Below are 57,671 nucleotides of genomic sequence, written 5' to 3' on the forward strand. Positions count from 1 at the left end.
TCGACTTCGGTCGCCGGCTTCAGGATGAACCAGCGGCGCAGCCACACCATGATCGCCTCGCCGAGGCCGAGCGCGAGGATGATGGCGGCGCCGCCGACGATGATCGCGATGCTCGCCGAGCTGTCGAGGCCGCGGACGATCTCTTCGAGGACGATCGGGATCATCAGGGCGATGACCGCGGCGGCGAGCGCGCTCGCGGCGCCGCCGACGAATCGCCAGGCGACGGGTTTGACGAAGGGGGCGAGGCGCCAGAGGGCTGCGGGGGTGGACAGCGGAGCAGACCTGGTGGGCAGAGACGACGAGGAAGACATGACTCTCAGACGAGTTGTGAAGCGGACGTGAAAGTTGTGACGGGCGCCGACGAGAGGATCGCGGTGCCCGGGCTGCGTGCGAGCGGCGGAATCAGACGCGCAGGAACTCCAGGTACGAGCCAGGAGTGGTGATCTGCGCGACGGCGATCGAAATCATGGTGTCCTCCTCAGGCTCGAAGCTTCACACCGGTCGGCGCGACAGCCCTCCAGCCTAAGGCTATGAACCAGCTGAGCACAAGAACTTATTCCCGCGGATGTGCGCGGGCCGGGGTGCCTGTTCAGGCGGCGCGCTCGCGGGCGAGCAGCGACTCCTTGACGTCGAGCCCCCACGCGAAGCCACCGAGCGACCCGTCAGAACGCAGCACGCGATGGCAGGGCACGAAGAGCGCCGGCGCGTTGCGCGCACAGATGGATGCCGCAGCTCGCACCGCACGCGGATTGCCGAGCTCGGCGGCGAAGGACGTGTACGTCAGCGGCTCACCCGGGGTGATGCGCCGCAGCGCCTCCCAGCCGGTGCGCTGCAAGTCGGTGCCCGACTGCCGCACGGCGACGGTGTCGATGGCGGTGAGATCGCCGTCGTAGTACGCGCGGACGGCGGACGCGGCATCCGTCTTCCCGTCACGGATCTCGGTGGGCCGGATCTCGGCGCGCCACCCTGAGGTGGCCAGTCGCGCGATGATCGCGTCGCGGTCGGCGGTCCACCCCGAGGCGAGCACGCGCTGGTCGTGGTCAACGAGCAGGGTGAACGGGCCGTCGGCGGTGTCGATGGTCTGGATGAGCGCGGTCATGAGAGCTCCTTGCTCGAGGTCTTGGCGGTTCGGACGGGCGCTGCGCGCCACAGGTGTGCGGTGAGATAGCTGCGCCAGGGGGCGACGCGCTCCGACCACGCGGTCAGCGCGCGCGGGTCGTCTGGGAGGCCGGATGCCGCGGCGCCTGCCCGGACGGCGACATCACCGGGCAGGAACACGTCGGGGTCGCCGAGCACGCGCATGCGCACGTAGTCGGCTGTCCACGGTCCGATGCCGGGCATGGCCAGCAGCGCCGCGCGCTGAGCGGGTCCGTCATCGCCGACGGTGAGCGACAGCGTTCCGTCGAGCAGGGATGCCGCCGCACCGGTGATCGCGCGGATGCGGGCGGCCGGCCCGCGCAGCGCGTCGGCGCCATGCTCGGCGATGGCGGCCATCGTGGGGAACAGCCGGGGCCCTGGTTCGCCGTTGGGCCCTGGTCCGTCGCCCTCCCCCGTCTCCGACGCGGCGGTCACCTCGATCGCCTCCCCCAGCTCCCGTGCCAGCGCGGTGAGTGCCGTGCGGGCGGCGGCGACCGTGATCTGCTGGCCGACCATCGCGCGGATCAGCATCTCGTGCGGATCAGCGGCGCCGGGCACGCGGATGCCCGGGGTGCGGGCGACGAGCGGCGACAGCGCCGGATGCGTGGCGAGCGCCGCATCGACGGCGACGGGATCGGCGTCGAGGTCGAAAAGTCGCCGTGCCGTGGCCACAACGCGGGCGAGGTCGCCGAGATGCGTCACCCGGGCGCGCAGGCGCAGAGCTGACGATGAATCCTGACGCACCTCGAACCACGCCGGACCACCGGGCATGCGCAGGTACCGCGAGAACGAGGTCGCCGTGGCGGTTTCGACACCGGGCAGCGCCCGTGCGGCCATCCAGGCGAACACTCCGCTCGCGTCGAGGGGTTCACGGTGGGCAAGGAGCAGGTCGATGGCTCCGGGGTCGGATGCCGGCAGCATCCTGCGCCGTGCGCGAAGCTCGCTCGGCGAGAGCCCGAAGACCTCGCGGATCGTGTCGCCCGCCTGCCGGATGCTCGCGAAGCCCGACGAGAACGCGATCTCGGAGACGGGCAGGTCGGTGCCGACCAGCAGCATCCGCGCGTTATGCGCACGGTGTGCGCGGGCAAGCGCCAGGGGCCCGGCGCCGAGCTCGGCGGTGAGCAGCCGGTTCAGATGCCGGGAGGAGTAGCCGAGGCGGGCCGCGAGACCGGAGACGCCCTCGCGCTCCACCACGCCGTCGGCGATGAGGCGCATGGCGCGAGCGGCGGCATCCCCGCGGAGGTTCCAAGCCGGCGAGCCGGGTGCCGCCTCGGGCAGGCACCGCTTGCACGCTCGGTAACCGGCCTCGTGCGCGGCGGCGCTGGTCGGGTAGAACGTGACGTTCTGCGGCTTCGGGGTGCGGGCAGGGCACGATGGACGGCAGTAGATGCCCGTGGAGCGGACCGCGGTGACGAACTGCCCGTCGAAGCGGGTGTCGCGCGCGTCGATGGCGCGATACCGCTCGTCGAATGACATCACCGGGAAGCTCATGCCTCCACTCTGACACGCCCGAAAGCCGCAGGCGCGCGGAAATCGGACATCACGGTGGGGGCCGGAAAGCCCGCGCGATCGTCAGTGGAAGAAGTGCCGCTCTCCGGTGAAGAACATCGTCACGCCGGCGGCCTTCGCCGCGGCGATCACCTCGTCATCGCGCACGGAGCCACCGGGCTGGATGATCGTCTTGATCCCTGCGTCGATGAGCACCTTCGGCCCATCGGCGAACGGGAAGAACGCATCGGATGCCGCGACCGACCCCGCAACACGGTCACCGGCCCGCTCCACCGCGAGGCGGCACGAGTCGACCCGATTGACCTGGCCCATGCCGATGCCGACGGTCGCCTTGCCCTTCGCGAGGACGATGGCGTTCGACTTCACGGCGCGGCACGCCTTCCACGCGAAGATGAGGTCGCTCATCTCCTCTTCGGCAGGGCGCTCGCCCGTGACGAGCTCCCAGTTCGTGGCGACCGAGTCGATGTCATCCGGGAAGAGGTCGGCATCCTGCAGCAGCAGTCCGCCGGAGACCAGACGGATGTCCATCCGCTCCTGCTGCCAGTCGTCGGGCAGCTGCAGCAGACGCAGGTTCTTCTTCGCCTTGAAGACTTCGAGCGCCTCCGGCTCGAACGAGGGCGCCACGATGACCTCGGTGAAGATGTCCTTGAGGTTCTCTGCCATCTTCAGCGTGACCGTGCCGTTGGTGGCGATGACGCCGCCGTATGCCGACACCGGATCGCACTCGTGTGCACGCAGATGAGCGCTCGCGATCGGGTCGAGGGCGTTGGGCGCCGTGGTCGCGATGCCGCAGGGGTTGGCATGCTTCACGATCGCCACGGCGGGCAGCACCATGTCGAAGGCGGCGCGCAGCGCGGCATCCGCATCGACGTAGTTGTTGTACGACATCTCCTTGCCCTGCAGCTGCACGGCCTGGGCGATGCCGTGTCCGCCGACGCGAGTGTAGATCGCCCCGCGCTGGTGCGCGTTCTCGCCGTAGCGCAGCATGGCCAGGCGCTCGGCCTTGATCGTCAGGTGCTCGGGCAGCTCCCCGGCTTCGTTGAGGGTGCCCTCGGCGAACCACGCCGCGACGGCCGAGTCGTACGAAGAGGTGTGCGCGAACGCGCGTGCGGCGAGTTCGCGGCGCTGCGTGAGCGTCGTGCCGCCAGTCTGGATCGACTCGATGATGGCGGGGTACGACTCGGGCGAGACGACGATCGCGACGTTGGCATGGTTCTTCGCCGAGGCCCGGACCATGGCGGGCCCCCCGATATCGATCTGCTCGACGACGTCGTCACCGGTCGCCCCGGAGGCGACGGTCTCGACGAACGGGTACAGGTTGACGACGACGAGCTCGAACGGCGAGATGCCGAGTTCGGCGAGCTGGCGCTCGTGGTCTTCGAGGCGCAGATCGGCGAGCAACCCGCCGTGGATGCTGGGGTGCAGGGTCTTCACGCGACCGTCGAGCATCTCGGCCACACCTGTGACGGCGGCCACGTCGGTGACGTCGTGGCCGGCCTCCCGGATGGCCGCTGCCGTCGACCCGGTCGAGACGATCTCGACACCGGAGTCGGCGAGCGCCGCGGCCAGCGTGAGCAGATCGGTCTTGTCGCTCACCGACACGAGCGCCCGCTTGATCGGGACCACATCACGATCGCGGTACAGGGACGAATCGTGGCTCGGACCGGCCATGGAATATCTCCTTCTTGCGTGGGCGTGCGGTTGTTCAGGTACGGGTCAGTGGGTGAGCGCGAGCTCACCGGTGGCGATGCGGCGCACGACGTCGATCAGCAGGCGCCGCTCGACGGGTTTGATGCGCTCGTGCAGGGACTCTTCGGTGTCGCCTTGGTGCACGGGGATGCGCTCCTGGGCGAGGATCGGGCCGCTGTCGATGCCGTCGTCGACGACGATGACGCTGGCCCCGGTCTGGGCGACGCCGGCGGCGAGCGCGTCGCGCACCCCGTGCGCGCCGGGGAACTCGGGCAGGTGCGCCGGGTGCGTGTTGATGATGCGGGGCGTGTACCGGGCGACCAGTGCCGCCGGCAGCAGCCGCATCAGTCCGCTGAGCACGACGAGGTCGGGCTGCCAGGGGTCGAGCTGCGCGCCGAGCTCTTCGCCCCAGGCTTCGCGGCTCTCGAACGAGCGGTAGGGAACTGTGAAGCTCGGGATGCCGAACTCCGCCGCGTGTGCGAGACCTTCGGCGTCGCGATCCGCACCGACCACGACGATTCGCGCGGGGAAGTCCGGCTGGCGTGCGGCTTCGAGAAGGGCGCGAAGGTTGGAGCCGGTGCCGGAGATGAGAACGGCGACCGTGAGCACCCGGTCAGTCTACCGGGGTGCGGGAGTACTGCTGTCCCCGAAGAAACCGTGGTCGTCGAGGGGTTGAGTGTCGCTGTGATCCGGGTCGGTCGGCGACGTGCCCATCTCGGCGACCCAGCGGTCCGTGCGCTCCTCGGCGAGTTCGTCGCGGTGCCGCGGGGCGAGCAGCATGATCGCGGCGCCGACGAAGATCTCGGCGCCGATGGCGAGCGTCGTCCATCCCACGTGCGGGCCGGTCACTGCCATGCGGCCGGGGCCGATCGACCCGGAAGCCAGCACCGCGGCGACAGCCACGACCCCTGCGGTCGCCAGGGCGATGGTCAGCGCGATGACAGCCCGCGGGGCGACCGGGCGCGCAGCATCCCGCCACACCAGCTGCGACCGCACGATCCACCCGGCGAAGGCGCCGGCGGCGATCGGGAGCAGCACGACGATCAGCATCCACATCGAACTGTTCTCGGGCAGGAGGCCCAGCGCCGGCATACCGGGGACGACGCCGAGCTGCGTGCCGGCCGGCGACACGGCGGTGCCGGCGCCGACGGCGAACCCGGGGCCCGCGATCCACGCGATCGACCAGACGAACAGCGTCGGCAGGTAGACGAGATGCCCGAGCGTGAGCACGGTTGCTCCGGTCGCGTCGACGCGGGCGGCTTCGAAAAGGGCGACGGCCTCTCCCCCGCGCAGCGCCACCATCACCGCGACGCCGAGGCCGGCGATGCCGGTGAGTGCGACGACCGCGACGGCCGTTCCACGGACCGCTTCGCCGGGGACGACAGCCCACGGCCCCCAGCCGTCGACTCGGTCATGCAAGCGGTCGATGAGACCGGCATCCCCCTCGCGCCAGGCGTAGCTCACCGCGCCGGAGAGGGCGCCGACGAGGTAGACAGCCGGCGGCAGCACGAACGCCGCCGTCAGCGGAACCTCGGCGATGTCGGAGCGGGCGGTCAGGGCCACCGCCGCCGCGATGACGGCGAAGGTGATGGTGCCGCCGATGACGCCGATCAGCCAGGCTCCGGAGCGTGCAGCGCGGATGCCGGAGCGGGCGGAGAACAGCAGCGTGAAGACGAGGAACGCGAGGGGCGTGAGCGAGAGGCTGAAGTTCGCTGCCTCCGGTGCGATGCCGACGGCGGCGACGACAGCATCCGGCAGCGCCACGTCGATGGGCACGCCGTGACCGAACTGCCACAAGATACCGGCCGTCGGCCACAGCCCTCCCCAGTCGGCCGTGACGCCGAAGGCGAGCGTCCACAGCACGGTGAGAGGGGCGAGCAGCACAGCCAGGCCGACGGCCGCCGCGATGGCAGCGTCGACGGCGGCGAGGATCGCGACGAGGAGGCGTTGCATGTCTCAACGAGACTACGACGTGAAGCTGGCTGCTCCGCGCGGGCGCGCGCGACGCGACGGACACGATATCGTTCCCGAGGAGGTTCCCCGATGACAACTGCTCCCTCGCCCGCACCCGACCAGGCCGCTGAACCGAAGAACGCGCTGGACCGCTTCTTCGAGATCACCAAGCGCGGCTCGACGATCGGCTCGGAGGTCCGTGGCGGCATCGTCACGTTCGTCACGATGGCATACATCGTGATCCTGAACCCGATCATCCTCTCGACTCCGGATGTCGACGGCACGGTCCTCGACGGCAATGCCGTCGCCGCCGCCACGGCACTGAGCGCCGGCGTCATGACGCTGCTGTTCGGCATCATCACCCGTCTGCCGTTCGCATTCGCCGCCGGGCTCGGGATCAACGCATTCCTCGCGTTCTCCGTCGTCGGGTCCGTGACCTGGGCCGAAGCCATGGCACTAGTCGTCATCAACGGTGTGGTGATCGTGCTGCTTGCCGCCACCGGACTTCGCAAGATGATCTTCGATGCCGTGCCGGTGCAGCTCAAGCTCGCCATCACGGTCGGCATCGGCTTGTTCATCGCGTTCATCGGCTTCGTGAACGCCGGCTTCGTCACCGCGACGGGCAACGACTCTCCCCCGGTCGATCTGGGTGTCGGAGGGTCGGTGGCGACGCTTCCCACCCTGCTGTTCGTGATCACTCTTCTGATCGGCGGGGTGCTGATCGCTGTGCGGCTCAAGGGCGCGATCCTCATCGCGCTCGTCGGCGGCACGGTGCTGGCTGCGATCATCAATCTGATCTGGCCGTTCGGGCTCGACTTCGGCTTCGCCGGCGGCATCATGAGCCTGCCGGACCTCAGCCTCATCGGCGCCGTCGACTTCGGCTTCGACTTCGGCAAAGTCAGCGTCGTCGCTCTCGTGATGTTCGTGTTCACCCTCGTGTTCTCGAACTTCTTCGATGCCATGGGCACTATGACGGGCCTCGCGAAGGAAGCCGACCTCGCGGACGCGAAGGGCGACTTCCCGCGCATCAAGTCGGCACTGGTCGTCGAAGGCGTCGGCGCGATCGTCGGCGGTGCCACGTCATCATCGTCGGCTACGGTCTTCGTCGAATCGGGCTCCGGCATCGGCGAGGGCGCTCGTACGGGGCTGGCGACCTCGGTCACCGGCATCCTGTTCCTGCTCGCGATGTTCTTCACGCCGCTCACTTCGCTCGTTCCCGGCGCGGTCGCAGCCGCAGCCCTGGTGCTGGTCGGCGCGATGATGCTCTCGCAGATCAGGCACATCGACTTCGGCGACTTCCGTGTGCTGCTGCCGGTGTTCCTCACCGCAACCGTCATGCCGATGACCTACTCGATCGCCAACGGCATCGGCGCCGGCTTCGTCAGCTGGGTCGTCCTGAACGCGTTCTCGGGCAGGGCCAAGACGATTCACCCGCTGCTGTGGATCGTCGCCGTCGGCTTCGTGCTGTTCTTCGCTCGCGGGCCGCTCGAGGCGGCCTTCGGCGTCGCCTGATTCTTAGCCCCGAAACCATCTTCCGTTAACCCGGGCCCGGCACAGTCGAGGCGTGCCCCAACGCACCGCATCGACCAGTCGAAAGCACCTTTCGATTGCGGCAGTGATCGTGGCGGACATCGATTCCGGGCGACTGGCCGTCGGCGATACGCTGCCCAGCGAGACGGCGCTGGCGGCGCGATTCCGTGTTGCCAGGGGCACGATCCGCCACGCTCTCGAGCATGTCCGGCACGCGCACAGGAGGCTGTCTCGTCGCGGAACACGGTGGGTCGTGCATCCGGAGACTCTCGCCCAGGACGTGACCGAGCTGCGTTCGTTCGGCCAGTGGGCGAAGGCGATCGGCCACGAACCGGGTGGACATACGCTGCTCTGCAGCGAGGGACGCGCGAATGCCGAAGAGGCGCATGCGCTGGGGATCAGCATCCAACGTCCGGTCCTGCGCATCATGCGGCTGCAGTCCATCGACGACTTCCCGATCATGGTCAAGCGCACGACCTTCCCGCAATGGCTCATACCGACCATCGCACAGCTGCCCGAAGACGCCCGATCGATCATGGAGGTCGTCGAGCGCACCCACGGGCCCCAGCTCGCCTACGGGGAGCACTTGATCTCCGCCGTCCTCCCGGATTCCGAGGACGCGCGGTTGCTCGGTGTGACACGCACCACGCCGCTGCTGCGCGTCCAGCGGTCCGCGCGAACCTTCGATGGACGCCCCTTCGAGTACAGCGATGACCGCTACCTCTCGACGGCGACGGCGCTGAGCGTCGTGAACTCGGCGCGTTCGAGGACGCGCTGAGCGCAGGCTGACCGTTCGCACGAATCGTCACTGCACGTCACCGACTCTTCGCCTGCCCTCGTCCTTCCCTTCCTCCTTCGTGCAGAGCGCAGACCCGCGCGGCGTCTTGAGTGGAGCCGCCACGGGAGCATCCCCGCGGTGCCCCCTCTCCGGAAGGACACACACCATGACCATCCCCCGTTCGCGAAACTCGCGTATCGGAGCTGTCTGCGTTGCCGCGGCGACCGTTCTCGCGGGCATCCTCGCCCCCGGCGTCGCCGCAGCATCCGACTCAGCGCCCGCATCCGTCGACGCGCCCCCCCCGAGGACCGAGTCTTCCTCTCCGAATCGTTCGACTCCGGTGCGATTCCCGAGAACTGGAACACGGTCGCGGGCGATTGGAGCGTGCAGGACGGAGAACTCGTCGGCGCAAGCACCAGCGAAGACGCCAAAGTCACGTTCGGCGAGAATCGCGAGAACTTCGCGATCGACGTCGACGTCACCTTCGAGTCCGCGGCCAACAGCGCACGGTGGCTGGCACTGTTGATCGATTCCCCCGCCGACGGCTCTGCACCCTGGCAGCACGCGGCCCTGCGCAACGGCTCGAGTGCGGGCAACGGCGTGGAGTTCGCGCAGCGGACAGCCGGCGGCACCTGGAACGTCACGGATGCCGCCGCGACCGCGACGGACATCGGGATCGGCAACCAAGCGCACCTCCGCGTCGAGGTGAACGGCAACGTCGGCACATGGTACGTGGACGGCGAGAAGATCATGACGACGCGTCAGCTCGTGCGCACGGCGGATGGCGTACAGGGCCTTATCGCCAACAACTCGGTCGTCCGCTACGACAACCTCGTACTCAGCGAGATCGACCCGCTGCCGCCGATCACGCTGCGCCAGCCGGGCGAGACCGGTGTGATCGTCGGCCACCGCGGCAACTCGTCCATCGCGCCGGAGAACACAATGCCCGCGTTCGTCTCGACGACGCGCTCGGGTGCCGAGTACTTCGAGATCGACATCACCCTCACCCAGGACGGCGTCCCCGTGGTCATCCACGACGACACCGTCGACCGCACGACCGACGGCACCGGTGCAGTGAGAGATCTGACTCTCGAGCAGGTCCGCGCGCTCGATGCCGGTTCGTGGTTCGCGCTTGCTTTCGCCGGCACGAAGATCCCCACCTTCGATGAGGTGCTCACCTACCTCGCGAACGGCGGCACTGATGTCGTCATCGAGTACAAGGGCGACTGGAGCGTCGAGGACACGCAGATGACCGTCGACATGATCGAGGCGGCCGGGGTGCAGAACCGCGTATTCGCACAGAGTTTCAGCGCCACGTCGGTCGCCAACTTCGCGGCGGTGGCACCGGACCTCCCGGTCGGCTACCTCACCGGTGGCATCGACGCCGTGATCATCGACACGGCCCGGCAGATCGGAGCCGATGCTGTCAACCCGAGCAGCGCGACGGCAGACAGCGTTGCGCTGGCGCACGACGCCGGCCTGGGCGTCTTCGTCTGGACGCAGGACAGCGCCGATGCCTGGGCATCGCTGACGGCGATGGGAGTGGACGGCATCATCACCAACCGCCCCGACGCGCTCCGCGGATGGATGCAGCGATACAACCAGGCACCTCCGGAAGAGCCCGGCAACCCGGAGGAGCCGGCCGAGAACGAGCAGGACATCGCCGTGAGCATCCCCGAGTCGGCACAGCCCGGCGGAGAGTTCACGTGGCGCTTCAGCTCGCAGGAGGTCGTCTCGCTCGGTGAGGCCACTCCTCTCGGCGACAGCTTCACCGCCACCGGTGTTCTCAATGACATCGAGATCACCGACACCCGCTCGAACCCTTCTTCGCCGTGGACGCTCTCGGGTGAGGCGTCGGCGTTCGAATCGGACGACGATGCCTTCGAATCCAGCGCGCTCGGATGGACCCCGCGCCTGACCGCCGAAGGTGCCGGGGCCGTCGCCGGCGAACGCGTCACTGCCGGCGAGGGCGACGGACTGTCGAACAGCGCCGTTCTCGTCTCCGCTCCGAGCGAGGAGTTCAAGGGCCTGGAGACCGCGGTCGTCGCGGCGGACCTCGACCTGCGCCTGCCGCTGGGACAGGGCGCCGGCGACTACACCTCGACCCTGACGGTCACTGTCATCCAGTAACCGGAGCGCGGGGGGCGGCCGACCTGCACCCGTCGCCCCCCGCGCTTCCCCTCCTTCGACGAAAGGCCCGTTCCGATGCTTACCTCTCTGCCCCGCCGCGCCCGGTTCCTCCTCGGCGCTGTCGCAGCCACCGCGCTGATCGCGCTCAGCGCCGGCGGCGCGAGCGCGCTGCGTGCCGATGCGGCCCCCGTTCCGAAGGGTTCGCTGGTCGGCACGTCCGCCGCGGGTCAGGTCGCGTGGAGCATGATGCCCGTGATCACCGATGTCGGCGAGGAGCGCAGCAACTTCGCGTACGACCTCGAGCCCGGCTCGACAGTCGAAGATGCTGTCCTGGTCCGCAATTCCGGCGCCGCAGCCCTCACTCTCGCGGTGTACGGCTCCGATGCCTTCACCGACGATTCCGGTGCGATCGACGTCGCGACGGACCAGACCGGAACGGACGCCATCGGCTCCTGGATCACCCCGAGCGTCGACAGCGTGAGCATCGATCCTGGCGATCTGGTGCGCATTCCGTTCACCGTCGACGTTCCCGACGATGCCCAGCCGGGAGAACACGCCGGGGCTCTCCTGACGGTGCTGGAGAGCACCAGCGACACTGTCTCCGTTGATATGCGTTACGCGACGCGCGTCACTGCGACGGTGGGAGGCGACCTGACTGCTGGCTTGTCGGTGGATCAGGCCCGGCTCGATGTCGCAACCGGGTTCTGGCCTCCGCCGATCGATCAACAGGAGCTCGCGCTCACCGCCGTCGCGGTTGCTCCGGGCTGGTGGGTGATCCTCGCCGGACTTGCCGGTGCGACCTTCGTCATCGTGCGACTGGTCAGGCGCAGACGGCTCGCTGCGCCGCCTGCGCCGCAATGAACTCCGTCGCCCCATAACGAGCGAACGCCCCGGGGTGGAGCCCGGGGCGTTCGCATGCAAGTCTACCTGGGTTACAGGCTCTCGACGATCGCGCGCATGAGGTCAGCGGTCTCGGACGGGGTCTTCCCGACCTTGACGCCGGCGGCCTCGAGGGCCTCCTTCTTCGCCTGAGCGGTACCCGCCGAGCCCGAGACGATGGCGCCGGCGTGGCCCATGGTCTTGCCCTCGGGGGCGGTGAAGCCCGCGACGTAGCCGACGACCGGCTTGGTGACGTTCGCCTTGATGTAGTCGGCCGCGCGCTCCTCGGCGTCACCGCCGATCTCGCCGATCATGACGATCGCCTTGGTCTCGGGATCGGCCTCGAACGCCTCGAGGGCGTCGATGTGCGTCGTGCCGATGACCGGGTCGCCGCCGATGCCGATGGCGGTGGAGAAGCCGAGGTCACGCAGCTCGAACATCATCTGGTAGGTCAGCGTTCCCGACTTGGAGACGAGACCGATCGGGCCCTTGCCGGTGATGTTCGCCGGGGTGATGCCGACGAGCGCCTCGTCCGGCGTGATGACGCCGGGGCAGTTCGGGCCGATGATCCGGGTCTTGTTGCCCTTGCTCTTGGCGTATGCCCAGGCTTCCGCAGAGTCGCCGACCGGCACGCCCTCGGTGATGACGACGAGCAGCGGGATCTCGGCGTCGATGGCCTCGATCATGGCGTCCTTCGTGAAGGCGCCGGGGACGAAGGCGATCGACACGTCCGCGCCGGTCTCCTTCATGGCCTCTGCGACCGTGCCGAAGACGGGCAACTCGACGGCCGAGCCGTCCTTGGCGGTGTGCGAGACGGTCGTGCCGGCCTTGCGCGCGTTGACGCCGCCGACGACCTGGGTGCCGGCCTTGAGCATGAGGGCGGTGTGCTTGGTGCCCTCGCCGCCGGTGATGCCCTGGACGATGACCTTGGAATCCTTGTTCAGGAAGATCGACATTTCTCTTATTCCTTTTCTAAGATCTCAGGCGTTCGCCAGCTCGGCGGCCTTGTCGGCGCCCTCGTCCATGGTGGCGGCGAGAGTCACGAGCGGGTGGGCGTACTCGGCGAGGATCGCGCGGCCCTCGTCGACGCGGTTGCCGTCGAGGCGGACGACGAGCGGCTTGGATGCCGTGTCACCGAGCGTCTGCAGAGCACCCTTGATGCCGTTGGCGACGGCGTCGCACGCCGTGATGCCGCCGAAAACGTTGACGAAGACGGACTTGACCTGCGGGTCGCCGAGGATGACATCGAGGCCGTTGGCCATGACCTCGGCCGAGGCGCCGCCGCCGATGTCGAGGAAGTTCGCCGGCTTCACGCCGCCGTGGTTCTCGCCGGCATAGGCGACGACGTCGAGGGTCGACATGACAAGGCCTGCGCCGTTGCCGATGATGCCGACCTGACCGTCGAGTTTGACGTAGTTCAGTCCCGACTCCTTGGCCTTGGCCTCGAGCGGGTCCGCGGCGCCCTTGTCCTCGAGCGCCTCGTGCTCGGGGTGGCGGATCTCGGAGGCGTTCTCGTCGAGCGTGACCTTGCCGTCGAGCGCGATGATGTCGCCCTCTTCGGTGCGCACGAGCGGGTTGACCTCGACGAGCGTGGCATCCTCACCCTTGTAGACCTCGTACAGCTTCACGAAGACGTCGGAGACCTTCTCGACGAGGTCTTCGGGGAACTTCGCCGCGCGAGCAATCTCGACGGCCTTCGCCTTGTCGATACCGGTCAGTGGGTCGACCTCGATGCGTGCCAGCGCCTCGGGCTTCTCGACCGCGAGCTGTTCGATCTCCATGCCGCCCTCGACGCTGCACAGCGAGAGGTACGAGCGGTTGGCGCGGTCGAGCAGCACGGAGAAGTAGTACTCCTCGGCGATGCGGGCACCGGCGGCGACCATGACGCGCTTGACGATGTGACCCTTGATGTCGAGGCCCAGAATGGCCTGAGCGGCTTCATACGACTCATCGGGGGTCTTGGCGACCTTCACGCCGCCGGCCTTGCCGCGACCACCGGTCTTGACCTGCGCCTTGACGACGACCACTCCGCCGAGCTTCTCTGCTGCCGCTTTCACCTCCTCGGGGGTGTCCGCGACGATACCGGCGAGGACCGGCACTCCGTACTTCTCGAAAACGTCTCGTGCCTGGTACTCGTACAGATCCACTGTGCTTCCTTCACTGGGTCTCGGTCCGGAAAGTCTCTCGATGTCGAGACATCGCCCAGTCCTCAAGCTTACTACTCCGCACTGAACGGCTGAGCCGACGGCGGCTGCGACACCTCGGCGTTAGGCTTCTCGCTATGCATGAGTCCGCAGAAATGCCGGGCGGCGTCGTTGCCGCGGCACTCGCCCTGTTCCAGGAGCAGGGATTCGACCAGACCTCGGTCGAGCAGATCGCGAAAGCTGCGGGGGTGTCGCGGTCGACGTTCTTCCGCCAGTTCGGCGGCAAGGAAGACGTCGTCTTCGCCGACCACGAGGTGCTGCTGGCAGAGCTGCGAGCATTCCTCGCCGAGGGGCATCCCGACCCGTGGGAGGCGGTCTGCCGCGCATCGCAGCACGTCTTCGCCCACTTCGCGCACGACCCGGAGCTCGCGCGACGCCGCTACCAGATCGTCCGCCGGGTGCCGGCGCTGCGCGAGCGCGAGATCGTGACGGTGTTCCGCTACGAGCGGCTCTTCGACGACTACCTGCGCCGCGCGCTGCCCGGCATCGACCCCGTGGATGCTGTCGGCTTCGCCGCCCTGGTCGCCGCCGTGCACAACCACGTGCTGCGCCAGCTGCTGCGCGGCACGAAGCGCGTAGCGCCGTCGGTGCTGGAGTCCGCGCTCGACGACGTGCGACGTCGGTACGGCGTGCTGCCGGGTGCCGCAGAGGATGCGGTGGATGACGTCGTGGTGGCGGTCTTCCCCCGGGCGATGCCGATCGCGGAGGTGTCGCGGCGTCTGCAGACGCAGTTGGACGGGTGAGGTCGGGCGGCTTCGGACGGGTTGGACGGGTGGCTTCGACTCGCTGTGCTCGCTCAACCCGTTTCGTCTCCTCGCTGCGCTCGTCGCTCAACGCCCCGCAAGAACTGCCTCGTCGCTCAACGACCCGTATGAGCTGCAACAGCACCTGCCGGTCGTTGAGCGGAGGCGGCAGAGCCGTCGAAGACGAAACGCGAAGCTTCTATGTTTGTCAATTGGCTTGGAGGAGTCGGTAGACCTGTCGGGCGACGATGCGTTTGAGGGCGCGGCGGATGTCGCGGTCGGTTCGGCCTTCGGTGCGTCGTCGGGCAGCGTAGGTCTGGGTGTCGGGGTCGTAGCGCCATCGGGTCAGGACGATGAGGTGGATCGCGCTGTTGAGGTGCCTGTTGCCTCCGCGGTCGAGTCGTTGACGCTCGCGGTTGCCGCTGGAGACGGGCTTGGGTGCGACGCCGGCCAGGCGGGCGAATGCGGCCTCCGAACGGACCCGTCCAGGGTGGGACCAGGCGGTGTAGATCGTTGCGGCGTTGATGGGGCCGATCCCGGGTTGTGCGAGCAGCACCGGGGCGGCGACGGTGATGATCTCACGCAGTTCGGTCGCATTCGTGGCCAGTGCGGTGGCTAACGTGTCGATGGAGCGGGCCAGGCGGACCGCTTCGGTTCGCGCGGTCCGAACATCGAGCGCGTCGCTGGGGCGCGGACGCCACCGGGTGATGTGGTGGATGGTGCTGATGGACAGGGAACGGCGGGCATCCACGCCGAGGTCGTAGCGACGCAGCAGCGCGGTGAGCGCGTTGATCGCCGCGGTGCGCTCCCGGTTCATCGCGTCCCGTGCCGTGAGGAGGATCTGCAGCGCATCACGCTCGATCCCGGTCTTCGGGCGGATCAGTTCGGCTTCATCCAACGGGAGCACGCTGGTCGCGGCCAACCGCGCGTCGATACGATCATCCTTACCTGCAGGCCGGTAGCGGACCGTGGGGGCCTGGACGATCGGCACGCCCATGCCAGTGAACGCATCGCCAAGCAAACGACCATACGAGCCGAGCCCATCAATGGACGCCAACATCGCGGCACCGCCTGTGCGGGTGGAGACCCACGAGACGGCCCGAGCAATGCCGGCCGGGCTCGCCGGATACGAGCGCTCTTCCAGGAGCTGTCCCTTCGCGTTCATCAACGCGAACTGATGACGCTGCGCGTGGGTATCGACCCCGGTGACGAATTGGAACTGTTCTGCGACGATAGTCATGCGATCCCTCCATATCGAGCGAAACGGACGTGGTCGTATCGCCGGGACCGTTTCTGAGACGAAGTCATCGCAGGACAGAACTGTCATGAGTCATCAGGACTGCGCTTCTATCAAGTCACTGCGATGGGTCAGAACGGTCCCGGCCCCGACTCGAAGCGGACGAATCGCGTTGAAAGCACACCGCGCAACGGCGGCCAGTTGAGCGAAGAATCACACCACGAGACAGCAACCGAGACCGACTCTGCCAGCCAGCACCGCCAACCACCACAACACTGACAGTTGAGCGAGGAGCCGCAGGCGACGAGTCGAAACGGCCGCCTCAGCCAAACGTCCGACTCAGTCGCAGGCGCAGCCGCCCGACGCCGTGCGCACCATGAAGCAGACATCGCATACGCCGTAGTCCCGATCGGACACGGGCGTGGCCTTGGGCTTCGCGGGTGCCACGGGGCTGGTGCGCGAGACGCGGGAGGCCTTCTTCTTCGCCGGCGTCACCGGCAGGAACTCGCTGGGGTGCACCGCGTAGAAGTACGGCGTGCGTCCCTCGCTCGGCTGCAACCGCAACGGCGCCGAGCCGACGACGATCTGCTCGTCCTCGGTGAAGCCGTTGGTGTACGTCTTGCCGATGTGCAGCGCGGCACCGTCTCCGCGGCGGACCGCCTCGATGTAGCGGCCTCGATCAATCAGGGTCGTGATGCCGACAGCATCCACGATCGCCGTGATGAAGGTGTGGTTGGCGGGATCGATCCGGTGCGCGCGAAGCGCCTCGGTGAGATTCCGATAGGGGCGGGAGGTGCCGGTGGGCGTGGGGCCCTGGGTCTCGTTCATCCTCTCCAGGATCGCACGTCCTCCGATCGTCTGGAAGACTGATCGGCATGACACGGGCGACAATCATCGGCAGCGGTCCGAACGGTCTCGCCGCGGCCGTGTCTCTGGCACGTGCCGGGTACGAGGTGCGCGTCATCGAGGCGTTCGACACGATCGGCGGCGGCGTGAGCACCGTCGATTCGTCGCTGTCGGGCTTCCGGTTCGATGTCGGGTCGTCAGTGCATCCGGCATCCCTCGCCTCTCCTTTCTTCCAAGCTTTCGGGCTCGCCGAACGCATCGAGTGGGTCCGCCCGGAGATCTCGTACGCCCATCCGCTCGACGACGGCCGCGCGGGCATCGCCTGGCACGACATCGAGCGCACGGCGGCGGGGCTCGGCTTCGACGAGCGCGCCTGGCTGTCGCTGCTGCGTCCGCTCAGTGCGCACATCGACGGCGTCGTCGACTTCACCGGCAACCAGATGCTGCGCATCCCCCGCGAGCCGATCACTGCGGTGCGCTACGCGCTGCGGATGCTGGAACAGGGCACACCCCTGGCTCGCCGCTCGTTCCGCACTGACGAGGCCGCCGCCCTCCTGTCCGGAGTGCTCGCCCACGCGAACACTCCCCTCCCCTCTCTCGCCGGTGCCGCGGCCGGGCTGCTGCTGGCGGCGCAGGCGCACGCCGGCGGCTGGATGTACCCGCGCGGCGGCGCACAGCGGATCACGGATGCCCTCGTCGCCGATCTCGAGGCGCACGGCGGCACGGTCGAGACCGGCACCCGCATCACCGACCTGGCTGTGCTCGACTGGGGCGATGCCGCTCGCGGTGACGTACTGCTGCTGAACTCTTCGCCGCGCCTCGCGCTCACGCACCCCGGCATCCCTGCCGGCTACGCCAAGGCGATCACCCGTTACCGCTACGGACCCGCGGCGGCGAAGGTCGACTTCGCCCTCGACGGGCCGGTGCCGTGGACGAACCCGCAGGTCGCGAAGTCGCCCACCGTGCACGTCGGCGGCACGCAGGCCGAGGTCTGGGAGAGCGAGAACGCCGTGGCGAAGGGACGCGTCAGCGACCGCCCCTACGTGCTCGCCGTGCAGCCCTCGGTGCTCGACGACACCAGGGCGCCCGAGGGCAAAGCGGTGCTGTGGTCGTACATCCACGTGCCGCGGGGGTCGGACCTCGATGCGACCGAGCTCATCACACGCCAGGTGGAGCGTTTCGCGCCCGGCTTCCGCGACCGCATCCTCGCGCACACGTCTGTTCCGGCATCCGCTCGCGAGGCGATCAATCCGGCGAATGTCGGCGGCGATATCCTCGGCGGGGCGTTCACCATCCCGCAGGCGCTCGCGCGCCCGGTGCTGTCGACGCGCCCCTGGCGCACACCGATGCGCGGGGTGTATCTCGCATCGGCGTCGACCCCGCCAGGACCGGGTGTGAACGGCATGGCCGGCTGGCACGCCGCCCGCACGGTGCTCAAGGATGCGCGGAGCCCGGCTGGGCTCGGCGAACTGTTCGACTGACCTGGGCCCCCGGCCCCTCGACACTCGTCAGCCGAAATCACACCCGTCAGTCGATTTCGCCCGATTTCTGCAGTCACCTGTGATCTGGACCGACATCTGCACCTGTCGCACGGCGCGCGCAAGCGCAAGGATGGTCGCATGCGTTACGAGATCCCTGCACCGATGCTCGCGAAGGCCGCCGCACGCGTCCCTGATCCGACGAAGACACCGGGCGGGATGCTGTTCGAGCCGAAGTGGGACGGCTTCCGGGGGCTGATCGCGTGGGACGGCGACACGGTTGAGATCGGCTCGCGCGGGGCCAAGCCGCTCACCCGGTACTTCCCCGAGCTCGTCGAGGAGTTGCCGAAGATCCTCCCCGAGCCGTGCCTGCTCGACGGCGAGATCGTTGTCGCGACCGGTGAGCCGGGGTCGCAGCGACTGGATTGGGAGGCACTGAGCCAGCGCATCCATCCCGCAGCATCCCGCGTCGCGCTCCTCTCCGAGCAGACCCCAGCGATGTTCGTGGCGTTCGATCTGCTCGCGCTCGGCGAGGAGATGCTGCTCGACGAGCCCTTCCACCAGCGCCGCGCACGCCTCGAGGCGCTGCTCGAAGGAGCACGGCATCCGCTCCACCTCACTCGCACGACGACCGACCACGATGTCGCGACCGGGTGGCTGGCAGAGTTCGAGGGCGCCGGCCTCGACGGCGTCGTCGCCAAGCCCCTCGATCAGCCGTACGCGCCGGGCAAGCGCACCCTGATCAAGATCAAGCACGCCCGCACCGCCGATGTCGTGGCGCTCGGGTACCGCATCCACAAGTCCGGGTCGGGTGTCGGATCTCTGCTGGTCGGTCTGTACGATGCTGATGGCGTGCTACGGCAGGTCGGCGGCGTCGCCGCGTGGAGTGACAAGCGGCGCCAGGAGCTCGTCGACGAACTCGAACCTCTGGTCGAGCGTGACGAGTCCGGCGAGGCGGTCAAGGCCGAAGGCGAGCGCAGCCGCTTCACCGGGGCGAAAGACGTCTCATTTGTGCGACTGCGCCCCGAACGAGTCCTCGAAGTGCGCTACGACCAGCTCGAGGGGGCGCGCTTCCGTCACACCGTGCAGTTCGAACGGTGGCGCCCCGACCGCGAGGCGCGCTCCTGCACGTACGACCAGCTCGACACCGTCGCAGGATATGACCTCGCCGACGTCCTCGCCTGACCTGTGATCGGGAGCGGCGCCACCGCCGTTAGCCTCGGTCGCACAAGGAGGTCACCATGCGCGGATGGAAGGCACTGGCGGTTCTGCTGGGTCTGATCGTGGTGTTCTGCGGCGTCGGCACCTGGGCATTCATCACGTGGATCGCTCCCCTGATCTTCTCGACGGCGCAGCTGTGGCCCACCGGCCCGGACGAGCTGTGGATGTGGCTGTGCATCGGCGGCGCCATCGGGGGCATCGTGCTCGGATTCACGATCGACAGTTCCCCGCTGTGGACGGACCGGCTGCCGTTCCTGTCGGACGCGGGAGCGGCAGCATCCAACACGGGGGCCACCATCGGCATCCTCGGCTCCGCGATCACGATTGCGACGCTGGATTCCACTGACCCGCTGCCGATCGTGATCATCACGGCGATCGGCGTTGTCTTCGCGGGCTTCGCGTGGCGACGGATTCGCAGCACTATCCGCGAGACCCGCGCGCACCATCGCGAGATCGCTCGGATGCGCGACCTGCACGCGAACGGAACGCACGTGCGCGCCCGGGTCGTCGACGTGCACTTCCGTAACACCTGGATGGGCGGCAACAGCCCGCTCTTCACCGTGACAGCCGACTACGACACCCCCTCAGGTCGCCATCGGGCAGAAGGCCGCGTCGTCACATCGCCGGCCGACGCCCCGATCGAGGGCGGCAGCGTGCTGCTGTGGTTCGCGGATGACGGCCGCGACACCGAGAACGTCGACATGGTGCCGGACCCGGACAGCATCCGCGACCCGCAGGCTGCGAAGACCTACGAGGCGCCGACGGCATGAGCAGAGCGACGATGCACGGCTGGAAGGTTCTCGCGGTACTGCTCGCGCTCATCACCGCGTGCTATGCCGCGTTCGCCTGGGCGCTGAGCGTGCTGCTGCTCACCGCGCTGATCCTCGCCGATCCGAGCGCGCTCGCCACCGCTGGGGCGCACGCCTTCGCGTGGTCGGGGTCGATGCAAGTGCCATGGATGTGGATGCTGATCGGCGGTATGCCTGCCGGAATGGTGCTGCAGGGCATCGCCCACTACTCGTCGTGGTGGACCGAGCGGCTTCCGCAGATGTCGGATGCGCCGGATGCGGCAGCGCTCACTGGTGGCGGGCTCGGCGTCCTCGTCGCCGTCGCCGGTGCCGGCACAACCCTGGGCTGGATTCTCGGAGGCGCAGTGTTCGCGCTCTTCGCGTTCCTCACGATCCGGATGCTGCGCCGCGCCGTCGCCGAGACCCGTGAACAGGCCGAAGAGATCGACCGCATCGATGATCTCCGCGCTCACGGAACGCGCGTGCGCGCCGATGTGGACGCCGTGCACTTCCTGCACACCTGGATCGGCGAACTGCCGCTCTTCGAGGTCACAGCGTCGTACGACACACCATCGGGAAGACGCACCGCAAGCGGACGCGTGCTCAGCATCCCCGCCGGGGCGCCCATCGTCGGCGGAACCGTGCAGCTGTGGTTCACAGGCGATGGCGCGGACAGCGACAACGTCGATATGGACGAGGACCCGCAGAGCATCCGCGATCCCGATGCCGCCGAGACCTACGACGCACCTCCGACCTGAAGACTCGGGGCCGCCGTCTCAGTCGTCGACGCGGTTGCCCTCGGCATCCCAGTTCTCGGCGACTCGCTTGCTCGGCTGCACACGCGGCGGCTCGCCGGGCATCTTGGGGAACTCCGGCGGGAACGACAGCTCACCCAGGCCGTTCTCGACATCGCGCTCCCACCAGCCCAGCAACGTGTCGATCCGGCCGGGTGACTTCTGCATGTCTGCCCACGGGTCGCCGACATCCGCCAACCGGGCGGGGATGCTGCGCACCGTGAACTTTGTCGGATCGAGTCCGTCCAACTCATCCCATTCCACGGGTGTCGATACCGTGGCGGCGGGCAGCGCACGCGGACTGTAGGCACCGGCCATGGTCCGATCGCGGTTCGCCTGGTTGAAGTCGACGAAGATGCGCTCCCCGCGCTCCTCCTTCCACCAGTTCATGGTGACCTGGTCGGGCATCCGCCGCTCGAGTTCACGCCCGGCGGCGATCACAGCATGGCGCACGTCGAGGAACTCATGCGTGGGCTCGATGGGGCAGAATACGTGCAGGCCGCGGTTGCCGCTCGTCTTGACGAACGGCTCGAGGCCGCCCTCGCGGAGCACCTCGCGCAGGCCGTGGGCGGCGGTGACGGCATCCGCGAAGTCCGTTCCCAGCTGCGGGTCGAGGTCGATGCGCAGCTCGACCGGGTTGTCGGTGTCGGAGGCGAGCGACGCCCACGGATGGAACACGATCGTGTTCATCTGCACGGCCCAGACGATCGCGCTTGGCCGATTCAGGACGATCTGCGGATGCTGTCGCCCGCTGTTGTACGTGACGGTCACAGCATCCACGAAGTCGGGCGTGCCCTTCGGCGGATTCTTCGAGAAGAACGCCTCCGACCCCTTCTTGACACCGTCGCGAAAGCGCTCCAGCGACACCGGCCGGTTGCCGTTCGCATTCAGGAAGGGATCCGCGACCGTCTGCACGTAATCGGCGAACTCTGCCTTGGTGATCCCGACCTCGGGCCAGACGAGCTTATTCGGGCTGGAGAGATCGACGTCCTGCTCGCCGTCAACATCGGCGACCGTCAGTGTCACGCGCTCAGAGGCCATGCTCTGACCCTAACCCTAGGTCGGGACAAGCGAAACGGGAAGGCCCTCGACGTCATCGGAAGAGTGTGATCAGGGTGGAGACATGGGCACACAGACAGAATTCGACTACATCATCGTCGGCGCCGGCGCAGCCGGGAGCGTTCTCGCATACCGGTTGAGTGAGGATCCCTCCGTGTCGGTCCTGGTCCTGGAGAGCGGAGGAGGCGACAGCGATCCACTCGTCTCGATCCCGAAGGGGTTCTACTTCCTCTACGGCGGCAAACGCCACTCGTTCTACTACCAGACGCGCCCCGTCGGGCCGAGCGGCGAACCGGAGACGTGGCAGCGCGGCCGACTGCTGGGAGGATCGACATCGATCAACGGGATGCAGTATCAGCGGGGCGGACCCGGATATTGGAACAGTATCGCCGCGGCCGGCAACGACGGCTGGGGCTGGTCCGACATCCTCCCGGCATTCCGCTCGCTGGAGAACCACGAACTCGGCGCATCCGAAACGCGCGGCGCGGGTGGTCCGCTCGACATCACTGTGAGCCGAGCCGAGGAGGAGCTCAACGATGCGATCTTCGCGGCCGCCGAGAGCTGGGGACTGCGCCGTGTCGACGACATCAATGCCTCCGACGATGAACGGGTCGGCTGCATCCCCAATACGATCCGCAACGGCACACGTTTGAGCGCGGCACGGGCATTCCTCGAACCCGTGATGCGACGGGCGAACCTCACGGTACTGCAGGACGCACACGTCGGCCGAGTGCTGTTCGACGGCACGGCGGCCACCGGTGTGCGTGCGAGACGGTCCGGGGCGATCCGCGACTTCACAGCACGGCGCGAGGTCATCGTCTCGGCTGGGGCCATCGAGAGCCCCCAACTTCTCGAGCGCTCCGGCATCGGACGCGGCGACGCGCTCGCCCGCGCCGGTGTGAAGGTGCGGGTGGAGAGTCCGCACGTCGGTGAGCACGCCGTCGAGCAGCGCCAGTTCGCCTACCAGGCGAGCATCAACCGGAACCTCGGCTACAACCATCTGCTCTCATCGCCGCTGCGGCAGCTCTTCAGCGGTGCGAAGTATCTGCTCAGCCGGAGCGGCGTGATCGCCACCGGGGCGTACGACATCGGCGCGTTCTTCAAGACGGCGGAGGATCGCGAAGAGGCCGACGGCTTCATCATCCTCAATCCGCTTTCGATGGATCTCACGGCGACGTCCCTCAAGGTGGCAAGCGAGCCGGGCTTCTCCGCGAGCGCGTACATGCTGCATCCGACCACGGAGAGCTCCGTGCATATCAGCGGATCCGAGCCCGGGAACCCTCCCATCATCGAGCCGCACTATTTGGAAGACCCCGCCGAGCAGGATGCATTCCTGCGCGCGCTGACCGTGCTGCGCGGTATCGCCGATCAGCCCGCCCTCGCCGAGCTGATCGAAACCGAGCAGAGCCCAGGCCCGGATGTGCAGACCAAGGAGCAGGCAGTGGCGCACGCGTGGGCGAGCGGCCACATCCTGCACGCCACCGGCACGGTGCGGATGGGGCCGGGCGATGACGATCCGGTGGATGCTGCGCTGCGGGTGCGCGGCACGGAGAATCTCAGAGTTGTCGATGCCGGAGTGATCCCCCGCCAGCCGGGCAATACGATGGCCCCCACGCTCGGGGTCGCCTGGCGTGCGGCCGATCTGATCCGCACCGGCGGCTGAGGAGCCACGGCACCGGCGCCGTCCGGCCGAGGGGTCAGTCGGAGATGTCGACCGCGCGGACCAGCACGGCGCCGAGCGCCTCGCGCTCCACGATCATCGAGGGGCCGGCGGGGTCGACGATGACGCCGGCGATTCCGCTGTGCTCGGTGAGCACCTTGGCGAGCTGCTCGGGTTCGAACGGCATCGGCTTATCTCCGCGGCCGAGCGCGACGATCTCGAGCGGGTGCGAGAACACCTGAAGGAAGCGGCGACCGTCAGCGGTGCGTGCTTCGGCGATGCCAGCCGGTCCCTTGCCGCCGCCGTCGTTCACGGCGACCCAGATCTTCGTCGTCGCGAGGGCGTCGCCGACCTTCTGCGCAGAGTCATCCTCGCGGGGAGCGGCGAGGAGCGTCTTGATCGCCATGTTGACGTCGGACTGCTCGAGGGCCTTCTTCAGCACCTCGATCGGGAAAACAGCACGGTGCACGCCGGACGCGTTGTCGACGATGAGACCGGCGAAATCGCCGCTCACCAACTGGTGGAGCACGGCGGTCACGGGCTGAGCGATCGCCGAGGTCGCGGTCGGCTCGGTCTCGCGCTGCACGGATTCGCGGACGGCGGCGGCCGAGCTGAAGGCCAGCATGTAGCTGCGCTCACCATCGCGCACGACGGCGATGGACAGCGGCTTGCCCTCGGTCACCTGCGCGCGGGCATCGCCGTGCACGCGCAGGTAGAGGTGGTTCTGCAGCATCTGACGGAGGACGCCGATGAGCTGTTCGTTGGTCGCCCCCTCCTCCAGTTCGGCGAGGGCCGTGCGCAGCAGCACGTTGTCCTTCATGCCGGGCATCGACTCGGTCGCCTCCGGCGGCAGCGCGGGTGCCAGCGGGAGGGTGCGCTTCTCAGGTGCAGACGGAGCAGGAGCCGTCGGCCTCGGAGACGCTGGAGGGGTGCGCGGTTCCGGCTGGTCCGGATCGGGCAGTTCTACCTCGGGTCCTGCCGCAGCACCCACACCGCGGAAAGCCTGCACCGAGATGCCGATCTGCGGCGCGGGTTCAGCCGACATGACTTCAGGGCCCCCAGCGGGACTGCCGCTCGCTTCGGCGCCCTCTTGGTCGATGCCGTCCGGCTCTGGCGACGTCCGCGACTCCGTAAGGTCGTCTTCAGTCTTCTTCCGGCGCGAGAACAAAGCCATGTCGATCAGCCTAGTCGGGCCGGCGCGTACCGAACATCAAGTCGCGCGTTCGCCCGGAACCTCGGCCGCGACCGGTCAGGCATCCCCACTCGTTCCGCGTCGGCGCAGCGCCGCGAGAAGCGCACCCGCGATCAGCGCGGCCACTCCCGCGAGCAACGACACGACCGGCGCAGCACTGCCCGTGGCAGCCAGCTCACCCGACGGCCCGGAAGAACCGGGATCGGCGCCCTGGTCTCCTCCTGGTACTGTCCCGCCTCCGATGGATGCCACTTCGTAGTCGACGAGCAGAGCAGCATGGTCGGAATAGAACTCGCCGTCGCCGTGCGCGGGCAGACGGTCGTCGAGGATGACGGCATCCGCCACGGATGCTCCCGCCCCGCGCACGTAGGAGAGGTCGATCCTGTTGGGAGTGTCCATTGTCAGCCGGGGACTCCAGGTGACGCCCGGTGCAGCGCAGGCGTCCGGGTTGTCCGCACGATACGTGTCGGTGTAACCGGCGTCGGCGAACTGACGTGTCGCGACCAGGTCGTAGGAGAGTCCGTAATGCCTGGGGCAGCTCGCCCATTCCACTCCCCAGTCCTCGCTGGAGATCGTGTTGAGGTCGCCGCCGATGATCGCGACATCGTGGGCACCAGGGCTGTGCTGCTCTGCGAACGCGATGAAGTCGGCGATCGACGCCGTCTGGATGCGGTCTGCGGCGATGATCTCGTCTTCGGAGTGCCGTGCCGGATCCCCCGCTTGCACATCCTGCGCGTTCTCCTCGATGAGGTCACCGATCCACGGATCGGTGTAGTTGCTCCAGACGTCGTACACCGTGACCTCGCGATTGTTGTCGAGCCTCACTCGCACCGCGCCGAGATTGAAGTCGTCGACGCTGAACCCCTCCGGTGCAGGAATCACCTCGACGATGGGCAGCCTGCTAAAGATCCAGAGGTTGTCGTTCGATCGCTGCGTGATGCGTGTGCCCGTGTAGACGTGACCGGCGTCATTGTCGTTGAGCGCTGCGAGGATCGTCTCGGATGCGCCATAGGTCTCGATCGCCGCGAAGACGTCGGGCTCCAGACTCGCGATGTACTCGGCGGCGTGCTGCTGGTTGACGAGGTCGTCATCCCCTGTGCTGCGTCCCCCCTGGTAGATGTTCCAGGTCAGCACGCGGAGGTCGGCTGTGCCGCCCGTCTGCGGCCTCGGCTCGGGAACCGGCGCCGCCTCGATCGTCAGCGCCTCGGGGCCGGCGAGAACCGTGTATCCGTCATCTTCGAACAGGAAGACCTCGTACTCGCCGGGCGGGGTCGCACCCTGCCCGATCCAGCTTCCGGTATTCGTGCCGTCCCAGCGCAGCGTGCCCTTCGCATCGGCGACGTACTGGTAGGCGCGCGCGTCATCGACGCCGGGCGTCTCATCGGCGGCGTAGATGCCGACCCAGTTGAGCGGTTTCGGGTCAGCGACCACGTATTCGATGCTGATCTCGTCACCCGGCAGGATGCTCGACGCAATCAGGCTCAGCGCATTCAGGCTCGCCGTTCCGGCGCCTACGATGAACGGCTCGGCGGCAGTGACTGCGGAGTAACCGTCATCGGCGAGGAAGTACACGAGGTATTCGCCGGGCACGAAAGTGCCTGCGTCGAGGGTGAAGTCGAGGCTTCCGCTCGTCTCGGGCGCGTACGCCCACAGCAGAGAGCCGGGGCTTCCGTCCGGGTAACCATCGGCGTCACGATAGATGCCGATCCAGTTCAGGGCTCCGGCGGTCGGCGTCGTGTAGTCGACGCTGAGAGTGTCACCCCCCGCGAGTTCGGCAGATGAAAGCGTCAGAGTTGCCTCCGCTGCTTCCTCCGGCGCCTCCACCACCGCGACCTCATCGGGTTCATCAGCCGCATGATCCACGACCAGCGTTTCGCCAACTTGCACGGCGTCGTTCATGGGCGTGATGCTTGATCCGGCTGCCAACGCGGGAGCAGATGGGGCGAGCAGCACCGCGACCAGCGCGAACACGGCCGCGACGACCGTGGGCATACGTGCAGAGAAGCGCCGAGGGTGCGTGCGAGACGAGCGGAGCATGACGAGAGCCTTCCTGGCGGTCACATGGATCTGTACAGATCAATCTGAATCAGCCCAGACAAGCGGCACACATCATTTCGGAGAACAGCCGGTGAATAACCATCGGCTCGGCCGCTTTCGTCTGATCAGCTGTGCACAGTTGATCATTCCGGCACGGAGCGCACCGGAGCACAGTCGAGCAGGGAGGACACCTTGACGATTTTCCAGACGATCGCCTATGACTTGTCCAGACGCATCAGCGACGGCGAGTTCCCGATCGGCGGTTCGCTCCCATCTGAGCACCAGCTGGCCATCCACTACGAACGCGCGAGGGGGACGGTTCGTCATGCGCTGAACCTGCTGGCTTCGCGCGGGATGCTCGTTGCAAGGCAAGGATCGGGCTGGTTCATCCAGTCAACGCTGCAGCAACACGGGTTCACTCAACTTCGCTCATTCGCTCAGTGGGCACTGACGAAGGGCATGAAGCCCTCAGGCAGAGTGGTATCGAGCGCGACGATGACAGCCTCCCCGGCCCAGGCGCGTGCGTTCCGACTGGATACATTGCAGAGCGTGCTTCGCGTCGTTCGGATCCGTGGGCTCGACGGACGCGAGATCATGTGCGAGCGCACGGTGTACGCGCCGTGGTTGGTGGACATGATCGCGTCCTTGCCCGGCGACGAGGTCTCGGTCGTGCAGGCGCTTGAGGAGCGCTTCGGCATCGTGACAGCGCATGCCGACCACAGCATCGACGCAGTCGCCGCATCGAGCGAAGACGCCAGGCTTTTGGGCGTTCGCCGGTCGAGTCCGCTATTGCGAGTGCGACGACACAGCTTCGCGAAGGACGGTCGCCCGATGGAGTCGGGGGACGATCGCTATCTGCCTGGGAGTGTCGCGTTCGAGGTCGCCTCGTCTCTCGCCAGCAGCACGCTCTCCCGGACGATCTCCTGAGCCTGTCGTATCGGACGGCCCGTAGCATGGGGCCCATGGCAGCCCCGGAGAAGCTCTCTGACATCGTGACGTCCTTCCTCGACGTCGTGCACGATCGGCTCATCAGCGACACCCGCGGCGCAGTCGCCGACTACATCCCGCAGTTGGCGGAGGCGGATCCGGAGCTGTTCGGGATCGCCCTCTGCGGACTCAATGGCCGCGTTTACGAAAGCGGAGACACCGGGGTGGAGTTCACGATCCAATCCGCGTCGAAGCCGTTCGTGTACTCGCTCGCCCTCGACGACCGGGGGCTCGATGCCATCCACAGCCGGGTGGGCGCAGAGCCCAGCGGCGAGGCCTTCAACTCCGTCAAGCTCGAAGCGACCACCGGAAGGCCGCCGAACCCGATGGTCAATGCCGGGGCGATCGTGACGACCTCGCTCGTGGCCGGCCACTCCCCCGAGGATCGCTTCGCCCGCATCCTCGCCCGCCTCAGCGCCTTCGCCGGCCGAGACCTGAGCGTCGACGAAGCCGTCTTCACCTCCGAACAGCAATCCGGTGACCGCAACCGGGCGCTCGGTTATCTCATGCGCAGCGCCGGGTCACTCACCGCTCCCGTCCTCGAGACGCTCGACACCTACTTCCGACAGTGCTCGGTGCTCGTCACGGCGCGCGACATCGCTGTGATGGGCTCGACGCTCGCGAACGGCGGAGTGAACCCGCTGACGGGCGATCGCGTGACCAGTGCGGAGACCTGCCAGCACGTCATGACGATCATGGCGACCTGCGGCATGTACGACTACGCGGGCGAATGGCTGCTGCGGGCCGGGCTGCCAGCGAAGTCAGGCGTCGCGGGTGGACTCGTCGCGAGCTCGCCCGGTGAGTTCGGGCTCGGCCTGTTCAGCCCGAGACTCGACGCGAGCGGCGCGACCGTGCGCGGCGTCGTGGCCGCCGAGCAGCTCGCGACGCGGTTCGGGCTGCACGTGCTGCATCGTCCGCTCACGCTGTCGGCGGCTGAGGTGACGGCGGCGAACGACGAGCTCGCGGCCGGCCTCGGCGCCGAGCAGGATGCTGTCGCCACCCAGATCCTGCAGGAGAACGCCGACGACCTGGCCGTCTGGCGGCTGCGCGGCTACATCGACTTCGACGGCGCCGAACGACTGCTGCTCGATCTCGACACCTGGCTCGACGCGCGCCCGGCCGACCGCGAGTCGCCCGCGGTCATCGTGCTGGACCTCACCGAAGTGACCCAGCTGCAGTCGGTCGCGGTGTGGATGCTGGCCGCTCTCGCCACCTGGTGCCGTGCACGCGGCATGCGGGTCATCGCCAGCGACCCGCAGGGCCGCAGCCTCGGAGTCGCGGGGCTGTCGCAGTCGGCGGGATTCGACGACGCGGTGCGCGACGCCGCGACCATGACCGGCACGAGCGTGGACTCGCGCGACTGAGCCGCTCAGAGCTTCTCGATCGGGGCGATCTTGATCAGGAGCTTCTTCAGCCCGGCCGAATCGAAGCGCACGTGGGCGATGCGCTTCGCTCCTTCGCCGGTCACGGCATCCACGCGCCCTTCGCCGAAGTCGTCGTGTCGGATGCGGTCGCCGGCGGCGAGTTCGAGGTCGCCGTTGTCGCGCACCTTGCCGGTGACCTTGTTCGGGAACTTGTCCATCGCCGTCGAGAGGGGCTTGAGCCCGTCGCGCTTGGCGAGCGGCTTCACGCCGAATCGGTCGCTTCCGCCGTCGCCACCGAACCCGCCGCCACCACCGCCGAAGCCGCCGCCGCGCCGAGCATTGAGCGCACGTGACTGCATGCCGCCGCGGGAGTTCACATCTCCCGGCGATTGCCGCCAGTCGACGAGCTCGGCGGGGATCTCCTGCAGGAACCGGCTCGGCATCGCCACCGACACCTCGCCGAACTGGGCGCGGGTCATCGCCAGCGACAGGTGCAGGCGCTTGCGCGCGCGGGTGATGCCGACGTAGAACAGCCGGCGCTCCTCCTGCGGGCCACCCGGCTCCCCCGCCGAGATGCGGTGCGGGATGAGGTCTTCTTCGACGCCGGTGACGAACACCGCATCGTACTCGAGCCCCTTGGCGGTGTGCATCGTCATCATCGACACCGAGCCGGACTCGTCGTCCAGATCATCGGCGTCGGAGACCAGCGCCACCTCGGTGAGGAAGTCAACGATCGTGCCGTCCGGGTTATTGCGCGCGAAGTCGCGGGTGACGGCGACCAGTTCGTCGAGGTTCTCGACGCGAGCCTCGTCCTGCGGGTCGCGGCTGGCGCGCAGTGCGTCGAGGTAGCCGCTCTTGGCGAGCAGCAGGCTGAGCCCATCAGCCACGACGGTGGGCGCGGGCACCTCGCCGGATGCCGGCAGCATCAGCTCGGTCGCCTCTTTCAGCACGGCATCCAACTGGCCGATGCCTGCCTGGATCTTCGGGCCGACACCGAGTTCGGCGGGCACCGAAAGCGCCTCGTGGAACGAGATGCCATGATCTTCGGCGAAGCGGGCGATGGTGGTCTCCGTGACGTCGCCGATGCCTCGTCGCGGTTTGTTCAGGATGCGGCGCACGGACATCTCGTCGGCGGGGTTCGCGACCGCGATGAGGTAGGCCATGGCGTCTTTGATCTCGGCGCGCTCGTAGAACTTCGTGCCGCCCATGATCTTGTACGGCACGGCCGAGCGGATGAAGATCTCCTCCAGCGCACGCGACTGCGAGTTCGTGCGGTAGAACACGGCCATCTCGGAGTACGGCATGCCTGCCCGCCGCAGCGCCTCGACCTCGTCGGCGACGAACTGTGCCTCGTCGTGCTGCGAGTACCCGGTGAACCCGACGATCTTCTCGCCGTCGCCGCGATCGCTCCACAGCTTCTTGTCCTTGCGGTCGAAGTTGTGGCCGATGACGGCGTTCGCGGCCGAGAGGATGTTCTGCGTCGACCGGTAGTTCTGCTCGAGCAGCACGACCTTCGCGCCGGGGAAATCGCGCTCGAACTCGCTGATGTTGCGAATGTCGGCGCCGCGGAAAGCATAGATCGACTGGTCGGAGTCGCCGACGACCGTCAGGGAGGCACCTTCAAGCTCTGGCGTGGTCTCCGGTTCGAAGATCATCATGCCGTTCGAGGCATACGGGTCGGGAGCATCCGCCGAGACCGGCCGGGTGAGCTCGTGGATGAGCGCGTACTGCGCGTGGTTGGTGTCCTGGTACTCGTCGACGAGGATGTGGCGGAAGCGTCGCCGGTAGGTGTCGGCGACCTTCGGGAACGCGCGGAACAGATACACCGTCTGACCGATGAGGTCGTCGAAGTCGAAGGCGTTCGCCTTGCGCAGCTGCCGCTGATAGTCGCCGAAGATCTCGACGAACTTCTGCTCTGCCGGGTCGCTCATGTTGGCGTCGCGCGCGAACGACTCGGCATCTTGCAGCTCGTTCTTGAGCTTCGAGATGCGGCCCTGAACGGCTGCCGGGGTCATGCCGTACGCGTCGGCCTCGTGCTCTTTGACGAGGCGCTTGATGAGCGCCCGCGAGTCACCGGAGTCGTAGATCGTGAACGACTTCGTGAACCCGAATTGCTCGGCCTCACGGCGCAGGATCCGAACGCACGCAGAGTGGAATGTCGAGATCCACATGCCGCGAGAGGCCTCGCCGACCAGCTGCGCGACACGCTCGCGCATCTCACCGGCTGCCTTGTTCGTGAACGTGATCGCGAGGATCTGGCTCGGCCACGCCTCTCTCCCCCGCAGGAGCGATGCGATACGGCGAGTGAGCACACTCGTCTTGCCGGATCCGGCGCCCGCGACGATGAGCAGCGCGGACCCGCGGTAGGTCACGGCGGCGAGCTGCTGCGGATTCAGACCCGCGAGAAGGTCGTCCTGGTCCGTCGCACCGGAGGAGCGCGGGCCGGCGGAGGAGGGAACGATGAGAGGAGCGTCGGTCATGGCGTTACGAGTCTAAGCTGGGGCGCAGACACCCGGTTGCGATCCGCATCGAGGAGGACGACATGATCAGGGATGTGCCGGAGCAGGAGTGCTACGAGCTACTGCGCACCACCACGGTGGGCAGAGTCGGATTCGTGACGGACGGACGCGTCGAGATCTTCCCCGTGAACTATGACGTGTCGAAGCCGGATGTCTTCGTGCGCACGTCATCCGACGGCATCCTGCGCCGGCTGGCTGACGATCGACCGCAAGTCGCCTTCGAGATCGACTACCACGATGACCTGGCCGGTACCGGGTGGAGCGTGCTGATGCACGGACAGTTGTCCCCGGTGAGCGACGACGACGCGTCGGCGCTGACCGGCCGCATCTCCGCGTGGGCCGGCAGCGAACGGGTGGTTCCGCTGCGGTTCCGCATCGAGAGCATTTCCGGTCGACGCGTGCGACGCGATCGGCCTTGACGACAGGAGCGATCCATGCGCACGATCCTCAACATCATCTGGGTGATCTTCGCCGGGTGGGCTCTCTTCCTCGGCTATGTCGTCGCCGGCATCCTGCTGTGCATCCTGATCGTGACGATCCCGTGGGGGATCGCGTCGTTCCGGATCGCCGGCTACGCGATCTGGCCCTTCGGTCGTCAGATCGTCGAGAAACGTACCAGCGGCGTCGGCGCGTTCCTGGGCAACATCATCTGGGTCATCCTCGCCGGGTGGTGGCTGGCGATCGCCCACATCATCTCTGGAATCGCCCTGTGCATCACGATCATCGGCATCCCGATGGCGATCGCCGACTTCAAGATGGTGCCGATCTCGCTCATGCCACTCGGCAAGGACATCGTCTCCACGCGCCGCGGCCCGTTCGACGGGAAGCGCTGATGCCAGAAGCCAACCGCGCAAACGGTATGAGTTTCGTCGGTTGTCGAAGAGCCTGACCGACGAAACTCATACCGCATGCCGCATAGCCGAGCGCCGCAGCCCGATCGCTAAAGCGACGACTCCCGGCGGCGGCGCATGGTCACCGCAAGTGCGCCCGCGACGAGCAGGGCGATGGCGAACGCCAGCGTGAGCACCGAGAACTCGGCACCGGTCGTTGCGAGGTCGCCGTCGCCATCGGCGGATCCCGCGCCTCCATCGCCCGGTCTGCCGTCGCCGCTGCCGTCTCCATCTCCGCCACCATCGGTCGCACCGGGCAGTGTGCCGACGCGAAGCGCCTCGGACGCGTACCCGTCAGCGAACCACCAGACCGGGCGCTCACCATTCGTCGACAGCGAGGCCGGTGCGGTGGCGAAGCCCTCGTTGTTGATGTCGGGCATCCCCGCCGGGCGCGCGAAGTGCGCGATGCGCGGCTGGTCGGTCCCGTTGAGCGTGATCTGTGCGGACTTGCCGCCACAGCCGTCATCGCAGACGGCCCACATCACACCGAGCACGCTGTCGTAGTCCAGGCTCATGACACCGGCGAGTCCCGGATCGATGGTCGAGACGAGCTCCGCCGTGCCGTCTGCTGCGAGCGCGAAGGCGTATACGCCGCCACCGTCTTCGACTGCAACGAAGAACAGTCCGTCACCGGCGTAAGCGGAACCGTCGAACGGTGCCTGTGTGTTGTCGTCGAACAGCGCACCGGCGAGCACCGAGTCCGGCACCCACTCGACAGCCTCGATGCCGAGGTTGGCGCCGACGGCGGGAAGCAGGTCGGTGAGGTCCCACTCGGTCAGAGCGACGAGGTCGGGGCCGGCTGCGTCCGGGTCGACCTGCAGGATCTTGTTCTGGTTGACGCCCTTATCGCTGTTGTCTCGCTCGGATGCCAGATAGACCAGCCCGTCGCCGTCGACCGTGATGCCCTCGGTGTCGGGGCCGGCTGCGCCGGGGTTCTCGGCATCCTTCTGGAAGCGCACGCGCTTGCCGTCGGCCCAGCCGTCGACGAGAGCCACCGAACCGTCAGCCGAGGCGTTCAGCTTCCAGATCGTGCCGGTGCCGTTGTCGACAGCCCACAGGAACGTCCCGTCAGCGGTCTCCTGAACGTCGAGGCCGGAGCTGTCCTCGAGGAAGGTCGGAGAGCTGTCGAGAACGCGCACGTCTGCAGAACCGGGCCACGGCGAGACCGCGATCTCACCGGGGCAGATGTTCGCCTCTCCCGGAGTGGGCTCGGCGGTCGCAGCGAACGGTCCGTTCGTGTCGGGGCAGCGGCCCCATGTCGTCGACGCGTGGCTGTCGCCCCACGACGTGGAGTCGACGAGGTGATCGCCGTCGAAGACGCGAACCGTGTCGTCCTTGCCGATCCCGAAGTCGAGGTCATCGATGACGAGGTACCCGTTCGCGGGGATGCTGGTGCCGACCGCGATCTCGTAGGAGTGCGCGTCATCGTCGTCCTTCACGACGATGCCCGAGACGTCGAGCTCAGCACCGGTCGGGTTGACGAGTTCGATCCAGTCGGGCTCACCGTCGGACTCGACCTCGTTGATGCGCACCGGGTTGCCGCAGGCGTTGCGGATGCCGGGAGTGCCGACCGCGACGTCGACGAAGTCGCCGGTGCCGTCTTCACAGCGCGCCCAGACCCCGTCGGCATGCGCGGGGTAGACGTGCTCGGCGACGGTCAGGCCGTCGGCGTTGCGGATCGTGACCATGTCGCCGTTACCCAGCCCGAACGTGAAGTGATCGGTGCCGTCGAAGACGAAGTACTCTCCGGGTGCGAGGATCGTGCCGTCGGCCAGTGGCATCACATCGGCGGCGTGGCCGACCGGATCGTTGTCCATGAGCGTCCAGCCGGAGATGTCGACCGGGTCGGTGCCGGTGTTGACGATCTCGGCCCAGTCCGGAGCGCCCTGCGAGTTGATCTCGTTGATCGCGACCGTGGGTGGGACGCACTCGTTCGCGGCCCCCGGTGTGGCGTATGCAAGCACGAAGGCGCCTGTGCCGTCCGGGCAGCGCGCCAGGGTCGCGGCGATCTCGTCGCCGTCGATGTTGGCATGCTCGCTCCAGCTGTGCGTCTCGTCGAACTTCGTACCCGCCCGGTCGTAGAGGCGAATCTGGTCGCCCGATCCGATGCCGATCGCGGCGGCGAAGATGCCGTCTTCATAGGTGTCGGTCTGGTCGTTGAACACGCGACCTTCGGCGTTCGCGTCGACGACGAGGAACTCGCCGCCGGCGATCGAGCTTCCCGCCGGGAACTGCCAGCGGTGGTCGTCGGAGTTGTCGCGGATCTCGAACCCTGCGATATCGAACGCCTCGGTGCCGGGGTTGTACAGCTCGACCCAGTCGGCGGGGCCGGAATCGACCTCGTTCAGCACGACCGATCCCGGAACCGGCGCGATCTCGCAGTTATTGGCCGCACCCGGCGTCGCCTGGGTGGCATGGGCCCAGTCACCAGTTCCGTCGGGGCAGCGGGCGAAAGTCGCCGTCGGCGAGGTGGCCTCGTACGCGTACGCGTCGACCTCGGTCTGCGCCTCGTCGTAGAGGACGACCTCATCGCCCTTGCCCAGTCCGAACGTGAAGTCGACGTCGGTGACGAGCACGGCAAAGGCACCGGGGGCGAGAGTCGAGCCGTCAGGGAAAGGTGTGCTGAAGCGATCGCGCTTGTCGTCGGAGATGGTCCACCCCGCGATGGAGACCGTCTCGGTGCCCGTGTTGAAGATCTCGACGCGGTCGCTGAAGCCGGAGACCTCGTCGTAGATGATCTCGTTGAGCACGACATCCGGGCCAGTCCCGGGGTCGCCGTCGCCACCGCCGGAGAAACTGTTCGCGCTGCCCTTGGTCGATTCAGAGGTCAGGGCGTACGTGACATCGGCTCCATCGCCCTGCGCGCCCCAGCTCGGCACGGCATGCGTCTCTGCCGGCCAGCTGGTCTGCAGCAACGGCTGCGTACCGTTCGCATCGCCAGGTGCGAAAAGACGCACGCTGTCGCCCTTTCCGAGTCCGAAGTCGAAGTCGCCCTCGCCCGAATCCGAGAGCGTGTCGATGACGAGGTACTCCCCCGGCGCGACGATCGTGCCGGCGGGGAACGTGTACGGGTTCTTGTCGCTGTTGTCCTGGACGATGTATTCGCTCAGATCGACGTCGCTGTCTGAGTAGTTGTAGAACTCGATCCAGTCATCCGGGGTCCCGCCGTTCGATACGACCTCGTTGATGCGGATGCCGAGGGGCTCTTCAGCGGCGATTGCGGCGGGTGGCACGACGAACAGAGTGGCGGCGCCGACGGCGCACGCCGCAGCGGCTGCGAGCGCGCGGGAATAGCGAGACATGTGACTCCAGAGATCGGGTTGGGGGCACTACCCGCTCAGTCGATCGATCCCGCGTGTCCGGCAGGCGCACAGCATCCGTCCAGAAGGTGAACGGAAAGTGACGCGAACGCGGCGCAAGCCGCCCCGAACCTCAGGCGATGCGCGTTCCGGGCGGGAGCATCCGCGCCGGTGTTCGCGTGCGCGCCCACGCGCCGGCGAACAGGCCGCCGGCGATGACGATCTGGATACCGAGACCGACGAACCAGCTCGGCACGGTGCTGTCGATGACCTGCTGCGCTGTCTGCTGCTGCCCCTGGTCGGCGGGGTCGCATGGATCCCAGCGGTACTCCTGCGGCGGCAGCTGCGCGCTGCGCACGCCGAACTTGATCTGCCCGAACATATCGGCAGGCCACCCGCCTGTTCCATACGTCGTCGGCGTGGCATCGGCCAGCACGACGAACGGGTTCGCGGCCAGAAGCCACCACACCCGATCGAATCGCGGCGCCTCGTACGTGTACGTCTCCCAGCGCTCGCAGTCGACGTTGCCCATGCTGTCGTACGCGCGGTTGTAACTCGTCTCCTCCGTGCGCAGCGCGGTGCCGCCCAGACCGAACGCGATGAGAGTGCCGATCGTCAGCGCGGCGACCACGAGGTAAGTCGCAGCGACCGAGAACAGCGGGCGCGCGATCAGTCCGCTGAGGCCGACGCCGACGGCCGCTACGACGATGATCTCGGCTGCCAGCACGAGCAGTGAGACGGCGAAGGTGGCCGGGTGCACTCCCCCGCCGAGCAGCGACAACGCGAGGAAGGGCAGTGCGACGCCGAGGAAGACGCCGCCGGTGGCGATGGCAGCGACCAACTTGCCGACCATGATGTCGCCGGTGGACGCCGCGGTCACCTGCACCGCCGCGAGGGTGGCCGCATCGCGATCGCCGTTGATCGCGTTGCCGCTGAGAGTGGGCGATACGAGTACGACCAGCAGCAGGACGACGTTGACGACGATCGAGTAGACGCCGGCCCCTGCGGCTTCGGTGAACGAGTAGACCGCGAAAGACAACGCGGTGATGCCGAGCAGGATGAGCGCGAAGGCACCGAGCAGGATGTACCAGCCGACGCTGCGCAGCCGCTGCGTGAGTTCGAGCTTGGCGACGAGGCCGATGTGCGTGAGGGTCATGCTCCCGGCTCCGTTCGCGGCAGGTTGAGGAAGGTGTGCTCCAGCGCGCTCTGCGCCGGCCCGAAGTCGCTCACGGCGAGTCCTGCCTCGACGATGCGGCGGAGCCCTGCCGCGGCATCCTGCTCGGATCCGAATCCGACGATCGCGGCGTTGCGGTCGATGCCCAGAGCGCCCGCTTCCATCCCGAGCGCCGTGGCGATGAGGTCGGCATCGGCACGCTGCCGAGCACTGTCGGTGTCGGCGAGGCGTATCCGCCAGGCGCGGACAGCCGTCTGCACCGGGGCAGCATCGGCGACCGCTCCGGCGACGAGAAAGACCGCGTCGTCGATGACCTCTTCGAGCTCCGAGAGGATGTGACTCGAGATCAGCACGGTGCGCCCCTCGGCGGCGAGCCTCCGCAGCAGCACCCGCAGCTGCACGCGTGCGTCCGGGTCGAGGCCGGAGGCCGGTTCGTCCAGCAGCAGCACCTGCGGGTCGTGCACGAGCGCACGCGCCAGACCGAGTTTCTGCTTCTGCCCCCGTGAGAGGACCTTCGCCGGAGCATCCGCCAGTTCCTCCAGGCCCACGAGCGACAGCAGTTCGGCGGCTCTGGTCGCCGCGGCATCCCGCTCGATGTCGTACAGACGAGCGGTCGTGACGATCGTCTCGCGTGCGGTGAGCGAGGGCCAGGCGCCGAGCGCATCCGGCATCCATCCCAGCAGGCGGCGGGCGGCGAGCGCGTCTCCTGCCGGGTCGACCTCGCCGATGCGGATCGAGCCGGTGTCCGGGGCGAGCAGCGTCGCGAGCATGAGCAGCAGTGTGGTCTTGCCGGCGCCGTTGGGCCCGACCAGCCCGGTCACCCGGCCGCTTTCGGCGCGGAAGGTCGCGTTTCTGACGGCGTGCACCGTGCCGAACGATCTGCTGACGCCCTCGGTGACGATTCCGGTCATGCGGTCAGTCTGTCAGTTGCGCCGCTTCTCGCCGTCGGACTCGCGGCAGAACCACAGCAGCAGATCTCACCCGCGGATCTCACCCGCGGAAGAAGGCGACGGCGAGATCAGGATGATCGACGAAGACGCCGTCGACGCCGGTGCGAGCGAGAGCGCCCCACTCCGATTCGTAGTCGCCGAACGCCTGCTTGCCGCCATCGCCGCGGAACTCCGCCGCGAGGAAGGCGTTCTCCGGCCTCGCCGTCCACGTGAACACCTTCAACCCCCGCGCATGCGCGTCCTCGACGATCGTGCTTCCTCGTGCGAGCAGCATCCGCTTGTTGACGCTGATCCCGTCGACTGTGCCGACGAGCGCGTCGAGGCCGCGCGGCGTGACGGTCGCCTTGTAGGTGGTCGCCTGGCGTCCGTGAGCGACCAGCTGATCGTAGGGACGACCGGATGCTTCGATCAGATAGATGTATGACGCGGGGATGCCGAGCTCCTGCAGCTGGGCGAGCACGGTCCGCTCGAAGGACTCGATGATCAGCGGCAGCTCGCCGTCCGCCCAGCCGGCAGCGCGCAGGTCGCGGGCGATCAGCGGTGCGAGGTCGAGCCCGATGCCCGCGAAATAGGTCGCGTGCTTGATCTCGAGCACGACGCCGATCTCCCGGCCGTGCTCTTCTGACCCGTCTCTGACGAGGTCGAGAAGATCGGTCAGGCGCAGCACCGGCTGCGCGTCGTCGAACGAGGCGCTGGAGACTCGAACCTGCGGCAGCCGCTCCCGCACCCTCAACGTGGCGAGCTCGTCCCAGGTGAAGTCCTCGGTGAACCAACCGGTCAGCTGCTGACCGTCGATGCGCTTGGTGGCCTTGCGATCCGCGAACTCGGGGTGGTCGGCCACATCGGTGGTGCCGGAGATTTCGTTCTCGTGCCGGATGACGAGGATGCCGTCCTTCGTGCTCACCACGTCGGGCTCGACGGCATCCACTCCCAGGGCGAGAGCGAGTTCGTACGACGACCTGCTGTGCTCGGGCCGATACCCTGGCGCGCCCCGGTGGCCGATGACGAGCGGCGACTTCCTGGGCATGGATTCAGGTTAGAACACCCCACACATAGTATTCGGCCGGTATCGTGGAGGAAAGCGACCTTAGAACCTCTCGGAGTGAGGCCCACCACCATGAGCAATTTCGCATTCAACAACCCGGCGTTCCAGAAGCAGGACCCTCGGAACGTCGCTACCTACCCCGGCGCGTCCGGCGGCCAGCCCGGCATGCAGGGCGCTCAGGCGGCTTCGCTGCAGCACGGTGCGATGGATGCCGCAGCCAACGCGCAGCTCGAAGGCATGTACTCCTCGCCGTCGGCCGGTTCGCTCGAGACCGACCGGATGAGCGTCGAGGACACCGTTTGGAAGACCGCTGGCCTGTTCGCAATCCTGCTCGTCACCGCTGCCGTCGGCTGGGTGTGGTCGCTGGGCGGGCTGAGCCTCGACCCGCGGGTCGGCGTGTCGATGCTGCCGATGATCATCGGCGCACTCGGCGGCTTCGTGCTCGCGATGGTCATCACGTTCACCTCGCGCAAGAAGGTGCGTCCCGCGCTGATCTTCGCCTACGCGGCCCTGGAAGGTCTCTTCGTCGGCGGCATCTCGGCATTCTTCGAGGTCATCTACCCCGGCATCGTCGTGCAGGCGACGCTCGCGACCCTGGCCGTCGTCGGCGTGACGCTGGCTCTGTTCGCCAGCGGCAAGATCCGCGCCTCGAAGAAGGCGACCAAGGTCTTCATGATCGCGATGGTCGGCTACCTCGTCTTCTCGGTGCTGAACCTCATCCTGATGTGGACCGGCGTCAACCAGAACGCGTTCGGACTCCGCAGCGTCGAGATCATGGGCATCCCCCTCGGCCTGATCATCGGTGTGCTCGTCGTCATCATGGCCGCGTACTCGCTGGTGCTCGACTTCGACCAGATCCAGCAGGGCGTGCGCAATGGCGCTCCCCGCAAGTACGGCTGGGTCGGCGGCTTCGGCATCATGGTGACCGTCGTCTGGCTGTACGTCGAGATCCTGCGCATCATCGCCATCGCGCGCGGCAGTAACTGATCTGACTTCGCCGAAAGGGCCTCATCTCTCCGGAGATGGGGCCCTTTCGCTGTCTCCGCGTCCCCTATCGTCTTTTGCAGGCACGCCGCAAGGGGGCTGGCGTATCCGTTCGCGGAGGAGCATAGTTACATCACCGCTAACAGAAAGGGGATTACATCATGGGTTTCCTTGCATTTCTTCTTCTCGGATTGATCGCCGGAGCGATCGCGAAACTGATCCTTCCCGGTAAGCAGGGTGGCGGATGGTTCGTCACACTTCTTCTGGGCGTCGTGGGCGCAATCCTCGGCGGGTGGCTCGGCAGCTTGATCTTCGGCGTCGGCATCAACGAATTCTGGAGCCTGTCATCGTGGGCTCTCGCCATCGGCGGTGCGATCATCGTGCTGCTGATCTACGGCCTCATCGTGGGCCGCGGCAACAAGGTCCGCGACTGATCCTCTAATCAGCCGAGGCTTTAGCCTCCAGAAGGGCCCGTTCCCGGTCGTTCCCCGCGAGTTCCGCGGCGGTGGCGAACTCGGAACGGGCCTCTTCTCTGCGCCCCAGACGCAGCAGCATCTCGCCGCGGGTCGCCGGAAGCAGGTGATACCCCGCCAGTGCGCCGGACTCGGCGATCCGGTCGATGATGCGCAGGGCGGATGCCGCGCCGGTCGCCATCGCGACCGCCGCAGCCCGGTTCAGCTCCACGATCGGCGAGGGTGCCACGCGTCCGAGAGCCTCGTACAGCACGACGATCCGTTCCCAATCCGTGCTCTCGACAGACGCCGCGATCACGTGGCACTCGGCGATCGCCGCCTGCAGCCCGTAGGCGCCGCGGCCGTGACCGACGGCATCCGCGCGTTCGAGTGCAGCGCGGCCACGAGAGATGCGGCTCCGATCCCAACGACCGCGATTCTGATCCGCGAGGAGAATCGGCTCTCCCTTCGCGTCGACTCGTGCGGGGAAGCGGGCCGCGGTGAGTTCCATCAGCGCCAGCAGGCTGTGCGCATCACGCTCCCGCGGCACGAGGGCCGTCAGTACGCGGGTGAGGCGGATCGCCTCAAAGCTGAGCTCGGGGCGCATCCAGTCGGCGCCGCTGCTGGCGGCGTGGCCCTCGTTGAAGATCAGGTACAGCACCCCGAGCACCGCGCTCAGCCGTTCGGCGTATTCCTGGCGCGAGGGCACCTCGAACGGCACCTTCGCCGCCCCCAGGGTCTTCTTGGCTCGCACGATCCGCTGCTGCACGGTGGCCGTGGGCACGACGAAAGCCCGGGCGATCTCCTCGCTGGACAGACCACCGATCACGCGCAGCGTCAGCGCCACGCTGGCCTCGCGCGAGAGCACAGGGTGGCACGAGATGAAGACGAGCCGCAGCACGTCGTCGTCGATGGCATCCGGATCCCAGGGATCGGCATCCATGGCATCGGCCTGCTCGCGTTCGAGATCGTACGCGATCGTCGCGATCCGGTCGTCGAAGCGTTCCTGCCGCCGCCATCCATCGATCGCACGCCGTTTGGCGACGGCCGTCAGCCAGGCGGCAGGGTTGCGCGGTGTGCCGTCGGCTGGCCACTGACGCAGCGCCTCGAGCAGAGCATCCTGTGCGAGATCCTCCGCCTGCGAGAAGTCGCCGACCATGCGCGTCAGCGTCGCGACGATCTTCGCCGACTCGATGCGCCAGACGGCGGCGATGGTGCGCTCCACATCTGTCGTGGAGCCCACCATCGCGCCGTCGTGATCGTCCGTCATGATCTACTGCTGGGCGCGCTGCGCCTGCTCCTCGCGCCAGCCTTCTTCTTTCTGGATCCATTCGTTATCGGCCGGGAAGTCGTCCATCTCGGTGACGCGGCGCACCTCGAGGAAGGAACCGGGGCCGAGCGGTGCCCGGCCGGCCCACTCTGCGGCCTCTTCACGGGTGGAGACCTCGATGATCCAGAAGCCGTTGAACAGCTCTTTGGTCTCACCGTAGGGGCCGTCGGTGATGAGCGGCTTCTCGGCGCTGAAGTCGACGACGAAGCCCTCAGCGGCGTCGCTGAGCCCCTCGCCCGCGAGCAGGACGCCCGCCTTGATCATCGACTCGTTGTACTTGCCCATGGCCTCGATGATCTGCTCGAACGGGATCTCCTCGTACGCCTCGACAGCCTGGTCGGTCGCGCGCATGATCAGCATGAACTTCATGATGTTCTCCTTCGGTTGCGGGATCGGTTTCGACCCTCTCACTGAAGACGTCGAACAGAGAAGGGCCGGATCGACATCGATAGGAAAATGTTCTTCCGCCGATCCTGTCCACTCATCGCCGGGCCGGCGCGACGATGATCGCCCCGGCTGTCAGGGCAACCGTCGTGACCGCGGCGAGCCCCCACAGAGCCGGCGCCGACAGGTCTGCCGAGCCCGCGACGAGATTCAGCACAGACATCGGCACGGCATGAGCGATCACTGCCGGCCAGACACTGCCGAACCGTTCGACGAGCATGGCGAGGAATATCCCCAACGGCAGCAGCAGCACGGTCGACACCACGCCCGTCACCGGCGGCAGCGACCCCTGCAGGATCATCGTCCCGTGCAGCGGAATGTGGAAGACGACCCAGATGCCGCTGATCACAACGGCCCGCGCCCAGCGATTCACGCCGGGCAGCAGTTGCGGCAGGAACGCCCGCCACGCCACCTCTTCGCCGAACGTGCTCACCGAGAACAGCAGCGCGGCCGGCACCGTCAGCACCGCGATCTGCAGATAGGCCGCCAACGGCAGCGGCGCGGCGAACCCGAGAGCGATACCGATCGCGGCAGCGACGGCGTAGATCAGGACCAGTCCGAGCACGCCCGTCGCCAGTCCGCTGAGCAGCGTGCCGATCTTCCCGGGTCGCAGCATCCACCAGCGGGTGACCGATCCGGACAGGCCGAATGACAGGATCACGACGAATGACACCACGGCGGGTATCCAGCGCCCGACGATCGTGAACCAGTCCGGCAGGGGCGCACCGGACACCAGGAAGACGGCGCAGATCAGCGTCACCAGCGCCAGCGTCGCCACGACGAAGACGGTCGCCGCGCGCACCGCCGTCCGCGGATCGAGAGACTGCGCCGTATCGGGTGCGGGAACCTGTCGCTGAGAGTCGCTCATGCCTCCACGCTAGGAAAGCTGCGGCATCAGCACAGCGGGGATGTCCGGAGAGCAGTTTCCGGTTTCCCCGAACTCGGCGAGCGCCGGCCCGCTCAGACCGCTGCGGTCCGTCGCGACGCGGTGGCGAGGACGTCGCGCACGGTCGCCGCGAGCGCCTCAAGAGTCCGGTCATCGCCCCATACGGATGCTGCCGCCGGAGCCTCGACCGAAAGGCGGGTGCGCAGCTCGGCGTCCGTGAGCACGCGGCGCAGCGCGTCAGCCAGCGCGGCCTCGTCGCCGTCGGGGATGAGTATGCCCCCACCGCCGGCGAGCAGATCGCTCGGACCGTACCGCACGTCGTAGGAGACGACGGGGCGGGCGTGCGCGAGCGCCTCGGCGAGCGAGAGTCCCTGCCCCTCGAATGCCGAAGCGGAGACGACGACCGAGGCACGTTCGAGCACGGCATCCGGGTCGGCGGTGACGCCGCACACGCGCACACGATCTGCGCAGTAGCGTTCGGCGATGAGCTGCTCGAGCCCGGCACGCGCGGGCCCGTCACCCCAGATCTCCAGCACCGCACCGGGCACATCAGCGGACAGGAAGGCACGGATGATGTGATCGATGCGCTTGCCCGGCGCGAGCCGCGAGAGCGAGACGACGAGGCCGGGTTCAGGGGCACACTCCCCCACGGTCGGCAGTTCGATGCCGTTCGGCACCACGACATTGCGGATGCTGTCGCCGAAGCGTGCGGCGACGTCGTCGCGCTGCCGCGGCGTCGGCCAGGTGACCGCGTCGAAGCGGTCGGCGAGTGCGAACCAGCGCGTCCACAGCGCGTTCATCGGGGCATCCGGCGTATACGGCGCCTCGAGATGCATCGTGTGGATCGTGTGGATGATGCGCACCCGCGGGTCGTCCCAGTCGGCGATCAGTTCACCGAGCTGGCGCGACTCGCAGATCACGATGATCGGCACGTCTCCGAGTGCAGCGGTGACGTGTGCGAGCCAGGCACGGTACAGACCGCGGAACCCGGCGACGCCGCCGATGGTCTGTCCGTCCCCGTCGTACACGAGCACCGGCTCGTCGGTGAGATGCCAGTCGGGGTTGCCGGGGATGACCGGCAGGGCGGCGAACGGCCGGTCGTCGGCGTCGCGCAGCATCCGATACTCGCGATCCGGGCGCCCCGCCGACAGAGCCGGGGATGCTGCGGCCCGCAGCCACGCGGTCGCACCGCCGTCCGGGGCAATACTTTCGTCGAACAGATTGCGCAGGCGCGCCGGGTCATCGATCGCGCCGCGCCGCGCGAACTCCTCGCGATGCTGGGCGTGGGCCGCGGCATCCGCCGGATCGAACGTGAGCAGCTGCGGATCGGCACCAGCAGCTGCCAGCTGTCGGGCGCGCGCGAGCGTCGCGATCGTGTACCCGCCGTCGAGGTCGGGGATCAGCCGGCTGGAGAGTACGAGGTACTCCGCCTCCGGCAGGGAGATCTCTCCCCGGGTCACTCCCACTCGATCGTCCCCGGGGGCTTCGAGGTCACGTCGAGCACCACCCGGTTGACGTCGCGCACCCCGTTGGTGATGCGGTTGGAGATCTTCGAGAGCACGTCGTACGGCAGGCGGGTCCAGTCGGCCGTCATGGCGTCTTCGCTGGAGACCGGGCGCAGCACGATCGGGTGCCCGTAGGTGCGGCCATCGCCCTGCACACCGACCGAACGCACGTCGGCGAGCAGCACGACCGGGCACTGCCAGATCTCACTGTCGAGACCGGCCTTGGTCAGCTCTTCACGGGCGATGGCGTCGGCCTCGCGCAGAATCTCGAGACGGTCAGCGGTGACCTCACCCACGATGCGGATGCCGAGGCCGGGGCCCGGAAACGGCTGCCGGCCGACGATCGCTTCGGGCAGGCCCAGCTCGCGGCCGATCTGGCGCACCTCGTCCTTGAACAGCGTGCGCAGCGGCTCGATGAGCTCGAAGTCGAGGTCTTCGGGGAGTCCGCCGACGTTGTGGTGCGATTTGATGTTCGCGGTTCCCGTGCCCCCGCCGGATTCGACGACGTCGGGGTACAGCGTGCCCTGCACGAGGAACTTGATCGGCTCGCCCTCTGCCTTGGCCTCGTCGACGAGTTCGCGCTGCACCTTCTCGAAGGAGCGGATGAACTCGCGGCCGATGATCTTGCGCTTCTGCTCGGGGTCGCTGACGCCCTCGAGGTGCCCGAGGAAAGTGTCGGCGGCATCCACCGTGATCAGCCGGACGCCGGTGGAAGCGACGTAGTCGTTCTCGACCTGTTCGCGCTCGCCCTTGCGGAGGAGTCCGTGGTCGACGAAGACGGCGGTGAGCTGGTCGCCGATCGCCTTGTGCACGAGGGCCGTGGAGACAGCCGAGTCGACGCCGCCGGAGAGGGCAGAAATGACCCGGGCGGAGCCGACCTGCTCGCGGATGCGCGCGACCTGCTCATCGATGACGTTGCCGCTGTTCCAGTCGGAGGCGAGACCCACAGCCTTGTGCAGGAAGTTCTCGAGAACCTCCTGGCCGTGATCCGAGTGCTTGACCTCGGGGTGCCACTGCACGCCGTAGAAGCACTTCTCATCGCTGCCGAACGCGGCGACGGGGGTGTCTGAGGTGGAAGCGAGCACGTCGAAACCCTCGGGCGCGTGCGAGACCTGGTCGCCGTGGCTCATCCAGACGTTCTGCGTCGTCGGCTGCCCACCCAGCAGCACGCCGCCCTCGTTCGCGATAACGGCGTCGGTCGCGCCGTACTCGCGCAGTCCGGTGTTGGCGACCTCGCCGCCGAGGGCGCGGGCCATCACCTGGAATCCGTAGCAGATGCCGAGGGTCGGGACGCCGAGATCGAAGATGCCGTTGTCGAGCGCGGGGGCGCCCTCTTCGTAGACCGACGACGGTCCGCCGGAGAGGATGAGGGCGACCGGGTTCTTCTCGGCGATCTCCGCCGCGGTGACCGTGTGCGGCACGATCTCGCTGTAGACGCCGGCCTCGCGGACGCGGCGGGCGATGAGCTGCGCATACTGGGCGCCGAAGTCGACGACGAGAACGGGGCGCTGGGCGGTGTCTGCGCTCATCGCGCTGCCTCCTCGGTGTGGGGCTGGGCATCGGCGGCCATCGCGGCCTCACGGGAGGCGAGGTAGGCCCGCACCTCGCGGGAGACCCGGACCTCCATGACGAACGAAAGGGCGGGGATGACGCCGCCGAGGGCAAGGAGGATGAAGCGGACGAACGGCCACCGCATCAGGCTCCACAGCCGGAAGATCGCGAACAGGTAGACGACGTAGAACCAGCCGTGGGCGACGAGGATGAGCAGCGAGATGTTCGTGCCGTCGCCGACCGAGACGAGGTCGCACCCCATGCCGCCGGGGAAGAACAGCGAGTACCACTGGCATCCGTCGCCGACGATGACGTCGGCGAGCCACAGGAATCCGCCCGATCCGCCCGCGAACAGCTCCAGATGGATCGGGCTGTACTTCAGGATCATCTCGGCCAGCAGCAGGAGCAGCATGATGCCGGTGATGATCGAGGCGATCTGGTAGAACGTCAGCGCCCCGCGGATCTTCGGGAAGGAGGCGGCTTTCGGTTCGGGCATGGCGTCCAGTCTACCCGCGGCCCGGTGCCCCGCAGGCACGACGGAGGCCGCCGGGATCACTCCCGACGGCCTCCGTGCTGCGTGCCCTCAGCGGCTGACTACTGCTGCTGACTACTGCTGCTGACTACTGCTGCTCTGTGCGGCTGCGGCGACGGGCCACCACGAAGGCGGAGCCCAGCACCAGCAGCAGTGCGGCGAGGATCAGGTACGGCGTCGGGTCGGCACCGGTCGTGGCGAGGTCGCCATCACCGGACCCACCGGCACCGTCATCGCCAGAGCCACCACCGGCACCGTCATCGCCGGCGCCGTCGTCACCGGAGCCGGCGGCAGCGGTCACGGTGAGCGCGGCGGTTGCCTCGGAGCCGTCGGGCAGAATCACCGCGAGCGTGTGCGCACCGGTCGGGGTGTCCTTCGGGATAGTGACGGTGGCCGTGAACGTTCCATCGTCCGCGACCTGAGCCGTGCCGATCTGCACCGGGGTCGAGCGCAGCTCGACGACCAGCTCAGCTCCGGCGTCGAACCCGGACCCGTCGATCGTCACCGATCCACCGGCGGCGACCGAGGACGCCCCCAGGGTGATCGTCCCCTCGGCCGCGGGGGCCTCGGTGAACGTGATCGGCACCTGCACGCTCGTGCCGGCATCCGCGACCGCGACCGCGAGCTGCTGCTCGCCGTACACGCCCTCGGGAACCGTGAACGTCAGGCTCGCGCGCCCCGCCTCATCGGTGGTGTCGACGATCGCCGGGTCGACGGTTCCAGAGGCGAGCTCGGTCTCGCCGAGCGAGACGGTCACCTCACCCGGTGCGGCGTCGCCGCCGCTGAACGCCAGCGAGGAGAGGCCGAGAGTGACCTCGTCGCCGGCACTGTAACCATCGGCATCCGGTGCACTCAGCGTCGCACCGACCGCGCGCTGGGCGAGGTCGGGCGAAGCGGTGCCGTTCGCGTCGAACCAGTCGACTGTCGACTGCAGGTCGACCTTGCCGGTGTCGGCCTTGTCCGTGCCCTCGGCGAGGGTGAAGAAGTTGTCTCCACCACTGGCGAGGAACGAGTTGGCCGCGACGACGTACGTCGCCTCCGGGTCGATGGGTTCGCCGTCGAGCGTGATCGAGGTGATCCGCTCCCCTGCCCCTGCCGTCGGGTCGTAGGTGTACTGCAGACCCTCGGACAGACCGAGCTTCAGGAACGGCCGGCTCGCCTCAGCCGGCTGCCACTGCTCCTCGAGCACCCCCTTCACCTGCGCACCCGTGAGGTTCAGCGTGACCAGGGTGTTAGCGAACGGCTGCACCGTGGCGGCCTCGCGGAAGGTCACGTTGCCGTCCGGGTCGCCTTCGCCGTTCGAGGCGTAGGCGAGGTTGGCGCGGATGCCGCCCGGGTTCATCATCGCGATGTCTGCGCCCGTCGCCCACTGGTGCACATCGGCGACGAAGTTGCCGATCACGGACTCCCCACCGCGGTTCTCGGTGCCGTCGCTCTGACGGGCACGGTTGAGGTCGCCGGTGATCTCGCCGACCGGCTCTGCCCCGAGGACGTCGGCCAGCTCCTTGGCTGCGTCGACGATCGCCTGCACGTCGGGGTCGGCGTCGTACAGGGGCGTGTAGACGGTGTTGCCCGTGGCCGGGTCCTTCTCCGACTTCGTGAGCGGCATGATCTCGTTGCTGATCGAGAGCAGCTCCTTCGTCTCGGGGTCGACGCTGAGCGAGGTGAGCGCGAAGCGCTCGCCGTACTGACCGGCCTGGAAGACCGGACGTCCGTCGATCACGTGGTTGTACACCTGGTGCGTGTGCGACGTGGAGACCGCGTCGACGCGCTCGTCGAGTCCGTCCAGGATCTCGCCCAGCGGCGAGTCGGCCGTGATGTCGGCGGGGTCGGTGGTGGCTGCACCCTCGTGGACGAGCAGGACGATGACATCTGCCTCGCCGTTGCCTTCTTCGCCGTCCGTGAGGTCATCGGTCACGGCGTTGACCGAGTCGGTGATGTCTCGGATGTCGAGCTCGGCGATCCCCTCCGGAGAGACCAGGGTCGGAAGGTCTTCGGTGACGGCACCGATGAACCCGACCTTCACACCGTCGACCTCCTTGACGAAGTACGCCTCTCCGGCGTGCTCGTCAGAGTCCTTGAGGAACACGTTCGCTCCCAGGTAGGGCCAGTCCGCACGCGGCTGGACGCGGTCGCGCAGGTCTTCCCAGTCCTGGTCGAACTCGTGGTTGCCCATCGAGCTGACCTCGAGGCCCGCCGCGTTCAGGGCGTCGATCGTGGGGTTGTCGCTGTCGATGAACGAGGTGAACGTCGACGCGCCGATCGAGTCGCCATTGGCGGCGAAGATCGTGTTCGGGTTCGCGTCGCGCATCGACTGCACGGCCCCGGCGAGCACAGCGGCACCGGCTGCGGCACCGTCGGCCTCGATTCGGCCATGGAAGTCGTTGACCGTGACGATGTCGATGTCGACCGGCGGAATCTCGTTGGAGATGCCGACGATCACCGGGTCGTGGTCGCTGGAGCGGAACGGCGTGCCCGCCTCAGAAGCGCCGAACGCGTAGCCGCGGTCGCTCCATTCCGGCGAGTTGATGGTCCAGACATCCGTACCGGTCACCGACGCGGCAAGCGACGGGGATGCGATCGCGTGGTCGAGCGAGCCGAGCTCGCCGTCGAAAGTGTACGTGTGCTGGCCGGGGGCGTGCGCCGGTACGAGGTCGGTCCAGCCGGCCTCGTCGAACACGTTGATCGGGTCCTCGCGGCTGTAGGCGTTGAAGTCGCCGAGCAGCAGCACGTCATCGCTGCCGCTGGCCTCTTCGATCTCGCCGGTGAAGTCCAGCAGCGACTCTGCCTGGGCGGTGCGGTCCTCGTTGAAGTGGCCCTGGCCGTCGGCAGGCTCGTCGCCGTCGCCCGACTTCGACTTGAAGTGGTTGGCGACGACCGAGACGACCTTGCCGTCCATGTCGAACGCCTGCGCGATCGGCTCGCGAGCGTTGCCCCACACCGACTCGTCGATCTTCGCCATGCTGTCGCCCACCGGGGTGACGGCATCCTTCTGGTAGATGATCGCGTTGGTGATCACGTCGGTGTCGGTGTCGAGCAGCGCGTCGGGCATCGGAACGAAGTCCCACACGTCCGAACCGGCGTCCTCGTTGAGCCCGTCGACGAGGTCGGCCAGTGCGACGTCGGCCGTGCCGTTGCCGAAGTGGACCGAGTTCTCGATCTCCATCAGCGCGACGACCTCGGCATCCAGGCCGCCGATGGCGCTGACGATCTTCGATCGCTGCACCTCGAAGAACTCCTCGTTCTTCGCACCGCGCGCCTCGGAGTCGTCCTCGCTCATGGTCGTGAAGTAGTTGAAGACGTTGAACGCCGCGACCTGCACGTCGCCGCCGACCTCGGGGGCCGCCTCCGGTCGCGTGTTCTCGGCGGTGAAGGTCGCCTTGTCGTCCGCTGAGGTCGCGTCGTCGATCGGCGTGACCGGCTGCAGGCGCCAGTCGTCGAAGCCGTACTGCAGCACGTAGCCGGCCTCGGCGAAGTCGACGACATCGCCGTTTCGGACCGTGACGTCCTCGGTGAAGTACGGCTGGTCGCCGGGGTGCGCGTTGTTGCTGACCTGCACGTTGTAGCCGTCGTCGAGCAGGATGCGCTCGGCACGGTTCTCTGCGGCGATCGCGTTCGCCTCGTCACCCGGGCGCGTGGTCTCGGTGCTCTTGACGTTCAGCTCGCCGGGGTTCAGCCACAGGGCGCCGAAGTTGTAGAGCTGGTGGCTGGAAGCCACCCGGTAGGTGCCGGCCGGGGCGACGAGCATGTTCTCGTACGCCTCGCGGTCTGCGCCGATGACGGACTCGGGCAGCGGCGTGACCGCGGGGACCCCAGCACCGGCGGTGATGACCGCCACGTCGTCGGCTGCGGCGGGCGAGATCTGCGTCTGCCCGTAGTACTCCGAGACGGAGCCGGTGACGGTGACGACGTCGCCGATCGCGCCGGGGACGGTCTTGCCGTCCAAGTACACGAAGATGCCGTCGGAGGCACCCGGCGTCGCGTCGTCCTCGCTGCCGGATCCTTCGGTCTGGATGACGATGCCGTCGTAGCCGCCGGTGCGGTGGTCTGCTGTGATGACGCCCTCGACGGTGACGGTCTGCCCGTTCATGGCGGCGACGTCTTCGGTGCCCTGCACCTCAGCGATCGTCGCGGCCGTGGGCTCTTCGGGGTTCTCCGGGTCCTCGGGGTCCTCGGGATCCTCGGGATCGTCGACGCCACCGGAGTTCTGCGGGGTGATCGACTCCGAGAGAGAGAAGTCGTCGGCGTTGACGTCGGTGTCAGCGCCGGCAGCGCGATTCAGCGACTTCACGTCCTGGTTGCCCGCCGGCGCCGTCGCGACCGCGCCCTCGAACGTGTTCGAACCGCCGTAGCCGAGCAGGTCGACGACGCCGTCGACGCCGACGACAGACCCGGGCGTGAGGCTGACGGCGGCGGTGCCCTCCACGAGGGCGAGCGTTCCCGTCGTGCCGCTGGGGTTGAGCGCTCCGCTGGCGGCATCCGTGGCGGGCAGATCGATGCCGTTGGCGCCGTTGCTGCCGCCCTGTACTAGGTAGTACCCGCCCGCGGGGATCGTTCCGGACAGCTCGGCAACACCGTTGAAGTTGCCGGCACCACTCGCCGATCGGTACTGCACCGACATGCCGTCGAGGGGGATATCGGTCTGGGTCGGGTTGTACAGCTCGACGAACTTGTTCTTGAACGCGGCCCCTTTGCTGCCACCGGAGAGGTAGGCCTCGTTGATCACGACGCCGCTGCCGTCGATGGCGGCGACGGCCGGCGTGGCGATGAGCGTGCCGCAGCTCATGGCGAGGGCCGTGGTCAGTGCGAGGGCGCCGACGCGCCGAGTGCGACCGGGAGAAGAGCTTCTGTGAACGGAGGCGGGAACCACGTGGTTCTCGTCTCGGGGAGCGGGCATCATGCGGTGGTTCTCCTCGGCGTCGACGAATCTGACCTCGCACGCCAGGGTCGAGCGTGCGAGAAGGGCTCCGACGATTCGTCCGACAGCAGACGCGCGTGGGCACCCGCGAGTGAGCCTATGAGGGGCCTGGGACATTCCGGAGACAGTTCACGGAACGCTAACCGAAAGTTCTCCTACGGTGCCCTGCCGGACGTCACGGCCTGCCAGACGTCACCCGGTGCGCTCTTCGAACTCCTCGACCTCGAGCTGCCAGCGGTCCTTCGCCAGCCGGTACCAGATGTAGAACGCGAAGCCCGCGAACACCGCCCACTCGAGGGCGTAGAAGATGTTCAGCCAGTTGACCGCCGGCATCTCGTCCGGCGCCGGCGAGACGATGTCGACCAGTCCGTCCGGGGCGTGGGTCGAGGCGAGGTACGGCCGATACACCGCCAGCTGCTCGGTGTCGTGCCACTGACCCAGCAGCATCGCCGGCGACATCCTGCTCATCGCGAAGGGGTCGTCGGCGGGCGGGAGCGACGATCCCTCGTCCGAGATGATGCGTCCGGTGATCGTGGCATCCGCTCCGGCGGCGTTCGTCTCGAGGGCCGCGACCGCGGCATCCGCGCTCTCGTGATTCGGCGCCCAGCCGAGCGCGACGGCGATGGAGGTGCGATCGGCGACGCGCAGCTGACCGGTCACCCAGAAGCCCTCGGCGCCGTCGTTGAAGCGCGACGAGACGACGTTGAAATCATCGGCCACCCAGGTGCCAGCGGTCTCGACCCGTTGACCGACGAGCGGCTCGGCGAGGTACTCCCCCGGGCTCAGCACGTCGGTGAGGGGGCGCACCTCTTCGGTGATGCCCTCCGGCGGCGGATCGGTGTCGATGGCCCGTTCGAGCTGCCACTGCCCGAGGAACGCGAATACGCCGGCGACGACGAGGCACGCGCACAGCACGGCGATCCAGCGACCGCGCAGCATGACCTCACGCAGGGTCGGCGGGAACTCCTGGGTCTCGGGCACAGAGACGGTCACTGCTGGTACGGCGAGAGCACGACCTCGACGCGCTGGAACTCCTTCAGGTCGGAGTACCCCGTGGTGGCCATGGACTTGCGCAGCGCCCCGATGAGGTTCGCCGTGCCGTCGGCGACCGGCGCCGGTCCGTAGAGGATCTGCTCCAGCGTGGCGATGCCGGGCGTCTCGACGCGACGGCCGCGCGGCAAGTGCGAGTGGTGCGCCTCGGGACCCCAGTGGAAGCCGCGTCCGGGCGCGTCCGTGGCCCGTGCGAGGGCGACGCCGAGCATGACGGCATCCGCGCCCATGGCGATCGCCTTGACGACGTCGCCGGAGGTTCCGACGCCGCCGTCGGCGATGACGTGCACGTAGCGTCCGCCCGACTCGTCGAGATAGTCGCGACGGGCGGCGGCGACGTCCGAGACGGCCGTCGCCATCGGAGCATGGATGCCGAGGGTGGCGCGCGTCGTGGAGGCTGCTCCCCCGCCGAACCCGACGAGGACGCCGGCGGCGCCGGTGCGCATGAGGTGCAGGGCGGCGGTGTAGGTGGCCGCTCCACCGACGATGACGGGAACGTCGAGGTCGTAGATGAACTTCTTCAGGTTCAGGGGTTCGGCGACGCTGGAGACGTGCTCGGCGGAGACCGTGGTGCCGCGGATGACGAACAGATCGACGCCGGCTGCTGCGACGGTGTCGTAGAGCTCCTGGGTGCGCTGCGGGGTGAGGGATCCGGCGACCGTGACACCGCCGTCGCGGATTTCGGCGAGGCGCGAGGTGATGAGGTCGGGCTTGATCGGCTCGGCGTAGAGGTGCTGCATCCGCACCGTCGCCTTCTCAGGGGGCAGCGAGGCGATCTCGGCGAGCAGCGGCTCGGGGTTCTCGTAGCGGGTCCACAGCCCCTCGAGGTCGAGGACGCCGAGGCCGCCGAGCTTGCCCAGCATGATCGCCGTGGCCGGGCTCACGACCGAGTCCATCGGCGCGCCGATCACCGGAGTGTCGAACGAGAACGCGTCGATCGACCACACGGTCGAGACGTCTTCGGGGTTGCGGGTGCGTCGTGACGGAACGACGGCGATGTCGTCGAACGTGTAGGCGCGACGCGCGCGCTTGGCCCGACCGAGTTCGATGTCCATGCTCACCCGTCCAGCCTACCCGGCCATGCGGCCGTTCCGATGTGCGCTCCAGGCGAACTGCACGCCTCATCCACTCGCCCGAATCCCCGACGTGACGGGGCTGACGGAGCCGATCCGACTCACGAGAACGCCGTAGGGGCCGAGCGTCAATCCGTGCACAACACCCAGCGCAGAACTGCCCATGACGGGTTCGGCGGTCGGCATTCCGTGCAGGCGCGATATCGGCCGGTCGGTCAGATTCACCTCGACGAGCCACTCGTCCTGCCCGTCATCACCCGTGCGCACCCATGCGAACAGGTCCCGGGATCGAGGGGCAAGAAAGCGGATGCCGCCGGCGGCGAGCGCGGGGTGCGCGCGACGCAGACGGATCAGGTCGCGGTGGAAGCTCCACACCGAGTCCGGGTCATCGATCTGCTCGGCGACCGTGAAGCCCACCGAGACCTCGTGGCCGGGCTGCCACGGCCTCCCGGTGGTGAATCCGGTATGGACCCCTGGTTCCCAACGCATCGGCACCCTGGCATGATCCCGCGCACCCGACAGCGTGGCGGCGAACGCTTCTGCCTCGCCGAAACCGGTGGCTCGCAGTTCAGCGAAGCGGTTCAGGGACTCCACGTCGCGCAGCTCCGCCGTCGACGAGAAACTCTGATCGATCGCGCCGATCTCCTGGCCCTGAAAGAGGAATGGGGTACCACGCAGCGTGAGCTGGAGCGTCGCGAGCGCCTTGGCGAGCGCCGTGCGCAGCTGCGAGTCGGAGCTCCGTGGCCCCAGCACCTTCGACAGCATCCGCGGGTTGTCATGATTGTCGAAGAAGAGCGCCGCCTGATCACCAGGACCGATCCGTGTCAGCAGCTCGGTGTAATAGGTCTTCAGATGACGCAGGTCGTACCGGTAGTCGTCCCAACGGATGCGTCCTGGCAGCTCCAGCACGTCGAAATTGAACACGAGGTCGAGTTCCGCGCGCTCGGGGTCACTGAGCAGACGCCCCATCTCGACGCCGATGCCGGGTGTCTCCCCCACCATCACGCCGTCGGGTGCGCCCCCACCGGTGAACCCCTTCGCACGCAGATCGCGCAGATACTCGTGCAGATGTGGACCGAAGAAGTAGTTCTCGATGCCGAAGAATCCCATCAGCTGACCGACTGCCTCGTTCCCGTCCGGCAGACTGTCGCGCTTGGAGATGTAGTTGATGACGTCCATCCGGAAACCGTCGATACCCCGGGCTCGCCACCACTGGACGATGTCTGCGACCTCGACGCGGACTGCGGGGTTCGCCCAGTTCAGATCCATCTGACCCGGCGCGAACAGGTGCAGCGCCCACCGCTTGGCCTCGGGAATCCAGCGCCAGGCGCTGCCACCGAAGAATGAGGTCCAGTTGTTCGGCGGCGCCCCAGATCCATCCTCCCCCTCGACGCCGGGTCGCAGATGGTAGTAATCGCCGTAAGTTCCCTCGGGATCGGCGACCGCCGACCGGAACCACTCGTGCTCCTCAGAGGTGTGATTGACCACGAGGTCGAGAATGATCCGCATGCCCCGGTGGTGGCACCCCGCGATGAGCGCATCGAGGTCCGCGATCGTGCCCATCTCTGCCATCACCGCGCGGTAATCGCGCACGTCGTAGCCCATGTCCTCGTTCGGGGAGTCGAAGACCGGCGAGAGCCAGACGCAGTCCACACCGAGGTCCTGCAGGTAATCAAGACGGCCAATCAATCCGCGCAGGTCACCGATTCCGTCCCCGTCCGAATCCTGGAACGAACGCGGATACACGTGGTAGAAGACGGCGCTCTGCCACCATCGCGTCCCTCCGGTCGTCGCGCTGGTGCCGCTGTCGAGACGTTCAGGGTGCTCGGCCAGGATCGCGAGCAGCGCCTCGGCGAGACCCGGGCCGAGAAACCTGCCGGCGAGTCGCCCGAGCGAACGCAGCGAGAGATTCGCGACGAGCGGATTCGTCACCCACCGTCGCGAGCGCCCCAGCTGCAGCAGGATCTTGTCGATGGCATCCCGACCGACTGGGTGCGCGTACACATCTTTCAACCGGATGCCGGCATCAGGACTCGCCATCACGTGCCTCAACTGTGCTTTCACGAAGGCGCAGATCGGCGATGATCTCGGCATATCGCGTCTCGTCCAGCCGGTACCGCCGGGCGAGCACCAACCAGCTCACGACCACGAGGATCAGAGGGACCACCATCATCGCGACCTTGAACGCCGATGCTCCGACGTCGGTGATGTCGGCCGCGCTTCCTGCGTCGTTGATCCCGGAGACGATGAGCGTGACCCCGACCGCTCCAGATGCCAACGCACTCGCGGCCTTGTAGATGAAGGGCTGCAGTGAGAAGGTGACCGATTCATTGCGACGCCCGAGCTTCCACTGCCCGTACTCCACCGAGTCGGCGATGAACATCATCATGAGCAGCTGAATGAACGCCTGCCCGGCGAACAGCAGCACGCCAGCGACCCCGATGAACAGCATGGACGTGCCCGCGAACAGGAACACCACGTAACCTACGGCACAGGATGCGGTCGCGAGCAGGTGCACACGCCGCCGCCCGAGCTTGGCCGAAGCCAGCGGGAACAGCAGCAGTCCACCGATCTGACTGACACCCAGGATCGCGGCGAACACCGGGTACATTCCGACATCGCCATAGATATAGGTGAAGTAATACAGCCCGAGGCTCGTGGTGATCGTGTAGCCGGTCATGAACAGCACCATCGCCAGCGTCACCCAGAGCAACTGATCGTTGCGGCCGATCACGCTGAACAGCTCGCGCAAAGAAGTGTGCATCCGCTCGCTCGAGACCTGCTCCTTCGCTGTCACCAAGGTGATCGTCTGGAAGATCAACATCATCGCCGCCACGGCGACGGCCAACGCGAACCAAGCGGATTGCGCCGAACCGAGAACCTCCTCCAGAGCCGAAGTCACCGGCACGATAGCCATCACGACGCCGAAGATCCCGATGTTCGCACACACACGGGCGACGACGCCGATCCGCTCACGCTCGATCTGATTGCGCGACAGCGATGGCAGCATCCCGTAGTACGAGATGTCGTTGACCGTGTAGGCGATCTCCCAGAGCAAGTACACGACGATGAAGACGACGACGAACCACGGTCCTTCGACGCCCCAGTCGGAGAACATCACGATGGTCGCTGCGGCCCAGGCCAGCGCGCCGCCGGCGATCCATGGCTTGAACTTTCCCCAACGAGTGCGCGTATTGTCGACGATCAGGCCCATCACTGGATCGTTGACCGCATCGAAGAGCCGCATCACCACCAGCACCACGGTGACCGCAGCCAGGGTCGCATTCGAGACCTGCACGACCTCGGTGAGGTACACGATGAGGAACATCGTCACCAGGGTGGCCGCCATATCGCGGCCGAGAGTGCCGAGGCCGAAACCCCAGGCATTACGGCGATGCAGTCCCGTGCGCGGAGGCAGGAGGACGTCGGCTGCGTCGCCGGCGCTGGCTGGTTCCGTCATCGCGTCAGCCTAGCGTGGGGCAGGGCGCGCACCGCCGAGGGGAGGTTTCGACTCGGGCGCTGCGCGGCCTCGCTCAACCTGAGTAGGGCCGCGTCAACGCCGCTTCGCGGCATTGACCCAATCCCGACTCACTTCTTGTAGTTCGGCGCCTCGACGACGATCTGCACGTCGTGCGGGTGCGACTCCTTGAGCCCGGCCGAGGTGATGCGCACGAACTTGCCGCGCGTCGTCAGCTCTTCGATGGTGCGCGCGCCGACGTAGAACATCGACTGCCGCAGCCCGCCGATGAGCTGGTACGCCACCGCCGACACCGGGCCGCGGTACGGCACCTGGCCTTCGATGCCTTCGGGGATGAGCTTGTCGTCGCTGGGCACGTCGGCCTGAAAGTAGCGGT

General features: G+C 67.7%; 46 protein-coding genes (2 of these 46 only partly in view). 16 read left to right on the forward strand and 30 right to left on the reverse strand.

The features are described 5' to 3' along the window. The 6 genes from ACTICP_RS00525 to ACTICP_RS00550 form a co-directional block, all read right to left on the reverse strand. Positions 1–311, reverse strand: the start of a protein-coding gene (locus ACTICP_RS00525; protein WP_441888433.1) for an ABC transporter ATP-binding protein. 1,615 nt of this gene lie to the left of the window's left edge; the window shows 311 of its 1,926 coding nt (coding positions 1–311); it begins with the start codon at positions 309–311; its stop codon lies beyond the left edge, outside the window. A 278-nt stretch (positions 312–589) separates the two neighbouring features. Beyond that, a complete protein-coding gene (locus ACTICP_RS00530; protein WP_441888435.1) occupies positions 590–1,099 on the reverse strand; it encodes a methylated-DNA--[protein]-cysteine S-methyltransferase in 510 nt (169 codons plus the stop codon). Then, positions 1,096–2,628, reverse strand: a complete 1,533-nt coding sequence (locus ACTICP_RS00535) for a DNA-3-methyladenine glycosylase 2 family protein (RefSeq protein ID WP_441888437.1) — start codon at positions 2,626–2,628, stop codon at positions 1,096–1,098. The genes ACTICP_RS00530 and ACTICP_RS00535 overlap by 4 nt, the downstream gene beginning before the upstream one ends. Positions 2,629–2,709: 81 nt before the next feature. Beyond that, positions 2,710–4,317 (reverse strand): bifunctional phosphoribosylaminoimidazolecarboxamide formyltransferase/IMP cyclohydrolase, encoded by a 1,608-nt coding sequence (purH, locus tag ACTICP_RS00540; RefSeq protein WP_441888439.1) that lies wholly within the window; start codon positions 4,315–4,317, stop codon positions 2,710–2,712. A 45-nt stretch (positions 4,318–4,362) separates the two neighbouring features. Further along, positions 4,363–4,944, reverse strand: a complete 582-nt coding sequence (purN, locus tag ACTICP_RS00545) for a phosphoribosylglycinamide formyltransferase (RefSeq protein ID WP_441888441.1) — start codon at positions 4,942–4,944, stop codon at positions 4,363–4,365. Positions 4,945–4,953: 9 nt separating this feature from the next. Continuing rightward, on the reverse strand, positions 4,954–6,288 hold the full coding sequence (locus ACTICP_RS00550) for a cell division protein PerM (RefSeq protein ID WP_441888443.1): 1,335 nt from the start codon (positions 6,286–6,288) through the stop codon (positions 4,954–4,956). 90 nt (positions 6,289–6,378) lie between these two features. On the opposite strand from ACTICP_RS00550, the gene ACTICP_RS00555 reads away from it, so the two are divergent. From ACTICP_RS00555 to ACTICP_RS00570, 4 genes are all read left to right on the forward strand, one after another. Then, positions 6,379–7,800 carry an NCS2 family permease gene (locus ACTICP_RS00555; protein WP_441888445.1) on the forward strand — a complete coding sequence of 474 codons (1,422 nt, stop codon included), beginning with the start codon at positions 6,379–6,381 and terminating at the stop codon, positions 7,798–7,800. A 52-nt stretch (positions 7,801–7,852) separates the two neighbouring features. Then, positions 7,853–8,596, forward strand: a complete 744-nt coding sequence (locus ACTICP_RS00560; protein WP_441888447.1) for a GntR family transcriptional regulator — start codon at positions 7,853–7,855, stop codon at positions 8,594–8,596. A gap of 384 nt (positions 8,597–8,980) precedes the next feature. Further along, positions 8,981–10,726: a glycerophosphodiester phosphodiesterase gene (locus ACTICP_RS00565; RefSeq protein WP_441888449.1), complete on the forward strand. Its 1,746-nt coding sequence runs from the start codon at positions 8,981–8,983 to the stop codon at positions 10,724–10,726. A 75-nt stretch (positions 10,727–10,801) separates the two neighbouring features. Continuing rightward, complete coding sequence (locus ACTICP_RS00570; RefSeq protein WP_441888451.1) at positions 10,802–11,587, forward strand: WxL protein peptidoglycan domain-containing protein; 786 nt, start codon at positions 10,802–10,804, stop codon at positions 11,585–11,587. A gap of 71 nt (positions 11,588–11,658) precedes the next feature. Here the strand turns inward: ACTICP_RS00570 and sucD are convergent, their stop codons facing one another. Next, the gene (gene sucD, locus ACTICP_RS00575) at positions 11,659–12,561 is read right to left on the reverse strand and encodes a succinate--CoA ligase subunit alpha (protein WP_441888453.1); all 903 of its coding nucleotides are present in this window, start codon (positions 12,559–12,561) and stop codon (positions 11,659–11,661) included. Between the two features lie 24 nt (positions 12,562–12,585). Beyond that, on the reverse strand, positions 12,586–13,752 hold the full coding sequence (gene sucC / locus ACTICP_RS00580) for an ADP-forming succinate--CoA ligase subunit beta (protein ID WP_441888455.1): 1,167 nt from the start codon (positions 13,750–13,752) through the stop codon (positions 12,586–12,588). A gap of 134 nt (positions 13,753–13,886) precedes the next feature. On the opposite strand from sucC, the gene ACTICP_RS00585 reads away from it, so the two are divergent. Then, positions 13,887–14,552, forward strand: a complete 666-nt coding sequence (locus ACTICP_RS00585; RefSeq protein ID WP_441888457.1) for a TetR family transcriptional regulator — start codon at positions 13,887–13,889, stop codon at positions 14,550–14,552. A 208-nt stretch (positions 14,553–14,760) separates the two neighbouring features. Here ACTICP_RS00585 and ACTICP_RS00590 read toward each other — a convergent pair whose 3' ends face one another. Both ACTICP_RS00590 and ACTICP_RS00595 read right to left on the reverse strand, forming a co-directional pair. Continuing rightward, on the reverse strand, positions 14,761–15,792 hold the full coding sequence (locus tag ACTICP_RS00590) for a transposase (protein ID WP_441888459.1): 1,032 nt from the start codon (positions 15,790–15,792) through the stop codon (positions 14,761–14,763). Positions 15,793–16,128: 336 nt separating this feature from the next. Continuing rightward, the gene (locus tag ACTICP_RS00595; protein WP_441888461.1) at positions 16,129–16,617 is read right to left on the reverse strand and encodes a hypothetical protein; all 489 of its coding nucleotides are present in this window, start codon (positions 16,615–16,617) and stop codon (positions 16,129–16,131) included. A 47-nt stretch (positions 16,618–16,664) separates the two neighbouring features. Between ACTICP_RS00595 and ACTICP_RS00600 the strand changes: the two genes are divergently transcribed. From ACTICP_RS00600 to ACTICP_RS00615, 4 genes are all read left to right on the forward strand, one after another. Next, the gene (locus ACTICP_RS00600; RefSeq protein ID WP_441888463.1) at positions 16,665–18,116 is read left to right on the forward strand and encodes a phytoene desaturase family protein; all 1,452 of its coding nucleotides are present in this window, start codon (positions 16,665–16,667) and stop codon (positions 18,114–18,116) included. A gap of 138 nt (positions 18,117–18,254) precedes the next feature. Next, a complete protein-coding gene (locus ACTICP_RS00605) occupies positions 18,255–19,298 on the forward strand; it encodes an ATP-dependent DNA ligase (RefSeq protein WP_441888465.1) in 1,044 nt (347 codons plus the stop codon). Between the two features lie 56 nt (positions 19,299–19,354). Further along, positions 19,355–20,104: a hypothetical protein gene (locus ACTICP_RS00610; RefSeq protein WP_441888466.1), complete on the forward strand. Its 750-nt coding sequence runs from the start codon at positions 19,355–19,357 to the stop codon at positions 20,102–20,104. After that, on the forward strand, positions 20,101–20,880 hold the full coding sequence (locus ACTICP_RS00615) for a hypothetical protein (protein WP_441888468.1): 780 nt from the start codon (positions 20,101–20,103) through the stop codon (positions 20,878–20,880). Before ACTICP_RS00610 ends, ACTICP_RS00615 begins: the two co-directional genes overlap by 4 nt. An 18-nt stretch (positions 20,881–20,898) precedes the next feature. Here the strand turns inward: ACTICP_RS00615 and ligD are convergent, their stop codons facing one another. After that, complete coding sequence (gene ligD / locus ACTICP_RS00620; protein ID WP_441888470.1) at positions 20,899–21,957, reverse strand: non-homologous end-joining DNA ligase; 1,059 nt, start codon at positions 21,955–21,957, stop codon at positions 20,899–20,901. Between the two features lie 82 nt (positions 21,958–22,039). On the opposite strand from ligD, the gene ACTICP_RS00625 reads away from it, so the two are divergent. After that, positions 22,040–23,638 (forward strand): GMC family oxidoreductase, encoded by a 1,599-nt coding sequence (locus ACTICP_RS00625; protein WP_441888472.1) that lies wholly within the window; start codon positions 22,040–22,042, stop codon positions 23,636–23,638. A gap of 34 nt (positions 23,639–23,672) precedes the next feature. Here the strand turns inward: ACTICP_RS00625 and ACTICP_RS00630 are convergent, their stop codons facing one another. Together ACTICP_RS00630 and ACTICP_RS00635 are read right to left on the reverse strand one after the other, a co-directional pair. Beyond that, positions 23,673–24,809: an SseB family protein gene (locus tag ACTICP_RS00630; protein ID WP_441888474.1), complete on the reverse strand. Its 1,137-nt coding sequence runs from the start codon at positions 24,807–24,809 to the stop codon at positions 23,673–23,675. A gap of 75 nt (positions 24,810–24,884) precedes the next feature. Further along, positions 24,885–26,864, reverse strand: coding sequence for an endonuclease/exonuclease/phosphatase family protein (locus ACTICP_RS00635; RefSeq protein WP_441888476.1), 1,980 nt, complete (start codon positions 26,862–26,864; stop codon positions 24,885–24,887). 192 nt (positions 26,865–27,056) lie between these two features. Between ACTICP_RS00635 and ACTICP_RS00640 the strand changes: the two genes are divergently transcribed. Both ACTICP_RS00640 and glsA read left to right on the forward strand, forming a co-directional pair. Further along, on the forward strand, positions 27,057–27,791 hold the full coding sequence (locus ACTICP_RS00640; protein ID WP_441888478.1) for a GntR family transcriptional regulator: 735 nt from the start codon (positions 27,057–27,059) through the stop codon (positions 27,789–27,791). 35 nt (positions 27,792–27,826) lie between these two features. Next, complete coding sequence (glsA, locus tag ACTICP_RS00645; protein WP_441888480.1) at positions 27,827–29,215, forward strand: glutaminase A; 1,389 nt, start codon at positions 27,827–27,829, stop codon at positions 29,213–29,215. 5 nt (positions 29,216–29,220) lie between these two features. Here the strand turns inward: glsA and ACTICP_RS00650 are convergent, their stop codons facing one another. After that, positions 29,221–31,695 carry an ATP-dependent helicase gene (locus tag ACTICP_RS00650; RefSeq protein WP_441888482.1) on the reverse strand — a complete coding sequence of 825 codons (2,475 nt, stop codon included), beginning with the start codon at positions 31,693–31,695 and terminating at the stop codon, positions 29,221–29,223. Between the two features lie 62 nt (positions 31,696–31,757). Here ACTICP_RS00650 and ACTICP_RS00655 point away from each other — a divergent pair, with 62 nt between their 5' ends. Both ACTICP_RS00655 and ACTICP_RS00660 read left to right on the forward strand, forming a co-directional pair. Next, the gene (locus ACTICP_RS00655; protein ID WP_441888484.1) at positions 31,758–32,153 is read left to right on the forward strand and encodes a pyridoxamine 5'-phosphate oxidase family protein; all 396 of its coding nucleotides are present in this window, start codon (positions 31,758–31,760) and stop codon (positions 32,151–32,153) included. 15 nt (positions 32,154–32,168) lie between these two features. Continuing rightward, a complete protein-coding gene (locus ACTICP_RS00660) occupies positions 32,169–32,567 on the forward strand; it encodes a YccF domain-containing protein (protein ID WP_441888486.1) in 399 nt (132 codons plus the stop codon). Positions 32,568–32,674: 107 nt separating this feature from the next. On the opposite strand, the gene ACTICP_RS00665 is transcribed toward ACTICP_RS00660, so the two are convergent. The 4 genes from ACTICP_RS00665 to ACTICP_RS00680 form a co-directional block, all read right to left on the reverse strand. Further along, positions 32,675–35,926 (reverse strand): lamin tail domain-containing protein, encoded by a 3,252-nt coding sequence (locus tag ACTICP_RS00665; RefSeq protein ID WP_441888488.1) that lies wholly within the window; start codon positions 35,924–35,926, stop codon positions 32,675–32,677. 130 nt (positions 35,927–36,056) lie between these two features. After that, a complete protein-coding gene (locus tag ACTICP_RS00670; protein ID WP_441888490.1) occupies positions 36,057–37,079 on the reverse strand; it encodes an ABC transporter permease in 1,023 nt (340 codons plus the stop codon). Continuing rightward, entirely contained in the window at positions 37,076–38,008 is a 933-nt protein-coding gene (locus ACTICP_RS00675; protein WP_441888492.1) for an ABC transporter ATP-binding protein, read from the reverse strand. The genes ACTICP_RS00670 and ACTICP_RS00675 overlap by 4 nt, the downstream gene beginning before the upstream one ends. Before the next feature lie 79 nt (positions 38,009–38,087). Further along, the gene (locus tag ACTICP_RS00680; RefSeq protein WP_441888494.1) at positions 38,088–39,074 is read right to left on the reverse strand and encodes a glycerophosphodiester phosphodiesterase family protein; all 987 of its coding nucleotides are present in this window, start codon (positions 39,072–39,074) and stop codon (positions 38,088–38,090) included. Positions 39,075–39,164: 90 nt separating this feature from the next. Between ACTICP_RS00680 and ACTICP_RS00685 the strand changes: the two genes are divergently transcribed. Continuing rightward, on the forward strand, positions 39,165–40,079 hold the full coding sequence (locus ACTICP_RS00685) for a Bax inhibitor-1/YccA family protein (protein WP_441888496.1): 915 nt from the start codon (positions 39,165–39,167) through the stop codon (positions 40,077–40,079). Positions 40,080–40,237: 158 nt separating this feature from the next. Further along, positions 40,238–40,510: a GlsB/YeaQ/YmgE family stress response membrane protein gene (locus ACTICP_RS00690; RefSeq protein WP_441888498.1), complete on the forward strand. Its 273-nt coding sequence runs from the start codon at positions 40,238–40,240 to the stop codon at positions 40,508–40,510. Between the two features lie 4 nt (positions 40,511–40,514). Here the strand turns inward: ACTICP_RS00690 and ACTICP_RS00695 are convergent, their stop codons facing one another. From ACTICP_RS00695 to guaB, 12 genes are all read right to left on the reverse strand, one after another. Next, positions 40,515–41,798: an RNA polymerase sigma factor gene (locus ACTICP_RS00695; protein WP_441888500.1), complete on the reverse strand. Its 1,284-nt coding sequence runs from the start codon at positions 41,796–41,798 to the stop codon at positions 40,515–40,517. Between the two features lie 3 nt (positions 41,799–41,801). After that, positions 41,802–42,227 carry a YciI family protein gene (locus tag ACTICP_RS00700; RefSeq protein ID WP_441888502.1) on the reverse strand — a complete coding sequence of 142 codons (426 nt, stop codon included), beginning with the start codon at positions 42,225–42,227 and terminating at the stop codon, positions 41,802–41,804. Positions 42,228–42,339: 112 nt separating this feature from the next. After that, positions 42,340–43,170: a CPBP family intramembrane glutamic endopeptidase gene (locus ACTICP_RS00705; RefSeq protein WP_441888504.1), complete on the reverse strand. Its 831-nt coding sequence runs from the start codon at positions 43,168–43,170 to the stop codon at positions 42,340–42,342. 92 nt (positions 43,171–43,262) lie between these two features. Next, on the reverse strand, positions 43,263–44,648 hold the full coding sequence (locus ACTICP_RS00710) for a glycosyltransferase (protein ID WP_441888506.1): 1,386 nt from the start codon (positions 44,646–44,648) through the stop codon (positions 43,263–43,265). Beyond that, the gene (gene guaA, locus ACTICP_RS00715; RefSeq protein ID WP_441888508.1) at positions 44,645–46,222 is read right to left on the reverse strand and encodes a glutamine-hydrolyzing GMP synthase; all 1,578 of its coding nucleotides are present in this window, start codon (positions 46,220–46,222) and stop codon (positions 44,645–44,647) included. Before guaA ends, ACTICP_RS00710 begins: the two co-directional genes overlap by 4 nt. After that, positions 46,219–46,740 carry a DUF3817 domain-containing protein gene (locus ACTICP_RS00720; protein ID WP_441888510.1) on the reverse strand — a complete coding sequence of 174 codons (522 nt, stop codon included), beginning with the start codon at positions 46,738–46,740 and terminating at the stop codon, positions 46,219–46,221. The genes guaA and ACTICP_RS00720 overlap by 4 nt, the downstream gene beginning before the upstream one ends. Before the next feature lie 124 nt (positions 46,741–46,864). Further along, positions 46,865–51,676 (reverse strand): ExeM/NucH family extracellular endonuclease, encoded by a 4,812-nt coding sequence (locus ACTICP_RS00725; protein WP_441888512.1) that lies wholly within the window; start codon positions 51,674–51,676, stop codon positions 46,865–46,867. A gap of 210 nt (positions 51,677–51,886) precedes the next feature. After that, on the reverse strand, positions 51,887–52,633 hold the full coding sequence (locus tag ACTICP_RS00730; RefSeq protein ID WP_441888536.1) for an SURF1 family protein: 747 nt from the start codon (positions 52,631–52,633) through the stop codon (positions 51,887–51,889). Positions 52,634–52,683: 50 nt separating this feature from the next. Next, a complete protein-coding gene (locus tag ACTICP_RS00735) occupies positions 52,684–53,799 on the reverse strand; it encodes a GuaB3 family IMP dehydrogenase-related protein (protein ID WP_441888538.1) in 1,116 nt (371 codons plus the stop codon). Between the two features lie 66 nt (positions 53,800–53,865). Then, positions 53,866–55,857 carry an alpha-glucosidase gene (locus ACTICP_RS00740; RefSeq protein WP_441888514.1) on the reverse strand — a complete coding sequence of 664 codons (1,992 nt, stop codon included), beginning with the start codon at positions 55,855–55,857 and terminating at the stop codon, positions 53,866–53,868. Then, positions 55,844–57,277, reverse strand: a complete 1,434-nt coding sequence (locus ACTICP_RS00745; protein WP_441888516.1) for a glycoside-pentoside-hexuronide (GPH):cation symporter — start codon at positions 57,275–57,277, stop codon at positions 55,844–55,846. The genes ACTICP_RS00740 and ACTICP_RS00745 overlap by 14 nt, the downstream gene beginning before the upstream one ends. 128 nt (positions 57,278–57,405) lie before the next feature. Next, positions 57,406–57,671: the 3' end of an IMP dehydrogenase gene (gene guaB, locus ACTICP_RS00750; protein ID WP_441888518.1), read on the reverse strand. Its footprint extends 1,237 nt past the window's final position; the window shows 266 of its 1,503 coding nt (coding positions 1,238–1,503); the start codon falls outside the window, past its right edge; the stop codon is at positions 57,406–57,408.

The organism is Microbacterium sp. (genome assembly GCF_052102115.1).
Lineage (GTDB): Bacteria > Actinomycetota > Actinomycetes > Actinomycetales > Microbacteriaceae > Microbacterium.

What these genes read in the sequence shown, in the direction of transcription:
- ACTICP_RS00650 (WP_441888482.1), bottom strand. Translation starts at nt 31,695, where the DNA reads ATGACCGACGCTCCTCTCATCGTTCCCTCCTCCGCCGGCCCGCGCTCC.
- ACTICP_RS00635 (WP_441888476.1), bottom strand. Translation starts at nt 26,864, where the DNA reads ATGCTCCGCTCGTCTCGCACGCACCCTCGGCGCTTCTCTGCACGTATG.
- ACTICP_RS00685 (WP_441888496.1), top strand. Translation starts at nt 39,165, where the DNA reads ATGAGCAATTTCGCATTCAACAACCCGGCGTTCCAGAAGCAGGACCCT.
- glsA (WP_441888480.1), top strand. Translation starts at nt 27,827, where the DNA reads ATGGCAGCCCCGGAGAAGCTCTCTGACATCGTGACGTCCTTCCTCGAC.
- ACTICP_RS00605 (WP_441888465.1), top strand. Translation starts at nt 18,255, where the DNA reads ATGCGTTACGAGATCCCTGCACCGATGCTCGCGAAGGCCGCCGCACGC.
- ACTICP_RS00625 (WP_441888472.1), top strand. Translation starts at nt 22,040, where the DNA reads ATGGGCACACAGACAGAATTCGACTACATCATCGTCGGCGCCGGCGCA.
- ACTICP_RS00585 (WP_441888457.1), top strand. Translation starts at nt 13,887, where the DNA reads ATGCATGAGTCCGCAGAAATGCCGGGCGGCGTCGTTGCCGCGGCACTC.
- ACTICP_RS00555 (WP_441888445.1), top strand. Translation starts at nt 6,379, where the DNA reads ATGACAACTGCTCCCTCGCCCGCACCCGACCAGGCCGCTGAACCGAAG.
- ACTICP_RS00535 (WP_441888437.1), bottom strand. Translation starts at nt 2,628, where the DNA reads ATGAGCTTCCCGGTGATGTCATTCGACGAGCGGTATCGCGCCATCGAC.
- guaA (WP_441888508.1), bottom strand. Translation starts at nt 46,222, where the DNA reads ATGAGCGCAGACACCGCCCAGCGCCCCGTTCTCGTCGTCGACTTCGGC.
- ligD (WP_441888470.1), bottom strand. Translation starts at nt 21,957, where the DNA reads ATGGCCTCTGAGCGCGTGACACTGACGGTCGCCGATGTTGACGGCGAG.
- ACTICP_RS00745 (WP_441888516.1), bottom strand. Translation starts at nt 57,277, where the DNA reads ATGACGGAACCAGCCAGCGCCGGCGACGCAGCCGACGTCCTCCTGCCT.
- ACTICP_RS00670 (WP_441888490.1), bottom strand. Translation starts at nt 37,079, where the DNA reads ATGACCCTCACGCACATCGGCCTCGTCGCCAAGCTCGAACTCACGCAG.
- ACTICP_RS00550 (WP_441888443.1), bottom strand. Translation starts at nt 6,288, where the DNA reads ATGCAACGCCTCCTCGTCGCGATCCTCGCCGCCGTCGACGCTGCCATC.
- ACTICP_RS00595 (WP_441888461.1), bottom strand. Translation starts at nt 16,617, where the DNA reads ATGAACGAGACCCAGGGCCCCACGCCCACCGGCACCTCCCGCCCCTAT.
- ACTICP_RS00735 (WP_441888538.1), bottom strand. Translation starts at nt 53,799, where the DNA reads ATGGACATCGAACTCGGTCGGGCCAAGCGCGCGCGTCGCGCCTACACG.
- ACTICP_RS00690 (WP_441888498.1), top strand. Translation starts at nt 40,238, where the DNA reads ATGGGTTTCCTTGCATTTCTTCTTCTCGGATTGATCGCCGGAGCGATC.
- ACTICP_RS00675 (WP_441888492.1), bottom strand. Translation starts at nt 38,008, where the DNA reads ATGACCGGAATCGTCACCGAGGGCGTCAGCAGATCGTTCGGCACGGTG.
- ACTICP_RS00590 (WP_441888459.1), bottom strand. Translation starts at nt 15,792, where the DNA reads ATGACTATCGTCGCAGAACAGTTCCAATTCGTCACCGGGGTCGATACC.
- sucD (WP_441888453.1), bottom strand. Translation starts at nt 12,561, where the DNA reads ATGTCGATCTTCCTGAACAAGGATTCCAAGGTCATCGTCCAGGGCATC.
- ACTICP_RS00610 (WP_441888466.1), top strand. Translation starts at nt 19,355, where the DNA reads ATGCGCGGATGGAAGGCACTGGCGGTTCTGCTGGGTCTGATCGTGGTG.
- ACTICP_RS00695 (WP_441888500.1), bottom strand. Translation starts at nt 41,798, where the DNA reads ATGACGGACGATCACGACGGCGCGATGGTGGGCTCCACGACAGATGTG.
- ACTICP_RS00730 (WP_441888536.1), bottom strand. Translation starts at nt 52,633, where the DNA reads ATGCTGCGCGGTCGCTGGATCGCCGTGCTGTGCGCGTGCCTCGTCGTC.
- purH (WP_441888439.1), bottom strand. Translation starts at nt 4,317, where the DNA reads ATGGCCGGTCCGAGCCACGATTCGTCCCTGTACCGCGATCGTGATGTG.
- ACTICP_RS00725 (WP_441888512.1), bottom strand. Translation starts at nt 51,676, where the DNA reads ATGATGCCCGCTCCCCGAGACGAGAACCACGTGGTTCCCGCCTCCGTT.
- ACTICP_RS00600 (WP_441888463.1), top strand. Translation starts at nt 16,665, where the DNA reads ATGACACGGGCGACAATCATCGGCAGCGGTCCGAACGGTCTCGCCGCG.
- ACTICP_RS00655 (WP_441888484.1), top strand. Translation starts at nt 31,758, where the DNA reads ATGATCAGGGATGTGCCGGAGCAGGAGTGCTACGAGCTACTGCGCACC.
- ACTICP_RS00680 (WP_441888494.1), bottom strand. Translation starts at nt 39,074, where the DNA reads ATGCCCAGGAAGTCGCCGCTCGTCATCGGCCACCGGGGCGCGCCAGGG.
- ACTICP_RS00720 (WP_441888510.1), bottom strand. Translation starts at nt 46,740, where the DNA reads ATGCCCGAACCGAAAGCCGCCTCCTTCCCGAAGATCCGCGGGGCGCTG.
- ACTICP_RS00570 (WP_441888451.1), top strand. Translation starts at nt 10,802, where the DNA reads ATGCTTACCTCTCTGCCCCGCCGCGCCCGGTTCCTCCTCGGCGCTGTC.
- ACTICP_RS00700 (WP_441888502.1), bottom strand. Translation starts at nt 42,227, where the DNA reads ATGAAGTTCATGCTGATCATGCGCGCGACCGACCAGGCTGTCGAGGCG.
- ACTICP_RS00615 (WP_441888468.1), top strand. Translation starts at nt 20,101, where the DNA reads ATGAGCAGAGCGACGATGCACGGCTGGAAGGTTCTCGCGGTACTGCTC.
- ACTICP_RS00660 (WP_441888486.1), top strand. Translation starts at nt 32,169, where the DNA reads ATGCGCACGATCCTCAACATCATCTGGGTGATCTTCGCCGGGTGGGCT.
- ACTICP_RS00740 (WP_441888514.1), bottom strand. Translation starts at nt 55,857, where the DNA reads ATGGCGAGTCCTGATGCCGGCATCCGGTTGAAAGATGTGTACGCGCAC.
- ACTICP_RS00630 (WP_441888474.1), bottom strand. Translation starts at nt 24,809, where the DNA reads ATGGCTTTGTTCTCGCGCCGGAAGAAGACTGAAGACGACCTTACGGAG.
- ACTICP_RS00665 (WP_441888488.1), bottom strand. Translation starts at nt 35,926, where the DNA reads ATGTCTCGCTATTCCCGCGCGCTCGCAGCCGCTGCGGCGTGCGCCGTC.
- ACTICP_RS00530 (WP_441888435.1), bottom strand. Translation starts at nt 1,099, where the DNA reads ATGACCGCGCTCATCCAGACCATCGACACCGCCGACGGCCCGTTCACC.
- ACTICP_RS00705 (WP_441888504.1), bottom strand. Translation starts at nt 43,170, where the DNA reads ATGAGCGACTCTCAGCGACAGGTTCCCGCACCCGATACGGCGCAGTCT.